We start from the raw sequence: 57,671 nt of genomic DNA, 5'->3' as shown, positions 1-57,671 counted from the left end.
TCCGGGGTCCAGGCGTACGGCACGGTGGGCGTCCTTCCGGGGCGGGTCCGACGGCCGCGGGCGGCGTGCGGGTCCACGCCCATGCCGGAGCGTGGACCCGCGCGCCGCACTCGCCGCACCGTCAACAGACCCGGCGCGCCCGTTCTTCCCGGAGGACCCGGGCACGCGGCCGGGACCTACCACGCGGCGGACCACGGCCCGGGCGCCCGGGGCGCGAACACACCCGTCCGTGACGCGGTCCGGCCGCATCCCGGACCGGGTGAGGGGGCAGGGATGAAGGGCCGCCGCGAGGCCCGGAGGGCGGCGCGACCGGATATCGGGACGGCCGGGCCGCACGGGGAGGCACCGGAGTGGGAACGGACCGGCACGCGCAGGCGATGACGTACACGGACGCCGACGCGGTACGGCATTACGAGACGGCGCTGGACCACCTGCTCTTCTTCCGCGAACAGGTGGGCGACGAGGCCGTGGCGGCCGTCCGCGCCTCCCCGCGCTCGGTCATGGCCCACGTCCTCACCGCCTACCTCGGCCTGCTCGGGACGGAGGAGAGCGACGCGGCCGGGGCCCGCCGGTCCTTCGACGGGTTCCTCCGCGAGACCGACCTCGCCGCCGTGACGCCCCGCGAGCGCATGCACGTCGCGGCCGTGTCCTCCTGGCTGGCCGGTGACCTCCACCGGGCCGGCCGCGTCCTCGGCGAGATCGGCGTGGCGCACCCGCACGACGCGCTGGCCCTGGCCGTCGGCCACCAGATCGACTTCTTCACCGGCAACGCCGAACTGCTGCGCGACCGCGTCGGCGGGGCGCTGTCCGCCTGGGGCGAGGACGACCCGCACTACGGGCACCTCCTCGGCATGTACGCCTTCGGCCTGGAGGAGGCCGGCCACTACGGGCGGTCCGAGCAGGTGGGCCTGGAGGCCGTCGAGCGCAACCCGCGCGACGTGTGGGGCATCCACGCGGTGGTGCACGCGTACGAGATGCAGGGCCGGTTCGCGGACGGCATCCGCTATCTCGACGACCGCACCGGCGACTGGTCCGAGGGCAACTACCTGCGCGTGCACAACTGGTGGCACTACGCCCTCTACCAGCTGGAGACGGGCCGCACGGACCGGGCGCTGGAGATCTACGACGCGGCCCTGCACCACGAGGGCTCCGCCGGCCTGGCGATGGAGCTGCTGGACGCGGCCGCCCTGCTGTGGCGGCTCCACCTGGCCGGGACCGACGCCGGAACCGACTCCAGGGCCGGCACCGGGACCGACACCGACATCGGCGGCCGCTGGGCGGCGCTCGCCGACGCCTGGGCCGGACGGCGGGACGGCGCCTACTACGCCTTCAACGACGTCCACGCCGTCATGGCCTACGTCGGCGCCGGCCGGATCCCCGAGGCCGAGCGCCTCGTCCGCGACCGGGAGGACTGGCTCCGGGCCGGCACGGGCCCCGGGGTCTCCAACGCGGCGATGACCGCCGACGTCGGACTGCCGGTGATCCGCGCGCTCCTCGCGTACGGCCGCGGCCGGTACGGCGAGGCGGTGGACCTCCTGCTCCCGCTCCGGTACCGCCTGCACACCTTCGGCGGCAGCCACGCCCAGCGGGACGCGGTGCAGCGGACCCTGCTGGAGGCGGCCCTGCGCGCCGGGCGGGCCGACGTGGCCCGCACCCTGCTGAGCGAACGCACCGGTCTGCGCCCGGTGAGCCCGTACAACTGGCGGGCCCGCGCCCGGCTCGCCGACCACCTGGGCGACCCGGAACGGGCGGCCTCGGACCGGCGCCGGGCGGACGCCCAGGCGTCGGCGGCCCCGGGGACGGTCCGGACCTGAGATCATCGGTGCATGTCTGATCGCATCATCGCCGCCTGTGACGGGGCTTCCAAGGGCAACCCGGGGCCCGCCGCCTGGGCCTGGGTCATAGCCGACCCGCACGGAACCCCCGAGCGCTGGGAGGCGGGCCCGCTGGGCCGCGCCACGAACAACGTCGCGGAGCTCACGGCACTGGAGCGGCTGCTCGAGACCACCGACCCGGCCGTGCCCCTGGAGGTGCGGATGGACTCGCAGTACGCCATGAACGCCGTGACCAAGTGGCTGCCGGGCTGGAAGCGCAACGGCTGGAAGACGGCGGCCGGCAAGCCCGTCGCCAACCAGGAGCTCGTCGTCCGCATCGACACCCTGCTCGCCGGCCGCGTGGTGGAGTTCCGCTACGTACCGGCGCACCAGGTGGACGGCGATCACCTGAACGCCATCGCCGACCAGGCCGCCAGCGACGCCGCCGTGTCCCAGGAGCCCGCGGGCACCTCCCACGGGGCCGGGGCCGTGCCCGTGCCGGCGGCGCGCACCGAGGCCCCGAAGGGCGGCCGGTCCGGCGCGCCGAGGGCGGGGAAGCCCGCGGCGGCCAGGGGTTCGCGCACGTCCAAGACCTTGAGCGCGAAGTTCGCGGGCCGGTGCGTCTGCGGTCGCTCGTACGCGGCCGGCGAGTCCATCAGCAAGAACGCGAAGGGCTGGGGCCACCCCGAGTGCCGGGAGTCGGCGCGGTCCTGAGCGGCGGCCGGTACCGGCGGTGAGGCGGGGCCCGGCAGTCCGCCGGGCCCCGCCGCGTACGCTCCGGACCTCCTCCCACCGCTCCGCTCCGGTGGCCGGAACCGTCCGGTCGGCATCCCCGGGCCGGATGTCACGTCGAACGCCCGAGCGATCACCCGCCCGGTGACCCGTGAATGGCCGAACGCCGACTCCCGGCTGGCCGGTAAGCGGCTGTGTTCACACCCCTGCCCGAATATGGTCCGGCCCTGGGATGCCGCACCGGCCGGCACACCGTCCGACGGGGAGGGGAAGCCCATGCACGACGCTATCCATGACTACATCGTGGTGGGAGCGGGCTCGGCGGGCTGCGTCCTGGCGGCCCGGCTGACCGAGGATCCCGGCGTCCGCGTCCTGCTGGTGGAGGCGGGACCGCCCGACGACGCCCAGGAGATCCGTGTCCCGGCGGCGATGGTCAAGCTGTTCCGGACCAAGTACGACTGGGACTACGTGACGGAGCCCGAGCCGGGCCTGGACGGCCGCCGCGCCTACCTCCCGCGCGGCCGGACGCTCGGCGGCTCGTCCTCCATGAACGCGATGATCTACATCCGGGGCAACCGCCGCGACTACGACGGCTGGTCCGACGCCGGCGCCAAGGGCTGGAGCTGGGACGAGGTCCTCCCGTACTTCCTGCGCGCGGAGGACCACCACGCCGGCGTCTCCGCCCTGCACGCGGCCGGCGGCCCGCTGACCGTCAGCGAAGGGCGCTCCCGCAGCCCGCTCATGACGGCCTACGTGGAGGCCGCCCGCGAGGCGGGCCACCCGTTCAACCCGGACTTCAACGGCCCCGAGCAGGACGGCGTCGGCTACTACGACGTCACCCAGCGCGACGGCCTGCGGTGCAGCACCGCCGACGCCTACCTGCGCCCCGCCCTGGACCGGCCCAACCTGACGGTGCTCTCCGAGGCCCGGTGCACCCGGCTGCTCTTCTCCGGCGAACGGGCCGTCGGCGTCGAGGTCGAGCGCCACGGCGCCACGGCCGAACTGCGCGCCGAGCGGGAAGTCGTCCTCGCGGCGGGCGCCTACAACTCCCCGCAGCTGCTGATGCTCTCCGGCATCGGCGTCGCCGCCGAGCTCGAAGCCCTCGGCATCACACCCCGCGTGGACCTCCCCGTCGGTGAGAACCTCCAGGACCACGGCAACGTGCTCCTCATCCACCTCACCGACACCGAGTCGCTGATGACCGCGGAGACCCCGGAGAACTTCGCGCTGCTGGAGTCCGAGGGCCGCGGACCGCTCACCTCCAACGCGGGGGAGGCGGGCGGCTTCCTCCGCTCGCGCGAGGGGCTGGACGCCCCGGACATCCAGCTCCACGCGATGCCGGCGATGTTCGGCGAGGAGGGCCTCGGCGTCCCCGTCGCCCACGCCTTCAGCCACGGCGCCGTCCTGCTCGACGCCACCAGCCGGGGCAAGGTCACCCTCCGGTCCACCATGCCCAGCGCCAAGCCGCGCATCACGCACAACTACCTCACCACGGAGGAGGACCGCGCCACGGCCGTACGCGCCCTGCGGATACTGCTCGACATCGCGGGCCGGCCCGCCCTGAGCGCCCACCGGCGCGCCGACCACCTCGTGCCTCGCTCGGACTCCGACCACGACCTCCTCGACCACGCCCGCCGCTCCCTGCACACCCTCTACCACCCGGCGGGCACCTGCGCGATGGGCACCGTCGTCGACTACGAACTGCGGGTGCACGGGGTGAGCGGGCTGCGGGTCGTCGACGCCTCGGTCATGCCGACGCTCGTACGGGGCAACACCAACGCGCCCACGATCATGATCGCGGAGAAGGCGGCGGACCTGATCCGCGGCACGGCGGGCGTCGCGGCCGGGCCCTGACGGCGGGCCAGGGCGCCGGACGGGCCGGGATTCCCCCGGACCGCCCGCACCCGGCCGCACCCACCCGTGCCCGAGCCGTCACCCACCCGTCACCCCTCGGCCATCGAACGCGCAGGGGAATGCCACGTCCCTGTTCCGGCCGGCCCCTAGCGTCCCCGTATGACGACGTCTCAGGCGTCACCGGCCCCCGCCCCCGCACCGCCGTCGCCGGGGCTCCGGACCGAGGTGACGCCGGCCGCCCCGGGAGCGCCCCCGGCGCGCCGCCGGCCGGGCCCGCGCACGCCGCTGGTACGGCTGCGGACCCTGTCCGCGCCGGGCAGGCTGCGCGCGCAGGCTCTCGCCATGCTCGTCGTGCTCGCCGCGCTCTGCGCGGTCGTCGTGACGGGCACCGTCTCCGTACGTGACGACGCCGCCGCGCTGCACCAGGTCGTCGCCGGCCGGGCCACGGCAGCCGCCGATCTCCGGTTCGCCCTGGCCGACCTCGACGCCCAGCGGGCCAACTCCCTGGTGCCGGGCCATTCCGCGGACCGTCCGGCCGTCCTCCCGCCCGGCCGCTCCGCGGAGGAGTACGAGGCCGGCAACCGCGTCCTCGCCCTGCTCACCGCGCAGCAGCGCCGCACGGAAGCGAGCGACCTGTTACGACGCCTGGCCGCCGACCCCGCCGAAGGCCCGCGCGTACGCACCCTGCTGGACGGACTGGGCCGTTACGACGACCTCAGCGGCCGCTCGGCCCACGTCGACGAGCAGACCGCCGACCGCCTCGCCGGGCGCCCGCCCGCCACCGCCGTCACGCTCTCCGTGGAGGCTGGGCAGGTCATGCACACCGAGCTGCTCCCCGGCGCCGTCGCGCTCGCCGCGGACTACCAGCGGCGGGCGGCGGAACTCGAAGGCCGCGCGGCCGGCGCCGCCACGCGGGCCGCGGCCGTGGTCGGCGCGGTGGGCGCGGCGGCGACCGGTGTCCTGGTGCTCTGCCAGTACCGGCTCGCCCGCCGCTACGGCCGGGTGTTCAACCCGCCCCTCCTCGCGGCCACCCTCGCGGTCGTCGCGATCACCGCCACCGGCCCCTGGGCCCTCCTTTCGACCGCCGACGCGCTCCGGGCCGCCGGGCGGGACGGGCTGCGGCCGTGGTCCCGCCTCGCCGAGGCCCGCGCGGTCGCCGCGGAGGCCGCCGCCACCGAGAGCCGCTGGTTCGTCCGCGACACGGCCGTCGGCTCACTGGAGAGCGCGAGGTTCCACGCCCTGACCGGCCGCCTCGACACCCTGCTCGCCCCCACCGGCTCCACCGCCCGCGCCGCGCACCGGGAACTGCTCACACGCTACGGCCACTTCCGCGAGGACGACCGGAAGCTGCGGCGACTGCGGGCGGCCGGTCGGCTGGAGGAGGCCACGGTCGTCCTCACCGAGGTCGGCCGCGGCCGCGTCGCCTTCGACTTCTGGGACTTCGCCACGAGGCTGGACACCGAGGCGGGCGGGCACATGGCGACCTTCACCACGGAGGCGGGACGGGCGCGCGGCGAGCTCTCGGGGTGGCCGGCGATTCCGGCGACGGGGGTGGGGGTGGCCGGGGTTCTGGTGGTGGTGGGGGTGCGGGCTCGGTTGGCGGAGTACGGGTGAGTGGGGCGGGGGCGTGGGCGTGGGTGCGGGGTGGGGTGCGGGCGCCTGCGGCGGGCTCTTTCCCCGGCCCCGCCCCTTCCCGCTGCATCCGATGTGCGGCTCCGCCGCGTGAGGGGCTCCGCCCCGGACCCCGGTCCTCAATCTCCCCCAGCTACCGCTGGGAGGTGCCCCCGGACGGGCTGACTGGTTGCCCGGAACCGGGCGAAATCCAGCCCGGCCGGCGTTTGAGGCCACCGCGCGGCAGCGCGGAACGGGAGCCCGGGGATCTCCCCGGTTTCGGGAAGGGGCGGGGCTGGGGAAAAGGCCCCGCGCAGCGGTACCCCGACCCGCCGCCCGACACCCGCACCCACCGCCCGTGCCCCACAATCACCTCATGGACGTCCTCGCACTACTGGAAGCCGCCTCCCTCCTGCCACCCCACGGCACCCCCACAGACAACACCCTCACCGCGGACGACCTCTGGGACTACCTCGCCCACGACCAGTGGGAGATCGCCCTCACCCTGCTGGAAGAACTCCGCGGCACCGATCCGCTTCCCACGGGCTTCTGGAAGTCGATGGCAGAGGCCGCCGAGGAGCTGCGGCTGGAGCGGAGCCGCGCCTGGTGCTGGTGGCGATGGGGCGAGACCCGTAGCGGCGTCCTCCGGGCGGAGCTCACGCTCCGGCCGGCCGCCGAGACAGGGCGGCTTCTCCCCGTATTGGGCGCCGGCGTCCTGAGGCCGTTGTGGAACGTGGGCAATCGCGCGCCCGACGGCGGGATCTCCCTGAATATCGCCTCCCTCTGGGTGGAGAACGCCCTGGAACTGCCACCCGGGGGAACGGCCCTCGTACGGCTCCTGCCGCTGACCCCCTCGCAGTGGCGGCACGTCGCCCCGGGCGACGTCCTCACCATGCACGAGTCCGCTCCGGTCGCCGGCACCGCGACCGTCCTGGAGGTCGGACCGCCTGTGGAGCCGCCCCTTCCGGCAGCTGGCGAGGGCCCTCGGTAGGCGCCGTCACCCCGGCCCCGGGTTCCGCTGACCACCTCGTCCCAGGGGTGCCAGGTCCACCCAGGAGCGGTACCTGGCCCCATTCTCCGGCCCGCCGCGGGCCGGAAAGGTGGGGGGTGCCGCCGCAGCCGGGCGGCGTGAACCTCAGCCACGGAGTCCGAGATGACCACGCAGCGCGCCCTTTCCCCCTTCGAGACCGGCTACTTCAGCGCCTCGGCGCGCTTCGGGAGCGTCCCGGTCGCCGGCATGCCCCTGTTCGTGGGGTCGGTGGTGCACGGCACCGTGGACGCGGACCTGCTGCGGCGGACCCTGGCCGAACTCGCGGACGTACATCCGCTGCTGCGCTGCCGGGTGGTCACGGAGGGACGGGACGGCGGGAAGACCGGGAGCGAAGGTGCCCTGGAGTTCCGGCTCCAGGACGACTTCCGCCCGGAGCTCGACGTCACCGATGTCACCGACGGCGGCGACGCGGCGTACCTCCGGCTGATCAACACCCGGCAGGACTGGACGGAGGGCCTGTTCCGGGGACGCCTGCTGCGGGACGGCTCGTCGAGCCGGGTGGTGCTGGTCGTCCACCACGGGATCGCCGACGGCCGGTCCGCGTTCGCGCTGCTCGACGAGATGTGGCGGCGCTACACCGCCCTGGCCTCCGGCACCGGCCTGTCCGTGCCGGTCGGGCGACGGCTGCCGGACGCCGTGGACACCCGGCTCGCCTCGGTCGTGTCCGACGCCGAGGCCGACGAGTTCCTCGACCTGGTGGCCCGGGGCACCGCCGAGGGCGGCCCGGTACCCGCGACGCTGCCGCCGGACGGCGACGGGGCGACCGACGCCCCACGTGACCGCTTCGCCCTGGACCGCGTCGAGCTCGACACCGCGACCACCGAGGCGCTCGTCGCCACCGCCCGCGCGCACGACCTGACCGTCAACGCCTTGCTGTGCGGGGCCGTGCTCGCCACGGTCCGGGCGCATCTGGAACCGGCGGCGGGTGCGCTGCCGATGCTCTGCGGCCACGCCGCCGACCTGCGTTCCTCGCTCCGGCCCGAGCTGTCCGCGAGCACCGTGCTCAACTGCGCCTCCGGACTCGGCACGATGCTGGCGGTGGACGCCGGCGCGGACCCGGTCGCGCTCGCCCGGGAGGTCTCCGCCGACGTCCGCGCCGCCCTGGCCCGCCGCGATCCCGGGCGGTTCATGCTCGCCTCGCAGCGGGTCCGCGGCGAGGCGGAGGCGGCCGCGCTCGGCGTCCGGCCGACGATCGCCGTCTCCAACGTCGGCCGGATACCCCGCCACCCGGTGCCCGAGGGCCTGACCGTCGTCCGCGACGAGGGGTACGCGATGGCGGTCGGGATGCCGCCGAAGCTGACCGTGTTCACCTACGACGGGAAGCTGACCGCGCAGGTCGAGTACGACACCGCCGTGCACGGCCGGGAGCGGATGGGACGGTTGGGCCGCGACCTGGAGACGACACTGCGGAAGGTCGCGCTCACCCCGGCCGGTCCCGGCGTCACCACCGTCTGAGGAACGGCGGAGGATCCTTCCGCGATCGTCCTGTCGCGGCACCGGGCCGGCTCTTCGCTCTCGGCGCGTCGTCGGGGGGTGCCGCGCCGGGGGTCTCCGCCGCGGCGGCGTTCGACTCCAGGAGTGCTAGTCCACGTCGCCGTCCGGCTCGGCCCGCTGCGCCGGGGCGCTCGCGGCCGCGACGATCCGGCCCAGCGCCGCCGCGTGCCGCCGGAACGCGTCGCGGCCGTGGGGGGTGAGCCGGACGTGCGTGCGCCGCACCCCCTGGTCCCGGCCCTTGCGGACCGTGACGTACCCGGCGTTCGCCAAGGCGGAGATCTGCTTGGACAGGGCCGAGTCGCTGGTGTCGACGGAGTCCCTGAGGAAGGCGAACTCCACCCAGCCGGCCGGCGCGAGCAGCGCCACGACCGACAGTCGTGCCGGGACGTGCAGGAAGTCGTCGAAGTCGGGATCCATCAGACGTTCCGGCTGTCCCGGCGCACGATCGCGGTGAGGAGCGGGCGCGTCCAGCGGGCGCCCGCCAGGCTCGTCAGGGCCACGGCGGTGGCGGCGATCGTGTGCGGCGCCGGCAGGTCGGCCGCGTGCGCGATGGCGAGGGCGGCCAGGTAGAGCACGACGAAGACGGCCGACACACCCGCGTAGAGCAGCAGTTCACGGCCGCTGTGCCGCCGCCGGACGGGCGCCCGGAGCTCCTGCGCGATCAGGGTGCCGGCCAGGAGGACGACCCCGAGGGCCAGGGTGGCGCTGCTCCAGGGGTGCGGAAGGTCGAACGAGGAGAACTCGACGAAGAGCGTCACCGCCGTCATCAGCACATAGGAGCGCGAGAAGCCGTGGTGGATGTACGCGTCACCGGTGTGTTCCTGGAACCGGCGGATGTCGTCGAGCGCGGCCTGGGCTTCGTACGAGGTCATGAGAGGTCCCCTGATCTTCCGGCTGGCTACTTTCCTGAGAGGAAAGTAGCACTTACTTTCCTGTGGGGAAAGTAAGGTCGAGGCGGTGGCGGACGGCCCGGACGAGCTCGTCGATGCCGGGGTTCTTGAGCAGGCCGTAGTGGTCCGCCCGGAGGTTGACGACCGTGGGGGTGCGGGCCGCGTATCCGGTGGTGTTCTCGATGAACGAGTAGTCGTCGCGGTCCGCCTTGAAGATGGTGACGGGCGCCGAAATGCGACGTCGTGTCAGTTCGTCGAAGGTGTAGCGGAACGAATGGGTCTGGCGGGCGATGCTGGTCACTCTTCTCACCGTTTCCGTGTCGAGGTCGGTGAACCGTTGGCTGATGAACGCGGTGAAGGTCTCCTCGTCCCGGGTGGCCCTGAGGCACTCCGCCAGGGCGGGACCGGTGGTGCGGCCGGCGAAGACGGAGTAGAGGACCGTCACGAACGCCGGGTCCTCCCACGGGGTGCCGGTCCGCCGCTCCCCGGCCCGGTGCGAGGCGCGGACGCGGGGTGAGCCGGGAGCGATGAGGAACAGGTGGTCCACCCGCTGACCGGCCCCTTCGAGGAGATGGGCCGTCTCGAACGCGACCCGGGCACCGAAGGAGTAACCCCACAGGGTGTACGGGCCCTCGGGCTGGAGCCCGGTGATCTCCTCGACGTCCGCCGCGGCCATCTCGCCGACGGTGCCGTACGGGACCTCACCCTCGTTGATGCCATGTGCCTGGACGCCGTAGACGGGCCGGCCGAGAGCGGTACGGGTGGCCAGCAGCCGCAGGTTCATGGTGTAGCCGCCCAGACCCGGCCAGCAGAAGACGGGCCTTCCCGCGCCCCCGGCCCGCAGCCGCACCAGGCGCGTGACGCCCCCGGTGTCCCCTCCTGCGCTCCCGCCACGGCCCATGGCGCCCGGCACGTCCTCCCGGCCGGCCCGGCCGGCGGCGTCGACGTGCCGGGCGAGCTCCTCGACGGTGGGCGCGCCGAACAGGATCTGGAGGGGCAGGCGGGCCCCGCCGAACTCCTGGTTGAGCCTGCGGACCAGGCCCACCGCGATCAGGGAGTTTCCCCCGACGGCGAAGAAGTCGTCGTGGACGGAGACCTCACGCAGCTTCAGCGCCTTCCGCCACAGCTCCGCGATCCGCCGCTCCGTGCCCGTACGCGGAGCGGTGAACGGCCGCCCTGCCTCCTGTGCCGGTTCCTCGGCCAGCGCCCGGACGTCGATCTTGCCGTTGGGGGTCTGCGGCAGCCGGTCCAGGACGGTGACGCTGTCCGGCACCATGTGGCGCGGCAGCGCGTTCCCCAGGTCCTCCTTGATCATCTCGGCGGGGCCCTGCATATGGACGACGTCCTCGCGCATCCCCTCGCCGCGCCGCTGGTCCTCGCTGACCCGGCCCCCGACGAAGAAGTAGCTGGGTCCCGTGGGCCGTCCGGCGGCGGTGAGGAGGTCCGCCATGCGCAGCGCGGCGGGCAGGTCGTGGCCGGTGGCCGAGCTGTAGCCGCTGGACATGAACCCCAGGCCCACGTCGTTCATCTGGAGGTGCTGGAGCGCCCGGCCCAGGTCGACGTACGCCAGCCAGCCGCGCCCGGGGCCGGCCACGACCGTGACGCCCATGCTCGCCCGCCGGTGCACCTGCTGGTTGATGGCGATGACGTGCCTGCCCTCGACGAGACCGTCGGAGATCCTCTCCAGCTCGCCGTCGTGGTAGCGGTACTGCCCGCCGGGCAGGTCCGCCATCTTCCCCGGGTGGGCCTGCACATAGATCTCGATGCCGTCCGGCAGTCCTCCGGCCCTCGCTCCGGCGGGGACGATCGCGAAGCCGCCCAGGTAGTGGTCCTCCTCGGCGGCCCCCACGGCCCCCTTGACCTCCGGGGCCTCACCGGCGGGCCGCAGGGCCAGGCCGAAGCGGGGGAGCACCGCGTCGAACAGGCCCACCATGTGGCCCGTCTCGATCTCCAGGACCTCCCGGATGTTGTCCCGGTAGACCGGCTCGATCGCCCGCCGCTTCCCGATGAAGTGCACCCGGAGGCCGCTCGCCGGGCCGGTCGTACGGTCCGGGCCGCTCATGAGGACCAGCCGGTGGTGGACCGGGTGGTAGTAGTAGCGGCCCGGTGCGAGACCCGCGACGGCGGCCCCGTCCGTCTCGACGTACAGCTGCGTGGCGTACAGCGACCCCGGGGAGGCGTAACCGTACTTCGGCAGCAGCCGGTCGGAGCTGTGGAACTGCCCGAAGTAGCGGAGGATCTCCCCGAGTTCGCCGAGCGGCAGCGACAGCGGCCCCGGGCCGCGGCGGGGAGCGGGCACGGGACGCCCCGCGGTCGCCGCGTCAAGCAGGCGCAGGACGTCGGCCTTGCCCACCGGGCCGCCCTCGAAGAACCGGTAGGTCTTACGGGCGAAGACCAGACGCCGCTGCCGCTCCGTCGGCTCCCGGCCGGGCAGCTCGGTCACCGGACGGCCCCGGAGCTCCTCCTCGCCCCGGCACCCGGGGTTCGACAGCTGCGCCCTGACCTGGAGCCTGCTCCGCTTCGACCGGTGATGGGCGCCGCGGTTCCCCTGGTCCATCAAGGCCGCCTCCTTCGGATTGAGCTCCACGAAGGAGACCAGCCGCTGGAACCCGGTGCGCGGGTCGTCCTTGACGAGCACGGCCGCGCTCTTCACCCAGGTGTGGCCCTCGACGGCCAGGCGTATCTCGTCCAGTTCGACGCGGAACCCGCGCAGCTTCACCTGCCCGTCGGTCCTGCCGGCGAACTGCACCGTCCCGTCCGGGTTCCGGAACGCCAGATCACCGGTCCTGTACAGCCTGTCGCCCTGAGGCGTGGTGAGGAACTTCCGCGCGGTGAGGTCGGGGCGGTGGAGGTAGCCGCGCGCGAGCTGCACGCCCCGGATGTACAGCTCTCCCTTCTCGCCCACGGCCGCCGGTGAGCCCCCGGGAGTGAGGATGTGGAAGCGGGTGCCGTCCACCGGTGTCCCGATCGGGACGGTCCGGGAGCCCCCGCCGTGCGCGGGGTCCCCGTATCCCGCGCGGGGCACGGTGAACGAGGAGGCGTTGATGGTGCATTCGGTCGGCCCGTACAGGTTGACCAGCTCGCAGCCGGGCAGCTCGGCCAGAAAAGCGCGGGCCAGATCCGCCGAGAGGGCCTCGCCGCCGCTGAAGACCTGCTCCAGGGAGGCGCAGTAGCGCAGCTCCCCGGTGTCCAGCAGCGCCTGGAGCAGGGTCGGTACGCACTGGAGGGTGCTCACCCGGTGCCGGGCGACCGCCTCGACGAGGGCCTGCGGATCTCGGTGGCTCCCGGGGCGGGCCAGGACGACCGTACCGCCGACGGCGGGCGCGAGGACCTCCCACTGCGCGGCGTCGAAGCCGAGCGGGGTCTTGTGCAGCACCCGGCGGGTCCCGTCCAGCCCATGGGCGGAACGCAGCCAGCGCATCTGGTGCGCGATGCTCCGGTGTTCGATCATCACCCCCTTCGGCTTCCCGGTGCTGCCGGAGGTGTAGATGACGTACGCCAGGTGGCGCGGGCTCCCGGCCTCACCACCGGAGGAGCGGGGCACGCCGCCGTCGTCCGCGCCGGAGCCGGCACGGGCCGCGGCGTCCCGGAGGGTGACGACGCGGGTGCCGGGCGGGGCGAGGCCGGACAGCTGACGGCGCAGGGACTCGGTGGTGAGGACGACCTTCACCCGGGCGTCGTCGATCATGTAGCGCAGCCGCTGCGCGGGGTACTCGGGGGGGAGCGGCAGATACGCGCCACCGGCGAACAGGATCCCCCACAGCCCGGTCACCGCCTCCAGGGACGCCTCGGCGAACAGGCCCACGCACCCGTCCGGCTTTACGCCCAGGTGGCGCAGGTATCCGGCCAGCCGGGTACCGGCCTCCGCGAGCTCGCGGTAGGTGAGTACGTCCCGGCCGTCGCCTCCCTCGGCGCTCCCGTACCCGGGACCCCTGTCGAGGATCACCGCGGTGGCGTCGGGGCGGATGCGGGCCTGCTCCAGGAGCATGCGGGGGAGGTACGCGCTGTCGCCGTCCTCGGCGCCGTCACGGCCGGGAGATCCGGGGCTCGCGGTGGCGCTGTTCGTGTTCGTGTTCGTGTTCGTGGAGGTGGACGTGGTGGCGGGGTTCGTCATGACTCGGTTCCGTTTCGGTTCACGTAGCTGTATTCCGGGCTGCGCCCCGGGCTGTACTCCGGCCGGTGCCGGGGGAGCACGGGGGTGTCCGGGTCCGGCGCCGGAGGTTCGCCGGACGACCCGGCTCCGCCGCGCCGACGGGCGTAGGGGCAGGCCGCCCGGCGGAAGTACGCCGACCGCCAGCGGCGCCGTGCCGCGCACCCGGGTGGCAGGACCACGAAGGGGCACGACGTTCGGGTGAGCGGGACACGGGTGTCCGGTGCGGACATGGTGAGCTCCTGATGTACGGGGCCCCGGCTCCGAAGGGCGGGGCGTACGGGTCGGGTGGTGCCTGTTCCTCCACGGTGGGCGTCCCGGGGCCCCGGCCGCATGAGAGGAGGACTCCGTCCGTGTCCCGGTCCGTGTCCCGGTCGTCGTCCCGGTCGCCGTCACGGACGGCCGGGACCGGAGGCCCGGGCCGGGTGTCGCATCACCGTCGGCGGCACGCCCACGGGGACCGCCGGCGCACGGACCCCGCTCAACCGGGCCGCCTCGGCGTGGCCGGCGGACGGGACGGCGGCCGCCACGGCGGCCAGGCCCGCCCGCAGCAGCGGACGGCCGGTGGCGGTGAGCATGCCGTCCCGGCCCATGTGGGGCCGGCCCAGGTCGTCGAGCAGGACCATCGCGCCGCCGCCCGGACCCGCGATCACCCTCTCCACCACGCGTTCCGCGGACAAGGGAACGGGGAGCCGCAGCGGGGCTCCCCAGCGGGCGATCAGATCCCGGTGGGCCCGCTCGGCGGCCGGGTCCAGCAGGCCGGCTTCCACCGCGACGCGCGCGGCGACCAGCATGCCGAGCGCCGCCGCGGCCCCGGCCGGCAACGTCCCGCCGGCCTCCGCGCGCAGCGCGTCGGCCACCGTACGCCCGTAGGACAACGCCCTGGCCGGGCCCTGTTCGAACGGGTCGTAACACACGGCGGTGGCCCGGCACTCGGCGCACAGGACGAGGAACGAGGCCAGGACCCCGGGGTCGTGGTCGCCGCCCGGCCGGAGCCGGGCGGCCACGGAGTCGTAGGAACCGGGCCTGACCGCCAGGACGTTCCGGACCAGCGGAGCGAGGCCGTCGCGCACCTTCGTGGACGGAAGCGTCCGGAGGAACTCCAGCTGCGCCCGTACCAGGACCGGGGCGGTACGGGGCCGGCCGTCGGCGTCCACGAGGGAGAGCGCGGTGTCGGCCATGGCCCGTGGCGTGGTCGGCATCAGGACCAGCCGTGGCCGGCCGCCTCGCCCGCGGTGACCGTTCTCGCCGTGTCCGCTGTCGCCGTGACCACGCCCGGCGAGGTCCGCGGCCGCTTCGATCACGCGGGTGCCGCCCAGGGCCACGACCACCGAACCGGGTGCGACCCGCACACCCTCGGGAACGCCGCCGCCGGCCGACCACGACAGGCGGGTCGGCGCGTGGGCGCCCAGGTGACGCAGGACGCGGGCGATGTGAGCGCGCGGCACGCCGCGTTCGGAGACCAGCAGGAACTCCTCGGCGCCCAGGGCGTCCGCGACCCGTGGGAGTTCGGCCCACGAACCGTCCCCGTGCCGTATCCGTACGGGGAAGTGCGCGCATCCGGCGAGAACCGCCCGGTCCAGCGCGATCTCCGGTGAGGTCGCGGAAGGCGAAGGTGCGGACGGGGAGGGCGCGGACGTGGAGGGCGTGAACGGAGAGGGCGCGGGGGAGGCGAACCGGGCGGGAGAAGCGGAGAACGGCGGGGGAGCTGGGATGACGTTCATGTCGGTGCTCGCTGGTGAGCTCGTAACGGTGGGCTTGCCCGTCCACCGTCGGCCGCCCGGCATCCCGAGGTCATGAGCCGAGGGCCCCCACCGCGCCCCACGTCCGTCCCGCCCCATCGGGCGACGGCGGGGCGCGGAGAGGCAGCATCTTCCCGGCCGTCCGGTCGTTGTCCATGTCCATCCGGCTCCGGCTCCGGCTCCGCCTCGAACCGATGGCACCGCACCGCACCGCATCACACCGCACCGAACCGATCCGCCCCGCACGTCACCGCATCGCCCCGCTCGCGCGCGGAAGGAACCCCGCCATGACCCCCGACAGGCCCGCTCCTCCAGCGCCGACCCGGCGCCGCCTGCTCATCGCCGCCGCGGCGGCCACGACCGGCACGTCCGCCCTCCTCCTGGCCGCCCGCGCGGCCCGGGCCGCCTCCGGCTCCCTTCCCGGCCCCGCCACGCCGGTGGACACCCCGCTCGCGCGACCGTACGGCTTCCCACCGGGGATCCGGCTGGTCCGGCGGACGTTCCGCAACTGGTCGGGCGAGATCGTCCTGGACGCGGTGCGGACCGCCCTGCCCACCGGCCCCGACGACCTGCCGGTCCTGGCCGACTGGGCCGCGGCGACAGGCAGGCGACTCCGGGCGAAGGGGACGGGCCACAACTGGTCACCGCTGCTGGCCTCCCCCGACCGGCCGTCGGACCGCCTCGTCCTGGTCGACACCACCCGGGCACTGAACGGCATCACCGTCCACCCCGGTGACGGCGACGGCCCGGCCCGGCTCACCGTCGGTGCCGGTGCGACCCTGGACGCGGTGCACACCGCCCTGGAGCGGGCCGGACTCGGCCTGGTCGGCGCGCCCTCCATCGGCGGCCTCACGATGGGCGGCGCCCTCGCCGTCGGCGCCCACGGCACGGGCGTTCCCCTCGCGGGCCGTCCCACCCCCGCCCACAGCGGCTTCGGCACCCTCAGCGACCTCGTCGAATCCCTGACGGCCGTCATCCGGGACCCGGCCACGGGCCGCTACGTCCTACGGACCTTCCACCGCCGTGAGGACGACACCGCGGCCTTCCTCGTCCACCTCGGGCGGGCCTTCGTCACCGAGGCCACCCTGCGCGTACCGGCCGGCATCCGTCTGCGCTGCCGCAGCAGCGTGGACATCCCCGTGACCGAACTCCTGGGCCCGCCCGGCGGCGAGGGGCGCACGGTGGCCGGCCACCTGGCGGACACCGGCCGTGTCGAGGTCTTCTGGTTCCCCTACACCGACCGCGCCTGGCTGAAGGTGTGGAGCGTCGAATCCCACCGGCCCCCGCTCGCCCGCCGCGTCGACCACCCGTACCCGTACGCCTTCACCGATCGCGTCCCCCGGCCCGTCTCCGACCTGGTCCGCGACGTCCAGCACGGCGTCCCCGGAGCCACCCCCCTGCTCCTGGCCGGGCTGGCGGCCCTGATCCCCGCCGGGCTCACCGCGACCGGCACCTGGGACCTGTGGGGCCCGTCGAAGAACACGGTGCTGTACGTGCGCCCCACCACCCTGCGCTACGCCTTCGCCGGCTGGGCCGTGCTGTGCGCCCGCGCCGACGTCCAGCGCGTCCTGCACGACTTCCGGATCCGCTACGAGGAACTGCTCACCACCTACCGCGCGCGGGGACTGTATCCCGTCAACGGGCCCGTGGAGATCCGGGTCACCGCGGCCGACGGAAGCCCTTCGTCGCTTGCCGGTCCTTCCGGTCCTTCCGGTCCTTCCGGTCCTTCCCGTCCTTCCGGTTCCGCCGCGCCGGAACCCGCCTGGGCGCCACCGGCGCTCTCCCCGGCCCGTCACTGCCCCGACCGCCCCGAGTGGGACACCGTCGTCTGGCTCAACTCCCTGCATTTCCCCGGCACACCGGGTGCCCCCGCCTTCCACCGGGACCTGGAGCGGTGGGCCGTGTCCCACTACGGCGACTGGTCCCTGCTCCGCCCGGAGTGGTCCAAGGGCTGGGCGTACGGCACCGAGGGCGCCTGGAGCGACCGCTCGCTGATCGCGCGGGGCTGGCCGGACGCCTTCCGCACGGGGCAGAGCCGGGGAACGCGCTGGGACGAGGCCCTCGCCGTACTCGACCGCCACGACCCGGCGCGGGTGTTCAGCAGCCCGCTGCTGGACGAACTGCTCCCGGCGGTCCGAGGAGCGCCTAGCGGGGAACTCCGGTAGCGCCCTGCCCGCCGCTCGACGACCCGCCGCCCGACGACGCCCGCTTCCCCTCCGGCTCAGGCCCCTCCCCGCCCGCCGGGGCACCCGTCTCGCGGGCGAGCCTCTCGCGGCGCTTCTCCGCGAGCTCCGCCGCCATGCGGTCCGAATGCAGCCGCATATCCGCCTCCGCCTTGAGGTCGAACAGCACGATCCCTCCCCGACAACCTCAACAGTCCGACACCCGGGCCGGAGTAAGTCGTATCAGCTTCAAGTGTCCCCGTGCCGCCCGCGTTTGACCCGGTCGGCGGCCCTCGGCCGGGTGTCCGTGTACGCGCCCGTCCTCGCACGCGCGGTGTCGCGCACCACCCGGCGCGCTTCCCGTCGCGTGCGCCGGGAGCGGACGCCCCGGCCGAAGCCGAAGACCCGCTCGGGGCCGATTTCGCGACGGCCGGAAAACCCTCCCGGATCCCACCCCCCCCGCACGGGGATCGGAATTCAAATTTCCGCATTCGTTGATCGCTTATCGCGAAGTGGATCTAGCGCTCCAACTGATCTTCTCGGTAAGCGACTTGAGGAATACATCGACCTTTCCAGGATCTTGACGCGGCGTTCGTATCCGGCTCATGATGGGCGCGCGCAAAGGCGCCAGGAGTCACAAGCGGGTGCTTGAGTCCCTCGTGACATGGAGTCGCGAGGTTTATGACGGGGAACGTCCCATTTCGCATTCGCGTGCGCATTCGCGTATGTCGCGACGAGGCATTGTGAAGATCGGCTCCCCTTCATATCTCTTGACGTCTGGAGGAAATGGAGGGTCAATGCCGGTGCAACCGACCTATCCCGGCGTCTACATCGAAGAACTTCCCAGCAGCGTCCGTACCATCACGGCGGTCACCACGTCCGTGGCCGCCTTCCTCGGGCACACCCGCCGGGGTCCGGTCAACCGGCCGGTCACCATCACCAGCTTCGCGGACTACGAGCGCCGCTTCGGCGGCCTGGCCTCGGACAGCGCGGTCAGCTACGCCGTCCAGCAGTTCTTCCTCAACGGAGGATCGGTCGCGGTCGTGGTGCGGGTGGGCGCCGCGGGAACGGGCAAGTCCGCCTCCGTGAAGCTGGCGTCGAGCCAGACCGAGGCGGCCGCCTCGGCGCTGGATCTGGTCGCGAAGGAGCCCGGGGGCTGGGGCGACCAGCTGCGCGTCGCCGTCGATTACGACACGCAGAAGCCCAAGGAGACGTTCAACCTGCACGTCTTCGACGGTTCCGGCGGAGCGCGGGAATCCTTCACCGGGGTCTCCATGGAGCCGGGACACGCCCGCTACGTCAAGGCCCTGGTGGATTCCGCCTCGTCCCTGGTCCAGGTGGCCTCGGTGACCGGCAGTGGCCGGCCCGATCCCGTCGGCACGCTCTCCAAGCCGTTCGGGGCGCAGCTTCCCGACCTGGCCGTGTCGATCGACGTCAGGATCGGCGCCGTCAAGCACACCTTCAAGATCTACGCGGGGGAGGCGGACGGCAAGGAACAGCCGAAGAACGTGGCCCAGCTCGCCCTCCTGCTGGAGCGGAAACTGCGGGCCCTGCCCGACGCCCCGGGCAAGCGCGCGTTCGCGGGCACCCGGGTCACCGCCTTCGGACAGCGGCTCCAGGTCGTCGCGGGCTCTACCGACAAGGACGACGTGGTCCGCTTCAGCGGCGACGCCGCGGGCCCGCTCGGCCTGGAGGACTTCGCCCGGCCGCCGGTCTTCGAGCTCAAGGGCGGTGAGGACGCGGGCCCGCCGGGAATGGCCGACCTGATCGGCAGCGAGGCCGCGAAGACCGGCATCAACGCCCTGCGCGACGTCCAGGACGTCAACCTCCTCCTCCTGCCCGAGGTCGCCGCCTACCCCAGCCCGGACGACGCCGCCACCGTCCTGTCCGCCGCCGCGGCCCTGTGCCAGGAGAAGCGGATGTTCCTGGTCGCCGACGCGCCCGCCGCGTGGCGGAGCCTCGACGCCGCGCGGGCCGGCCTCGCCACCTTCGAGTCCGTCCCGGGCACCCACGCCGCCCTGTACTTCCCGCACCTGGAGATGGTCGACCTGGTCACCGGTCGGCTGCGGGCCTTCCCGCCCTCGGGCGCCGTCGCCGGGATCATGGCCCGCACGGACAGCGAGCGCGGGGTGTGGAAGGCACCCGCCGGCACCGAGTCCCGGCTCTACGGGGTGCGGGCGCTCACCGTCCCGATGACCGACCGGGAGAACGGTCTGCTCAACCCCGTGGGGCTCAACTGCCTCCGGTCGTTCCCCGTCGTCGGCCCCGTCGTCTGGGGCGCGCGGACGCTGGCCGGGGCCGACGTCCTCGCCTCCCAGTGGAAGTACGTGCCGGTCAGGCGCCTGGCGCTGATGCTCGAGGAGAGCCTCTACCGCGGCACCAAATGGGTCGTCTTCGAACCCAACGACGAGCGTCTGTGGGCGCAGATCCGGCTCAACATCGGCGCGTTCATGCACACGCTCTTCCAACAGGGCGCGTTCCAGGGCACGGCCGCGCGCGAGGCGTACTTCGTCAAATGCGACAAGGACACCACCACGCAGGACGACATCAACCGCGGCGTGGTGAACGTCGTGGTCGGATTCGCGCCGCTCAAACCCGCGGAGTTCGTGATCGTAAAGATCGAGCAGATGGCCGGACAGATCGAGGTATAGGAGCTCCATGGCCGAGTTCACGGTCAACGCGCAGCGGTTCGACCCGTACAAGAACTTCAAGTTCCTGGTCGTCTGGGACGGGCGCGTCGTCGCAGGCGTCAGCAAGATCAGTCCACTCAAGCGCACCACCGAGGTGGTCAAGCACCGCAACGGCGGTGACGCCAGCTCCCCGCGCAAATCGCCGGGGCGCACCGAGTTCGAGGCCGTCACGCTGGAGCGCGGCGTCACCCACGACACCGAGTTCGACCGCTGGGCGAACAAGGTGTGGATGGTCGGCGCGGGCCGCGGCTCCGAGGTCTCGCTGGCCGACTTCCGCAAGGACATCGTCATCCAGGTGCTCAACGAGGCGGGCCAGGTCGCGGTCTCCCACAAGCTCTACCGCGCCTGGATCAGCGAGTACCAGATCGTCGGGGAGCTGGACGCCAACGCCAACGCGGTGGCTATCCAGAGCCTCAAGCTCGAATGCGAGGGCTGGGAGCGGGACTACGAGGTCCCGGAGCCCGAGGAGCCCTCGTACCAGCAGCCGGCCTAGGCCGGTCGCGGATGGAACACCTGGAGGCCGGGGCGCTGCTCGCCGCGTGGGAGGCGGGCCTCGCGTCCGACGACCGCGGGCGCGCCCTCCTCCTGCACGGCCTCGCCCGCCCCGGGACCGGAGCCGGGGAGCTGCTCTCGGTCCCGGTGGGGCGGCGCGACGCCGAGCTGTTCGCCGTCCGGCGGGCGCTGTTCGGCACGGAGCTGGAGGTGCGCGCGGACTGCGCCGAGTGCGGGGAGGAGATGGAGTTCTCGTTCGACGCGGCGGGGCTTGGCACGGACGGGCCCGGCACGCCCCCCGGGGCGCCGGACGGCCCGATCCGCGTCGAAGAGGGCGAGTGGACCGTCGAGTTCAGGCTGCCCACCCCCGCCGACCTCGCCGCCGTCGGGACCGTACCGGGCGACCGGGCCAGGACCGCGCTGCTGACCCGCTGCGTCGTCCGGGCCGAGCACGGCGGCCGGCCCGTGACGGACCCCGACCTGCCCGACCGGGTGCAGCGAAGGATGGCCGCGGCCTCGGAGGCGTCCGACCCACTGGCCGACGTGACGCTCAACGTCACCTGCCCGGACTGCGGCAAGGCCACCCGGGCCGAACTGGACATCGCCTCCTACCTGTGGGCCGAGCTCGACGCCTGGGCCCGCGACACCCTCCTGGACGTCCATCTGCTCGCCACCGCGTACGGCTGGAGCGAACCGGAGATCCTGGCGCTCAGCCCGCTGCGGCGCCGCTACTACCTGGAGCTGTGTGCGGATGCCTGACTTCTTCGACCGCCTCCTGGCGCGCCACGCACCGGCCCGCCGGGACGCGCCCACCGGCACGACCCGGCTGCGGCCCCGCCTGCCGGAACCGTTCGAACGGACCGGGACGACGGGAGCCGACGGACCGGAGCCCTCCGATACCTGGGACGTCCCGGCCGCGGGCCCCGCCCGTACGGCCGGGACCGGCCGGCGGCCCGCCGCGACGCTCCCCGTGCCACCACCGGCCCCCACCGCCCCCCGTCCCGCCACGGCCCGGACACGGGACCACGCGGCGGCCGTGGCGCGGCCGCTGCCCGCGCGGCCCTTACTCGCGGCCCCGGCCGTACCGCCGCCGCTCGCGCCCGTCCCCGGGCGCGATGCCGGGCGGGAACGTCGCCGGGACGCCGGCCCCGCCGAGCCGTCCGGGCGGCCGTCCGCCCGCCGGACGGCGCGTCCCGCCGAACCACCGGCCCGTACCGCCGGCAAGCCCCCCGCCGCGGCCGTGCCCCAGGCCCGTCCACGGCAGTCCGAACGGGCCGCCCCGGCCGTACCGGCCGCCGAGAGACGCCGTCGGCACCAGCCGCCCGAGCGGGTGATACGCGTCAGCATCGGCCGCCTGGAGGTCAACGGCGAGCGCCGGCCCGTGCCCACGAAGCCGACCGTACGGGGCGGGCCCGACGGCGGCGGCCGGCCCCGGCCGTCCCTGACCCTCGACCAGTACCTGACCCGGGGCGACGGCGGTGGCGCATGAGCAACTCACTCGCCGTCGCCACCGTCACCGAGGCCCTGCGGCTGCTGATCGCGCACTCGGTCGCCCCCGACGTCCCGTTCGCCGTCGACGTCACGGCCCGCAAACCGCCCGCCGACCCGCCCGCCCAGCCCACCATCACCGTCTTCCTCCACCAGGTCACCCCCAACGGCTCGCTGCGCGGCCACGACCTGCCCACCCGGAGCGGCGACGGCACCCTGCTCAAGAAGCCGATCGCCCCCCTGGACCTGCACTACCTGATCAGCTTCTACGGCGACGAACGCGAGCTCGTCGCCCAGCGGATGCTCGGCTCGGTGGTCCGTACCCTGCACGAGGTCCCCTCGCTGCCGAAGGAGCTGATCGAGGAGGCGGCGCGGGCCCCCTTCCTGGCCGGCACCGACCTGGCGTCCGCACCGCTGCGGGTGCGGTTCACCCCTACCAAGACGGACGTCGACGAGATGTCCAAACTCTGGTCCACGATGATCCAGACCCCCTTCGCGACGTCCCTCACGTACCAGGGCACCGCCGTGTTCATCGAGGGCAAGGAGGACCCGGTGGCGGGCAAGCCGGTGCTCAAACGCACGGTACGGGCGATCCCCACCAGGCAGCCGCTCGTCGACCGCGTCCTCTCCCGCCCCGCCGGGTCACCGCCCGGCGCCGACCCGGTGGAAGGCCCGGTCCCGGCCGGTCACGAGCTCGTCCTCCTCGGCGCCGGGTTGCGCGCCGACCGGGTGACGGCCCGGGTGGGCGGGCTGGACGTGCCCTTGGCGGCCGGCCGGGTGCGCGACGACCGGGCGGTCGTCGACGTACCACCGGCCCTGCCGCCCGGGGTCCACACGGTGCAGCTGCTGCACGGTCTGGAGCTCGGGATACCCCCGAAGCCGCACTGGGCGCTGGAGTCCAACGCCGCAGTCTTCGCACGCCGTCCCGGGATCACCGGAACCGTCCGGGTGGAGGACGCCACCGGAACCGGCGCCGTCGACGCGGTCCTCGTACTCGACCTGGACATGCCCGTCCGCACGGACCAGCGCGTATTGCTGCTGCTCGACGAGAAGCGGCCCCCGTCGGACCGCCCGGCCGCCGGATACCAGTTCCGGGCCCCCTTCCCACCGGGCGAGCGGCCCGACCCGAGCGTCGTCCGGATCCGGATCCGGGGCGTACGGCCCGCCGTCTACCTGGTCCGGGTCCAGGTGGACGGGGTGCAGAGCGCGCTGACGCTGTCCACCGAGGGGACGTACGACGCCCCCGCGGTCGACCTGACCGGCACGAACTGACGAGCGCGGGAGCCAGGGCCCGATGGCGGGAGGAGAGGAGGTGAGGCCGATGGGCCGGTACGAGGACGCGCACCAGCGGGCGCTGGCCGCGGCCGTCCGGCAGGTGCTGGACCGCCTGGACGCGCACGCCACCGGAGCGGCCGGGCCCGCCCCGGCGGAAGCCGGTGGTGAGGCGGCGCGCCCGGCCGCCCCGGCGGACCGGCCGGGGAGCGCCCTGGAGACCGTGGTGTCCTGCTTCTGCCTCAGCCCCTTCGAACGCGATGTGCTGGTCCTCGCCGCCGCCGCCGAGACCGACCCCACCACCGGGCCCCGCTGCGCCGCCGCCTGCGGTGACCCGGCCCGGGCCCACCCCACGTTCGCCCTGGCGCTCGCGGCCCTGGACGGCCCCCACTGGAGCGCCCTCACCCCGGTCGGCCCGCTGCGCCGCTGGCGGCTGGTCGAGCTCGCGGACGAGACCGCGCCGACCACGTCCCGGTTGCGCGTGGACGAGCGCATCCTGCACTTCCTGGCCGGAGTGCCCTACCTGGACGCCCGGCTGCACGGCCTGGTCCGGCGCAGGGCCGAAGGGGAGGGCGAGCTGCCGCCCGGCCACCGGACGGCCGCCGACCGAGTCACCGGATCCTGGGGCGCCGCCGACCTCGAAGGACCTCCCCAGGTCGAACTCGTCGGCGCCGACCGGGAGACCCGGTGGGACGTCGCCGCGGCGGCCGCCGGACAGGCGGGCCTCGCCCTGTACACCACCTCGGCCGACGACCTGCCCGCCGAGCCCGCCGAGCGGGACGCCCTCGCCCGGCTCTGGCAGCGCGAGGCCATCCTCCTCCCGGCCGCCCTGCTGGTGGAGACGGGCGACCGGCCGACCGCCGAGCGGCAGGGCGAACGGCGGGCCGCGCTGGAGGCGTTCCTCGCGGAACTGGCCGTGCCACTGATCCTTTCCAGCGACGATCCCCGGCCCGGCGGAGGGGCCGTCCGCGACCGCGTCACCGTCGGACCGCTCACCCCACAGGAACAACTACGGCTGTGGACCCGCGCCCTGGACGGGGTCGAAGGAGTGGGGGAGCGGGACATGCGCGACCTGGTCGCCCAGTTCTCGCTGCCCGCCCATGTCATCCGCGCCGCGGGCGCGGCCGTACGCCGCGCCCCCGGCGGCGACGCCGGGCGGCTGGCCTGGACGGCGGGCCTCGCCGAGGCGCGGATGTCCCTGGACGAGCTCGGCCGCCGGATCGAGCCCCGGGCGAGCTGGAACGACCTGGTGCTCGGGGAACGGCAACGCGACGTGCTCCAGGAAGCGGTCGCCCATGTCCGGCAGCGGGCCACCGTCTACCAGGAGTGGGGCTTCGAGGCGGTGCTGCGTCGCGGACTCGGGGTGACCGCGCTGTTCGCCGGGGGCTCCGGAACGGGGAAGACCCTCGCCGCCGAGGTGATCGCCGGCGAACTGGGCGTCGACCTCTTCGTCATCGACCTGTCCCAAGTGGTCAGCAAGTACATCGGCGAGACCGAGAAGAACCTGCGGCGCGTCTTCGACGCCGCCGAACGGGGCGGCGCGCTGCTGCTGTTCGACGAGGCCGACGCCCTGTTCGGCAAGCGCAGCGACGTCAAGGACAGCCACGACCGCTACGCCAACCTCGAGGTCAGCTACCTGCTGATGAGGATGGAGGCGTACCGGGGCCTGGCCGTGCTCACCACCAACATGAAACAGGCGCTCGACCCGGCCTTCATGCGCCGCATCCGCTTCGTCGTGGACTTCCCCTTCCCCGGGGTCCCCGAACGTGCCGAGATCTGGCGGCGGGTCGTCCCCGAGCAGACGCCCAGCGAGGGCCTGGACGCCGACCGCCTCGCCCAGCTCACCGTGGCGGGCGGCTCGATCAGGAACATCGCGCTGGCCGCGGCGTTCCTGGCCGCGGAGGAGGGCACCCCGCTGCGCATGCGGCACATGCTGGCGGCGGCCCGCACCGAGTACCTCAAGCTGGAGCGCTCGCTGACCCCCTCGGAGGTGCGCGGATGGGTGTGACGGACGCCGGGCGCGTCGACATCGAGATCGGCGAGCTGGTGCTGACCGGCTTCGACCATCTCGACCACACCGTGGTCGCCGAGGTCTTCCGGCGCGAACTCCACCGGCTGGTCCGGGAACACGGCGTCCCGGTCGCCGGGGACACCGGCCTCGCGGTGGACCTCGTCCACGGCCTGCCACCGCTGCCCGCCACGGCGTCCCCGCACCGCCTGGGCACGGCGCTGGCCCGGGCGGTGCACACCGGTCTGACACGCGGCGGCGCGGGACCGGACCGAGCCACGGACCGGGGGAGGCGCACATGAGCGGGGCACGGACGTACCACCAGGGGACCGGGCCGGACACGAAGGACGCCACCGGCCGGCAGCGCGGTCGTAAGGCCCGCGTGCCCAAGGCCCGTCCGCCCGAGCCCAAGGAGATCATCACCGCCGCCGGGCAGCCCCTCGACCTCGGCCTGCGCCGGGAGATGGAGGAGCGCCTGGGCCATGACTTCGAGAAGGTGCGGATCCACACCGACCGGGACGCGGCGGCCCTCACCGACCTGCTCGGCGCCGACGCGGTGACGGTGGGCGAGGACATCTTCTTCGCCGAAGGCCGGTTCCGGCCGGGCACGGAGGACGGGCGGCGCCTGGTCGCGCACGAGCTGCTGCACACCGTCCAGGCGCCCCACGCGCTGGGCGCCCTGCGGGCGGGCCGCGACCTCGGGGCCGTCAGCCTGCCCCGGGACCCGGTGGAGATCCAGGCGGAGGACGGCGCCCGGTCGGAGCGACGGCCCGAGGTGAGCCGGAGCGCCACCCCCGGCTGGCTGCGGTACGCCCGGGTCGGGGCCGACCGGTTCCGTACCGAACAGCTCGATCCGGCGACCCTGGTGGACCGGCTGGCGGCGGGCATCCTGCGCTCGCTGCGCGGCGACCCCACCGACTCCTCGGGGCGGGTGCGGCTGCAACTGGCCGGTTTCGCTCCCGGACTCCAGGACGCCGTGCTGGACCGGCTCGCCCGTCGGCTGCCCTCCTCCGACCACCAGCGGGTGCTCGAGCTGGTCCACGAGGCCGAGACCTCCCCGGAGGGCAAGGCCTCGGGCGGCGCCCCGGAAGGGCTGGGCTCCGCCGACGAGGCCCTGTCGGACGAGCGGCGGAGCGAGCGGGACGACCGCCGGGCCGAGAACGAACGGCGGGAACGGGAGCGGGACGAAGAGCGCGGGGCCGGGCAGCGGGAGCGGCGGGACCCGGAGGAGTCGCGGGACGCCGGGGACGAGCGGGAGCGCCGCGACGGCGAAGGACGGAGCGAGGAACGGGCCGAGCGGGAGCGGGACCGGGACCGGCAGCGCGAGGCGGAAGAGGCGGAAGGGGCGGAGCGGGCCCGGGACCGGGAGACGTCGGACCGGGGCCCGCGGGAGGAGCCCGAGCCGCGGCGGCCCCGCCCGGCGGAGGACCAGGAAGACCGTGCCGCGGAAGGGGAACGGACGCGGCAGGGCGAAGAGGCACGGGCCGGGCAGGCGGCGCCGCCCGCCATGGCCGCGGCGGGCGTCCGACGGCCTCCCGGTGAACCCGGGGCCGTGGCACCGGTGTCCCGCTTCGCCGTCGTCGGGGCCGTCCGTACCGCCCCGGCGGCCGGGGCGAAGGCGGGGCACGAGAAGGTCGACGAGAACACCGTCGAGGCCGTCGCCCTGGACCCCGCCGGACCGCTCGCCAAGCACGGACTCGCCGAGCGGGACGACTGCTCCGAGGAGCCGTCCCGCGAGGAGGAGCCGCTGGGCATGGAACCCGGTGCCCGGGACGAGGTGCCGCTCCCGCCGGTCGGGACCGGCACGGAGGAGGACACCGAGGAGCCGGCGCGGCAGGAGCGGGAGCCCGAGCGGGCCCCCGCCGAGGAGACCCTGCCCGACGACACGCGGCAGGCCGGGGCGGACCCCGACCAGGCGGACCGGGGCGGTCCCGGCCGAGCCCCCTCCGTGCCCGAGCCGGAGCCCGACGAGGCATCGCCCGGCGACGCGGACGCGGACGCGGAGGCCGAAGCCGACGCGAGCCCGGACGCCGGTGAGCGCGGCACCACCGAAGCACCGGCGCGGCAGCGCCCCGAACCCGAACCCGAGCCCCGGCAGGTCGACGAAGAACTGTCCGACCGAGGACTGGAGGACACCGTTCCGCCGGCCGGGAGCACCTGCGCCGACCCGGCGGCCCGCTCCGCGCTCGCCGCCCCCGAACCGGCGCCGGAACCCTCGGCCGCCCGGCCTCCCGAGCCCGAGGAGACCGGGGACGAAGGGGAAGCGCCGGAGGCCGGAGAACCCTCGGCCGCCTCGGGGGCACCGGCCGGCGCGGCCTCCCTGGACACGGGGCCGGGAGCACCGGCCGGAGGGGCCCCCGGCGGTGACGGTCCGGAACAGGCCGGCGCCGACCCGGCCGACGCGCCCGGCGGACTGGAGTCCGAGGCGGACGCCGACGGCACCGCCACGGAACCCGTGCCCGCCGACGCCTCCCTGGAGGACGGGGGCGGCGGCTGCGAGGGAACCCCGGACGCCGCCCCCGGCGCCGCGACGGGCGGCGCCGCGCCCCGCGTCGGCGGGGGCGGCGGGGGCGGTGGGGCACCCGCGGCACCGGCCAAGCGGGAACCGCCCGCTCCCGACGTGTCGGGAGCGGCGCCCGAGGCCGGGCTGACCACGCTGGCCAAGCTCAAACCGCACCAGGCACGGTCGGCCCTGGGCGGGGTCAACCGGTCGGTGGGCCGTACGGTCGGCCGGGAGCGCACCGCGGTCAAGGACAATCCGCCCACGATGCGGCGGCCCTCCGGCGCTCCGGGAACCCTGCACGGCCCCGCGCGGACCGCGGCCCCCGGCGAGTACTCCAAGGACGCGGTGGGCAGGGTCGACGCCCCGCAAGGCCGTACCCCCGACGTCGAGGGCGGCACGGTCCCGAGCGGCGAGAACCCCGCCGAGAAGGTGGAGGAGCCGGGCTGGTTCGACGTCGCCCTGGGCATCCTGGGCAAGATCGCCAGCGCGTTCGTCTCGATGGACGACCTGTCCGAGTCGCTGAGCGGGATGCCCACCCGGGACAAGTCGCTGAACACCACCGTGGGCAAGGCGTCCAAGGTGCCGGTCACGGAGGACGCCGACCCGGGGCGCACGGACCGGCAGCGCACCAATCTGACCGACAAGGGCCGGGAGCTGAGGACGGCGGGCCGGGAGGACGCCGCCCGGCCCATGGGCGAGGACCGGATCTTCCCCGACGTGCCCGGCGAGACGCTCACCGCCGAGGTCCCGGAGGGACACGGACAGGAGCGCGGCGGAACGGGCGCCGGGGGCGCCCCGGCCGGCCAGGTTCCGGTCGAGGCCGTGTCGGCGGTGGCGGAGCAGGAGAAGGGGCCCGAGATCCAGGCCGGGTTCGGCCGGGGCACGGAGGCGATGGGCACCGAGCGCCGCACCAAGGACTCCGGATTCGAGGAGTCGCGGGCCCGGCACCGCAAGGACGTCGACGCCGAGATCGCCGCCAACACCGAGGCCCAGGCGGGAGAACGCGGGCAGGCGGTGTCCGCGGTCTCGGAAGCCCGCGAGCAGTGGCGGCGGGAGCAGGACGACAAGCTCGCCGAGATCGACGGCAAGACCGGCACGGAGCACGAGAAGGCCCGTAAGGACATCGAGGACAAGCGGACCAAGACCGACGCCGACGTCGAGAAGCGCACCAAGGACGACAACGACAGGATCGGGACCGAGCGGGACAAGGCCGAGAAGGGCGCCGAGGCCAAGCGCGACGAGGGCAAGAAGGAATCGGGGAACTGGCTGAGCCGGGCGATCGACTGGGTCAAGGACCAGTTCACCAAGCTCAAGAACGCCATCGTCGACCTGTTCAACGCCGCCCGGCGCGCGGTCACCGGAATCATCAACGAATTCAAGAAGGCCGCTTTCGACCTCATCGACGGCGCCCGGAAGTTCATCGTCGGGGCGATCAACGTCTTCGCGGACGTCCTGATCGGCTTCGGGAACGTCCTCCTGGCCGCGTTCCCCGAGGCCAGGGACAAGTGGCGGAACTTCATCGACAACAAGCGCGACGCCGCCGTCAACAAGGTCAACGAGTACGCCGACCGGCTGAAGAAGCGTGTCGGGGAACTGCTCGACAAGCTCGGCAAGGCACTGACCGCACTGCTCGACGTGCTGGAATCCGGCCTGCTGGCAGCCGTGAGCATCGTCGAGAACGCCGTCGTCGACGCGCTGAAGTTCGCCGAGTTCGCGCTGAACACCCTCGGGGAGTTCGCGGCCATCGCGATGGACATCGTCGGTGACCCGGGCGGCTGGATCGGCAAGCTCAAGGAATCCGCCGTCGACGGTGCGAAGAACCACCTCTTCAACGAGGTCCAGCGTGCGGTGAAGGCATGGTTCGACGAGAAGGTCCAGGAGATCGTCGGCGTCCCCAAGCACATGTTCGACGTCCTGCTGAAGGGCTGTCTGACCGTCGCCAAGATCGGCCGGATGGCCTGGGAAGCGGTGGTGGCCAACCTGCCGCTGATCATCGGCGAGCTGGTCATCGAGAAGGTGGTCGCGAAGCTCATCCCCGGCGCCGGCTGGGTCCTGGCCATCATCGACGCCATCAAGACCGCCTGGGGCGCCCTCCAGGCGATCTTCTCCGCGATGAACCTCGTGCTGGGCTATCTGAAGGCCGTCAAGGCGGGCAAAGCGGGCCCGCTGTTCGCGAAGGCGGCCGCCGCCGGTGTCGTGGCCCTGCTCGAACTGCTCTACCAGTGGCTGCTCAGCGGCATAGGCAAGTACATGAAGAAGGTGACCTCCAAGCTGAAGGGCCTGGCGGGCCGGCTCCTCAAGGGCTTCAAGGGCGGCCGCCCGGCCGCGCGCAAGGGGCAGGGCATCCGGGTCAACCAGGTCCGCAGGGACCTCCGGGGGGCCGGCGAGGCCATCCGCAACCCCCGGTCCACCGTCCCCGGGGCCAAGCCCCGGCCGGGCCGCCCGAAGCCACCGCGCTTGCGGCCGCCGCGCCCGAGGCCCGCGCGTCCGGCGGCCCAGCGCCCCACGAGGCCGGCCAGGCCGAAGGCGCCGCCTCGTCCGAGGCCGCGCCCGAGGCCGAAGCAGAAGCCGAGGCGTTCGGGACTGCCGTCGAAGTACACCCTCCAGCGGGTCAAGCAGCGCGCGAAGAGAGCTCTCGGCACGGTGAAGGCCGGACTGCGGTCGCTGGGCGGGAAGCTGCGCAACAGCAGGATCGGCCGCGCCTTCCGGGACAACGCGGCCCGGTTGAGGGACATGTTGAAGCGGCAGCGGGAGGCGTTGCGGCGGCGCTGGGAGAAGCTGACGGGGAAGGGAAAGGACAAGGGAAAGCCGAAGCCGAAGCCGGCCGGCGAAGCCATGACGGACCTCGACCTGCCGAAGGCGAAGTTCCGCGGCGACGACCAGGTGGCGCACACGCTGCTCTTTGATTCCCGGGGGCGTGGCGCGCATCTGGTCGTTCACAGCAGTCCGACGGGGGTGGCGCGGTTCCTCCGGGAGTGGAAGCAGGACATCCATGCCATGGAATCCGGCCCGAAGGCGTCGGAGCAGATGACCGGCTGGCGGGCGGCCTATGCCGCCTTCCGTAACGCGAAGGTCATTCAGTCGCGGCTGCCGCGCAAGGTTCCCAAGGGAGGCGGCGGAGCGAAGTGGGCGGACGACGTCGTCGCGCTCCGCTCGCAGTTGAACACTCTGGCCCACTCGATGGCTCTTCGGGAGCACGGCGCGGAGAAGCCACCGCTGCCTCCGACGATCCTGCCCGCCTTCGCGGACAATGTCCGGGCCCCGCGCTACACCAAGGCGTCGTACATCCAGCCGAAGACGCCCGCGGGGGAGACGTCCGACAAAGCGACGAACGGCAACCCGCTGGGCTGGAGGGCGATCCAGGCCGCATCGCTTTCCGGCCCTCCTGAGCGCTGGTTGCGCATGCACCTCCTCCCGGAAAGGATCGGTGGCAAGGCGACAGGATCCAACCTGGTACCGGCTCCCCTCGCGGTCAACAACCACTTCAAGGACAACGTGGAACTGGCCGCCGACGAGGCGAGGTCGAAGCCGAGCATCGAGGACATGGTCTGGTACCGCGTCGTCGTCAGCTTCTGGCCGACTCCCGGGCACTATCCCCAATCCATCCTGGCCATGTGGGGCGGCTACCGGGTGAACAAGGGCAAGTGGGAGGAGAAGAAGCCCTCCAAGGCGCGGACCTATGGTGAAGCCATCCATCAGCCGGGCGCCGGGGACCCGAGGCTCAACGTGAGCAAAGCCGCCGACTCCGAGATCGCGGCCAAGTTGATGACCACGCTCGGATTCGCACGGCGGATCATCCAGCTCCGGCCGTTCCTCAACGTCGGCCAGGTCGTCACCAAGCTCCGGGCCTACGAGGCGTCGAAGCCCTCCGGGGTTCAGCCCTTGCCGGATTTCCAGACGGTCATCGACCGCATCAACGACCTGATCACGAAAAAGGACCTCATCGTCTAGCGGGAAAACGCCCCCTTAGGGAGAAGGGTTGATGTGGAAGATCTCACGCAGTGTGAAAGGGGGCTGGTGGCCATGCTCGACGAACTCAGAGCCTGCCCACAGGTCGCCCTCCACCGGGACGACCTGTGGCCCGCCGACGAGAGCTTCGGCGACGCCGACACCGTGTTCGCCAGGATCGCGGAGTGGTACGGCGTGGCTCTGGATCCCGCGCTCAAGCGGTGCTTCTTCCGGTTCGCAGGCATCATGGCCCACTGGTCCGCGGACGCGGGCGGTCGGGAATTGTCCGGCGAGTTCACTCTCTGTGATCTCCTCTCCCTGGTGGCCGACCAGCCACCCGATCTCGGTGTCGAATTCGGCTCGGAGTTCGAGCGTGAGCTGGAGCCCCGGCTCCGGGTCCTGGACGACACACGGTTCGCCGGCGCCGGAAAGCTCACCGCGTTGCGGATCGAGCCCGACACCCCCGATCCCGAACTGTGGTTCTTCGACGTCTCGCGGGGCTTCTTCAAGCTGGACATCGACTACTGCGGATACCTGGAGGCACTACCCCTCACCAAGGGCGTCCACGGCTGGCAGTACCTGTTCACCGACGTCCGCCTCGCCGACGAGGCGTTCCGCGGTGTGCTCGCCGACATGAGGAACATGCTCGACGTCCTCCCCGGACTCTTCCCCGACCACGACTACACAGCCCTCACCGACCGATTGGCCCAGCGCCTATGACCCGCTACGCGGATCTCGCCAAACCCATCCGCTCCGGAATCGTCGTCATCGACCCGCGGCGCGGCACCCCGCGCGGCATCATCGTGCTGCAGTTCAACCCGGACACCCTGGAGCGCTCGCTGGCGCCCGACGCGGCCGGTGCCGACGGTGCCGGGGACCGGACCGAGGCGTTGCGGCTGAAGGGGCCCGCCACGGAGACCTGGAAGTTCACGGCCGAGATCGATGCCACGGATCAGCTGGAGGTGCCCTGGTCCGACGGGATCGCCCCGCAGCTGGCCGCCCTGGAGACGCTGCTGCACCCGCCGAGCGCGGTGCTGCGGGACAAGGAACTGCTGGCTTCCTTCGGGACCTTGGAGATCTCCCCGGTCGAGGCGCCGTTGACCCTCTTCACCTGGGGGACCAAGCGGGTCATGCCCGTACGCCTGACCGAGCTGAGCATCACCGAGCAGGCGTTCGACGTCGAGCTCAATCCGATACGTGCCTCGGTGGGCATCGGGCTGCGGGTGCTGACCGTGAACGATCTGCCGACCGGGCACCGGGGCGCGGAGCTGTACCTGGCGCACCTGGCGAACAAGGAGCAGCTGACCGGGTCGGCGACGTCCGGCCGGCGTGGGGCCCTCGGCCTCGGGAACGCGGGGGGATTCTGATGACGACGAACGGCAGCGACGCTCCCCTCGGCACGGCTCCCGCCCCTTCCCCCTATCCCCGCTCCAGCCGCTACCACGACACCCCCGTCGCCGTGCACGTGGAGCCCGACGGCCGGCAGACCCCGTACCTCAGGCGGCGTCTGCTGCCCGATCCCGCGCGGCTGGGCACCCTCGCCGAGCACACCGTCAGCGCCGGCGACCGTGCGGACCTGCTCGCGCACCACTACCTCGGCAGTGCCGAGCAGTGGTGGCAGATCGCCGACGCCAACCCCGTCGTCGACCCCCGGGAGCTGACCGCGACACCGGGCCGCAGGCTGCGGATCGCGCTGCCGGCGGGCGTGCCCGGAGCCGCGAATGGCTGACGCCCCGGTCACCACGGGACCGATCCGGCTGACCCTGATGATGGGGCGCCGGATCCCCGTGCCCGTGCCCCAACCCGTCACCGACGCCCTGCTGTCCGCGCAGGTCACCGTGGCCAGCGGGCAGCGCAGCGGGTTCCAGCTGGCGTTCGACCTGTCGAAGAACGGGCTGATCAACACCGCCCTGCTGCCCGGCGGGTTCTTCGACCCCGAGACCAGGGTCGTGCTCGTCGTCACCGTCCAGGGCACCCCCACCGTCCTCATGGACGGCGTCCTCATCCGTCAGGAGGTCGGCATCAGCAACCAGCCCGGCCAGTCCACCCTCACCGTCACCGGCGAGGACCTGACGGTGCTGATGGACCTGGAGGACCGGACAGGTACGTCCTTCCCGGCGCTGTCGCCCGCCGGCCAGGTCGCCGTGATCCTCACCCGCTACGCCGCCTACGGCGTCACACCCCTGGTCGTCCCCGAACTGATCCCGCAGATGTCGCTGCCGACCCACCGCGTGGAGACGCAGAAGGGCACCGACCTCGGCCACATCAGCGAGCTGGCGAAGGCCAACGGCTATGTGTTCTACCTCGACCCCGGTCCCGTGCCCGGCATGAGCCGGGCCTACTGGGGGCCGGAAGTACGGCTCGGCGTCCCCCAGCACGCGCTCAACGTCAACATGGACGCCCTGTCCAACGTCGACCAGCTCACCTTCGCCTTCGACGGCACCGCGCGCGAGGAACCGAGCGCCCGGGTGCAGATACCCACCACCAAGATCTCGACCCTGCTGCCCCTCCCCGAGCTGAGCATCCTGCGGCCCCCGCTGGCCCTCAAGCCCGCTCCCGCGCTGAAGAAGACGAAGGTCAAGGACGCCGCCAAGAAGGAGACCGCGCCGGCCCTGGCCGAGACGCTCGCCAAAGCCATGGAGTCCGCCGACGCCGTCTCCGGCTCCGGACAGCTCGACGTCGTCCGGTACGGCCATGTCCTGCGGCCCCGCGAACTCGTGGGCGTACGCGGCGCGGGGATCACCTACGACGGCCTCTACTTCGTCAAGAGCGTCACCCACAACCTCCAACGAGGCACCTACACCCAGAACTTCACCCTCGCCCGCGAGGGGCTGATCTCCCGCACGCCCGTCGTGCGCCCATGAACCCGCAGAACGCAAGCCCGCAGAGCGTAAACCGCAGAGCAGGAGCACAGGAGCAGACGCATGGCCACTGAACCCACCCGCTACCTCGGGAAGTACCGGGGCACCGTGGTGAACAACACCGATCCCGAGCGGAGAGGCCGCATCACGGCGCTGGTGACGGACGTCCTCGGTGACACGCCGTCGAACTGGGCCATGCCCTGCTTCCCGGTGGCCGGCCGGGGGATGGGGCACTACGCGGTGCCGCCCGTCGGGTCCGGGGTGTGGATGGAGTTCGAGCAGGGCAACCCCGGCGACCCCATCTGGTCCGGCTGCTATTACGGGCACGAGAGCGAACTGCCCCCGCAGGCGCTCACCGGCCTTCCCGTCGCCCCCAACCACGTCATGCGGACGACGCTGGGCCGCCGCACGCTGATCCTCTCCGACGACCCGGTCACCGGCATCACCCTGAAGTCCGCGACGGGCGCCTCCATCGTGATCAACGACTCCGGGATCGAGATCGACAACGGCCATGGAGCGAAGATCACGCTCATCGGCCCGACCGTGACCATCAACCAGGACGCCCTGAGCGTGACCTGAGAGGAGGGTTCCCTTTGTCCGGCAATCTCTTGCACGTCAACGCGACGGTCACCTGCCCGCACGGGGCGCGGGCCACGATCCTGCCCGCGCAGACCAGGGTCGTCGTCGCCGGCGACCCCGCCGCCTCCGTGGCCGACCTCGACACGGTCACCGGCTGCCCGTTCCCGCCGTCCGGCCCGCCGCACCCGTGCGTGACGATCCGCTGGGTGGCGCCCTCCACCCGGATCAGGATCAGCGGCTCGCCGGCCGTCCTGCGCTCCTCCACGGGCCTGTGCCTGGCCGCCGACCAGGCGCCCCAGGGCCCGCCCAACGTGTCCGTGGTCCAGCAGCGGGTGGTGGGCCGGTGAACGGGCCGCGCGGGAACCCGGGCCCGCGGGCGGCCGGGACGGGGCCGCGCCGGACCGACATCGCCTTCCCGTTCCGGATCGGCACCCGGGGCCGTACCGCGGACGCCGGCTACGACGACCACGTCCGCGACATGATCGAGCAACTGCTGTTCACCAGCCCCGGCGAGCGCGTGATGCGCCCCGACTTCGGCTGCGGGCTGCTCGACCTGGTCTTCGCCCCGAACAGCCCCGAGCTGGCCTCCGCCCTGCGGCTCACGGTGCAGGCGGCCCTCCAGCGCTGGCTCGGCGACGTGATCGAGGTGGAATCGCTCGACGTGGTGAGCGAGGAGAACGTGGTGCGGGTGCACCTGGTCTACGTGGTGCGCCGGACCGGCTCGCACCGCGTCGAGGAGTTCGAAGGACGGGGAGCGGCGTGACAGGCGGGACAACGGCGCGGAACTGCGCCACGGAACGCAGACGGGACGACGTCCGGGCGGCGGATCTCAATGGGCTCGACGGGATCGAGGTAAGCGACGACGGCCGCACCCTCACCGTCACCTTCCTCGGCAAGGCGCCCTCCCCGTGCCACATAGGCCCGCGGAACATACGCGTCGACGGCGGCCGCCGCGTCACCGGCATCCGCGCCGTCGCGGTCACGGTGGAGGTGGAGGCGGACCCCGAGCTCGACGACCGCATGCTGGTCACCCTCGACAAGCCCGGCGACACCTCCCACTACACCCTCGCGGTCGTCGAGGCCGACGCGTACGGGCGGCCGGGCGACCAGCCGTACCGCGGCTTCGACCCGCGCTACCACCGGGCCGGGTTCGCCTTCGGCCCGTCCTGCCCGACCCCCTTCGACTGCCGCGACCAGGAGTCCTGCCCGCCGGAGCCCGGCCCGCGCCCCGTCATCGACTACACCGCGCGCGACTACGACAGCCTGCGGCGCCTCGCCCTGGACCGGATGACCCTGACCACCCCCGACTGGGCCGAGCGGCACGTCCCGGACCTCGGCGTGACGCTCGTCGAGCTCCTCGCCCACACCGCCGACCAGATCAGTTACCAGCAGGACGCGGTGGCCACCGAGGCGTACCTCGACACCGCGCGCCGCCGGGTCTCCGTACGCCGCCACGTCCGGCTCGTCGACTACCCGATGCACGACGGCTGCAACGCCCGCGCCTACGTGGCCCTGGAGACCGGCACCGCCCTGACGCTGGAGGCCGGCACCTTCCGGTTCGCCGCCGTGGACGTCAGCGCCCTCGAACCGCAGGAACGCCCCGGCCTCGGCACCGTGATCCCCGACGAGGAACTGGACGCGATCGCCGAGACCGCCCTCGTGGAGGTCTTCGAACCGCTCGACCGGTGCGACCTCGACCTGCGCCCCGCGCACAACGCCGTCCGCCTGTGGACCTGGGGAGACGAGGACTGCTACCTGCCGAAGGGGGCGACCGGCGCCACCCTGCGTGACGCATGGGCGTGCGAGGACGGGACGACGGACGGCACGGAGGGCGGCGGCGAAGGGGAAGGGGGAGGGGAAGAGGAAAGGGAGCGCGTCCTCGCCCTGTGCCCCGGCGACATCCTCCTGATCGAAGAGGTCCTCGGCCCGCGCACCGGCGCCCCCGCCGACGCCGACCCCGCCCACCGCCAGGCCGTCCGGCTCACCTCCGTCACGCCCCTCGTGGACGAGCTGTACGACCAGCCCGTCGTCGAGGTGACCTGGGCCGCGGCCGACGCCCTCACCTTCCCCGTGTGCCTGTCCAGCCGCGCCGGCACCGACTGCGCGCCGCTCACCGACGTCAGCCTCGCCCGGGCGAACGTCGTCCTCGTCGACCACGGCCGCTCGCTCACCCACTGCTGCGGTGAACCGGAGTACGTCACGGTGCCGCCCGCCCCCGTCACCGTCCCCGGGTGCGAACCGCCGGGGTTCGGCTGCGGCGACCGGGCGGAGACCACCGGGTCCGCCGCCGCCGTCCACGATCTGCTCGACCGGGCCCGGGAGGGGTACCAGCTGGAACCCGGTCAGGTACGCGAGCTCCACCGCCTGGTGGGCGAGCCCGCCGTGGCCCGCGCCGGGCTCGACGTCCACCTGGTGCCCGGCACCGACGGCGAGGAGCGGGTGGTGCCGCCCGGGGCCGACGCGCAGGCCGCCGCCCTGGAGACCCTGCTCGCCCAGACCTCCTACCCGGGGCTCCCGGCGCGCTTCCGGCCCGTACTGTCGTACGCGCCCGTCACCCAGGCCGCCCCCTACCCCGCGCCCGCGCGGGTCGCCGCGAGCCAGGCCGGCCTCCTCGCCACCGTTCCCGAACGGCTGCGCGTCCGCCTGGAGGAGCTGTGGGCACAGGCGCACGACGGCGAGGACCTGACACCGGACCAGGTGGCCGAACTGACCGTCGTCTTCGGCGCCCGTACCCTGGAGCGGTTCCACCTGACCGAGCGGCCCGCCGAGGCCCTGCGCGAGCTCATCGCCCGCCGCCACCGGCTGCTCGCGGGCAAACTGCGCCGCCTCTCCGTCCTCGTGGCCCGCGCCCGCGCCGGCGGCGTCCTCGACGCGCGCGTCACCTGGGAGCTCCTGCACAGCTGGGGCGAGGAGTACGCCGACGGCCTCGACCCGGCCGACCCCCGGCTCGCGGGCCCCGCCGCCGAGACCGGCCAGGACCCGCGTACGGCCCTGCCCGCCGTCGTCGTCACCGGTGAACCGGCCGAGACGCCGGAAGGCGAGCCGGGCGACGAACCCGAGGGCGAGGCGCCCACCTGGCTGCCCCGCCGCGACCTCCTCTCCAGCGGCCGCGGGGACCGGCACTTCGTCGGCGAGCCGGAGGACGACGGCAGACTCGCCCTCCGCTTCGGCGACGGCCGCCACGGCGCCGCCCCACCCCCCGGCTCCACCCTGGAGATCTCCTACCGCATCGGCAACGGCCCCACCGGCAACGTCGGCGCCGAGGCCATCAACCACCTTCTCCTGTGCCGCGCCGGTTCCCCCGACGTCACCCGGGTGCGCAACCCGCTCGCCGCCGCCGGAGGCACCGCCCCCGAGTCCCTGGACGAGGTACGCCGGCTCGCGCCCTTGGCCCTGCGGCGGACCCGGCTGCGCGCCGTCACCGCCGGGGACTACGCCGAACTGGCCGCCCGCGTCCCCGGGGTGCAGCGCGCCGCCGCCGACCTCCGCTGGACGGGCACCACCCAGGAGGTCCACGTGGCGGTCGACCCGCTCGGCACCGCCGCGCCCGGCGCCACCCTGCTGGAAGCCGTCGGCCACGCCCTCGACACCTACCGGCGCATCGGCCACGACGTCGTCGTGCACCCCGCCCGCCTGATCCCGCTCGACATCACCCTCACCGTGTGCGCCGCCCCCGGCTTCCAGCGCGGCCACGTCCTCGCCGAGCTGCGCCGGGTCCTGGGCACCGGCACCCTCCCCGACGGGCGGCCCGGCTTCTTCCACCCCGACGCCCTCACCTTCGGCGAACCCGTCCGCGTCAGCCGCCTGGTCGCCGCTGCCGCCGCCGTCCCCGGCGTCGTGAGCGTCCACACGACCCGGCTGCGCCGGCTCCACCACCACGACGACGGCGAACTGGAGGCCGGCCTGCTGCGGCTCGGCCCGCTGGAGATCGCCCAATGCGACAACGACCCCGACTGGCCGGAGAACGGCCGACTCGGCATCGAGATCGGAGGCGGCCGATGAGCGGCCGATGCGACTGCGGCTGCCGGGGCACCGCGACGGCGACACCCACCGAGGTGACCAACCCGCCCGGCCTCACCGCCGTCCGCCACCGGGTGGGCACCTACGGGGAGTTCCTCTCCTCCATGCTCGCCCGGCTGTCCGGACCCGCCTACCCGGCGCTGCGCGACCTGACCGTCCGCACCCCCGACGACCCGGCGATCGCCCTCCTCGACACCTGGGCCGTCCTCGGCGACCTGCTCACCTTCTACACCGAGCGGACCGCCGACGAGGGCTATCTGCGCACCGCCACGGAGGACGGCTCCCTCGCCCTGCTCGGCCGGCTCGTCGGCCACCGGCCGCGCCCCGGCGTGGCCGCCGGCACCGTCCTCGCCTACACCCTCGACCGGGACCCGAACCCCGGCCGGGAGACGCCCGTACTGATCCCGCGCGGGGCCCGCAGCCAGAGCGTGCCCGGGCCGGGGGAGGAGCCGCAGTCCTTCGAGACCGCGGAGGAGCTGACCGCCCGCTGGTCGTGGAACGAACTCCCGGTGCTCCGCCGCCGCCCCTACCAGGTGACGCCCGGCCTGCTGGCCGAGCGCACCGATCTGTTCGTCGCGGGCACGGCCAACAACGTCAAGCCCGGTGACCAGCTGCTGTTCGTCTTCAGCGCCGAGGAGTCCGCCCGGGACAAGCGGTTCCTGCGCACCGTCCCCCACGTCCGCCTCGACCGCGAGAACGACATCACCGAGATCGGCCTCCCCGCCGCCGCCCGGCCCACGCTGAAAGGGCTGCGCGAGGAGCTGGCGAAGTGGCTCCCCCCGCGGGCCAAGGGTCTGCCCACCACCCGGCCCCAGGGCAGCCGCCTCGTCGACCGGTTCGACGAGGACGTCCTCAAGCCCCTGGGCAAGGACCTGGCGAACCTGAAGACCGCGTCCGCGTTCGCCGACCGGCTCACCACCGACAGGCAGCGCGTCGGCGAGGCCGCCGAGCTCGCCCGCCCGTACCCGCGGATCTCCGCCTGGTTCGAGGCCCTGGCCGAGGAGTTCACCGAACTGATCGCACAGGCCCGCTCCCTGGAACCGCGCCGGCCCGCCGGGGACGGGCCGAAACCGGCGTCACCCGACGACGCCCACGAGCCGCTGTTCGACGGACTCCGCCTCGGGGACGACCCCGCGCGGGAGCGCGGCGGACAGGACGACGCGTCGGCCTTCCGCGGCCTGGGCGCCCTGCTCCCCGCCCTGCGCACCGCGCCCGCGCGGCCCCCGGTCAACGCCCGCCACCTCGCCCGGGACCCCGAGCGCGTCTACGCCCCCGGCTCCGACATCGGCGCCCAGCTGCTGGCCGCGCTCGACGCCAGGATCAGCGACGGCCTGCACGACGCCTGGCGGAAGGCGGACCTGACGGCGCCGCTCGCGCTCGGCGCGCTCCAGGTCATGAGGGTCACCGCGACGCCGTTCGGCGCGACCGCGCCCATGCCCGTCAAGAAGAGCGGCGAGGTCGACTACAAGGACTGGCCGCTCTCGGGCCTCGTCTCGCTCCTCACCACGGTGACCTACGACAAGGACGTCCCCGTCCCCTCGAAGATCGAGTTCGCGTACTCGGTGTCCAACACCACGCAGTCGACCAAGGAGCTCACACTCTCCACCACCCGGCCGCTTCCTCCCAAAGACGTCGAGGGCCTCGGGCCGGGCAAGGCCCGGGTGCACACCACCTTCCCGCCCCCCGAACCGGACCCCGGCTCCGGCGGGATCGGCGACACCGGCGCGACCGCCCCGGCGGATCCCCCGGACCCCCACAAGCTCGGCGTCACCGCCGAGATGCTGCCCGAACTCCCCAAGGCCACCGTGTTCGTCTCCCGGCCCGGCACGGACAAGAAGGTGCGGGTGACCGTCACCAACGGCACGGACCCCGACGTCTCCTTCCTCCTGGCTCCCGACGACGCCCCGCCGCAGCAGAAGCTCGGCACGCTCCTCGTCGTCAGCGCCAATCGCAGCACCCCGGCCGACGCGCCCGCCACCGTCAAGGTCGTCATCGACACCCAGCTGGAGGTCACCGACCGGAACAGACTGGCCCTCGACGCCGTCTACGACGGCATCGCCCCGGGCAGCTGGGTCGCCGTCGAGCGACCCCGCAAGGGCAGTCCCGGACCGATCCCGGGCGGCAAGGAGTTCGCCCACGTCGTCACCCGGGTCACCGACGCCCGCGTCATCTCCCGCGCCGCCTTCGGCATCACCGGGAAGGTCACCGAACTCACGCTCCAGGACGACTGGCTCGACGAGTTCGACACCAGCCTCGCCCACATCAGGGACACCACCGTCCTCGCCCGGGGCGACACCCTCCGCCTCGCCGAGGAGACCGTCACCGAGGACGTCCACGGTGGCAGGATCGAGCTGGCCGGGCTCCACGACGGGCTGGCACCCGGACGCCGGCTGGTGTTCAGCGGCGAGCGCACCGACATCCCCGGCACCGCCGGGGTCATCGGCACCGAGCTCGCCATGGTCGCCGAGGTCCGGCAGGGCGTCGACCCCACCCGGCCCGGCGACACCGTGCACACCACCCTCGTCCTCACCGCGGACCTCGCCTTCCGCTACCGCCGGGACACCCTGCGCATCCTCGGCAACGTCGCCCCGGCCACCCACGGCGCCACCCGCGACGAACCCGTCGGCAGCGGCGACGCGAGCAAGGCCAACCAGACGTTCACCCTCTGGCAGTCCCCGCTGACCTGGCTCGCCGCGGACAACGCGCCGGGCGCCGAGAGCACCCTGGAGGTCCGGGTGGACGGGGTGCGCTGGCGGGAGGTCGACAGCCTCGCCGGACGCGGTCCCAGGGAGCGGGTGTTCGTCACGCACACCACCGACGGCCCCGGCGGCCGGACCACGCTCACCTTCGGCGACGGCGTGCACGGCGCGCGCCTGCCCACCGGACAGGAGAACGTCCGCGCCCGTTACCGCATCGGCGTCGGCAGGGCGGCCAACGTCAAGGCCGGCCGCGTCACCCAGCCGACCACCCGGCCCCTCGGCGTCACCGGCGTCGTCAACCCGCTGCCCGCCACCGGTGGCGCCGACCCCGACGGTCCCCGCCTCGCCCGCCGCAACATCCCCCTCGCCGTCACCGCCCTCGACCGGCTCGTCTCCGTACCCGACTACGAGGACTTCGCCCGCTCCCGGGCCGGCATCGGCAGGGCCCGCGCCCGGGAGATCTTCGACGGCACCCGGCGCGTCGTCCACCTCACCGTCGCGGGCGTCGACGACATCGCGCTCACCGACGACTCCGACATCGTGCGCACCCTGCGCACCGCCCTCGCCGCCCACGGCGACCCCCGGATACCCGTCACCGTGGCCGTGCGCGAACTCGTCCTGCTCATCGTCGTGGCCGGCGTCAAGGTGCACCCCGACCACTCGTGGGACGTCGTCGAACCGGCCCTGCGCCGGGCATTGCAGGCCCGGCTCGGCTACGCCGCGCGCGAGCTCGGCACCCCCGCGTACCTCTCGGAGGTGCTCGCCACCGCCCAGTCCGTACCGGGCGTGGAGCACGTGGACGTCGACGTGTTCACCGGTGTCCCCGGCAGCCTCACCCCCCAGGGCCTGGAGCGGCTCCCCGAGCGGTTGAAACACCCGCAGCCGGTGGTCGGCGCCCGGCTCGCCGCGTACGAGGAGGACCGCTACACCGTCTCCCCGCCGGGCCAGGAGACCTCCGAGACCCTCACCGAGGTGGCCGCGAAGAACGGCATCACCGTCGCCGGACTGCTGCGCCTCAACCCCGACATCACCGACACCCGGCCGCTGCGGAAAGGGCGCGTGGTCCTCGTCTTCCGCGGCATCCGCCCGGCGCAGTTCGCGCTGCTCTCCCCGGACGTGCCGGACACACTGATCCTTAAGGAGGCACGGGCGTGAACCGTGACCCCGACGGCCTGCTGGCACTGCTCCCGCAGTGGCACCAGCTACGAGACGCCGAGGCCGGGGAGCCGCTGCGGGCCCTGCTCGCCGTGATCGCCGAACAGGTCGACCTGGTGCGCTCGGGAGTGGAACAGGGCTACGAGGACTGGTTCGTCGAGACCTGCGCCGACTGGGCCGTGCCCTACCTCGGCGACCTCGTCGGCTACCGCGTCCTGCCCGGCTACGAGGAGGTGCTCACCACCGGACTGTCCGCGGGCGGCCCCGGCGGCGGCACCGCCGAGTCGCGGCGGCGCCTCGCCGCCCGGCTCGCCCCCCGCCGCGACGTCGCGGACACCGTCGCCAACCGGCGGCGCAAGGGCACCCTGGCACTGCTGGAGGAGCTCTCGGTGTCGGTCGCCGAATGGCCCGCCAGGGCCGTGGAGTTCTCCCGGCTGCTAGGCGCCCACCAGCCGGTGCGCCTGTTCGGGGCGGGCGAGGAGGCGGCCGCCGCGACCCGGCTGACCCGGGGCCGGCTGCTCGACGTCCGCGACGGCGCCGCCCTGGACCTGCTCGGCGGCGCCTTCGACCCGGCCGCGCACAGCGTCGACGTACGGCGGGCCGGCTCGGCGCGCCGGCAGGGCGGCTACACCCCGGCGGGCGTCGGCCTGTTCGTCTGGCGGCTCAAGCCCTACCCGGTGACGCGCGCGCCCGCCTACTGCATCGACCGGGCCCGCAACCTCTACACCTTCTCCATCCTCGGCAACGACAGCCCGCTGGTGGCCCGGCCGGAGCCGGAGCCCTCGGCCTCCCACCTGGCCACCATGGACAACGTCCCCGCCTTCATCCGCCGCCGGCGGCTCGCCGACGGACTCACCGACCACTACGGCCCCGGCCGCTCCTTCACCGTCTGGCGGGACGACGACGAGGAACCCGTACCGCCCGCCGAGATCGTCGTCGCCGACCTCTCCGACTGGACCTACCGGGCCCGGCGCGGCCAGGTCGTCGTCGACCCCGAGCTCGGCCGCATCGCCTTCGGCACCCGCTGCGCGCCCCGGCACGGGGCGTGGGTCAGCTACCACTACGCGTTCGGCGACGACACCGGCGGCGGGGAGTACCCGAGGGAACGCGACACCCCGCCCCGGGCGACCGTCTACCAGGTCGGGCCGGACCGGCCGTACGAGCGCATCATGGACGCCTACGAGCAGTGGCGCTCCGACGGCGGCGCCGAGGCCGTCATCGAGCTCACCCACAGCGGCGCCCACCAGGAACAGCTGGACTTCGACCTGTCACCCGGGGAGCGGCTGGAGGTGCGGGCCGCCGAGGGCGCCCGCCCGGTCATCCGCCTCCTCGACTGGTACAGCAACCGGCCCGACGCCCTCAACATCCACGGCAACCCCGGCGACGGGCCGGGACCGCGCGTCGTCCTGGACGGGCTGCTCGTCACCGGCCGCGGCATCAGCGTGACCGGCCCCGTCGGCTCCGTCGTCCTCCGGCACTGCACCCTGGTGCCCGGCTGGTCGCTGGAGCCGCGCTGCGAGCCGCACTCGCCGCAGGAGCCCAGCCTGGTCCTGGAGTGCACCACCGTGTGCGTGCAGATCGAGCGCAGCGTCCTCGGCACCGTCGAGGTCGTCGGCGACGAGGCCGGCACCGACCCGCTGGAGATCCACATCGCCGACAGCGTCCTGGACGCCACCGGCTTCGGCCGTGCGGCACTGTCCGGGCCCGAGTGCCGGCACGCCCACGCCGTGCTGCGCGCCCACCGCACCACGGTGATCGGCGAGGTGCACGCGCACGCCGTCGACCTGGCCGAGGACAGCCTCTTCACCGGGCGCGTCCACACGGCGCGGCGCGGTATCGGCTGTGTGCGGTTCTGCTACGTGCCGCCGGGCTCGCGCACCCCGCGCCGCTACCACTGCCAGCCGGACGAGGTGCGCGCCGCCGTACGGGAACGGGCGGCGAAGGGCGAGATCCCCTGGGACGACGTCCCCGGGCTCCAGGACGCCGAGGCGGCCCGCGTACGGCCCGTGTTCACCAGCGTCCGCTACGGCACCCCGGCCTATGCCCGGCCGGCCGACGGCTGTGCGCCGGAGATCACCCGGGGTGCCGAGGACGGCTCCGAACTCGGCGCGTTCCACGAGCTCTTCCAGCCCCAGCGCGAGGACAGCCTGCGCGCCCGTCTGGAGGAGTTCTCACCCGCCGGCACCGACGCCGGGATCATCCACGCCACCTGACCCCGCGTCACCCGCCGCCCGTCACCGTGCGCTCCGGCCCGGCGAAGGCCCCTCGCCCGACGGCCTTCCACGCCTTTCACGCTTCCCGTGCTTTCCGTGCTTTCCGTGCTTTTCGAGGGGAACGAACCCATGCACGCAGACCTCTCCCGCCTCACCTTCCGGCCCGCCAAGCACTACTCGGGCGTGCTTGCCCAGCAGGGCCGCGTCCAGCTCGACGCCGACGCCAACGAGCAGTCGGCGATCACCCGGCACCAGGCCCGCACCCTGGCCGCCGACCTGATAGGGCAGCACGGCGGCCCGTACGGCGCCACCGGCTTCCGCGTCGAGTTCCGGAAGGGCGGGAACAAGCTCGACGACCTGGTCATCCACGGCGGGCGGTACTACGTGGACGGCATCGTGTGCGACGCCGACCGCCCGCCCGCCGGGATCCCGGCCGAACACGAGCCCACCGGATCCGCGGACACCCCCGCCGGCGCCGAGGCGCCGGAGGGCGGCGCCGACGGCTCGCAGGGCGCGCCCGCCGAGGGCGCCTGGACGTACTGGGACCAGCCCGACGCCTACCGCGACCCGGAGAAGCCCGCCGACCGACTGCCGGCCCAGCTGCCCTATCTCGTCTACCTCAAGGTGTGGGAGCGGACGGTCACCGCCGCCGAGGACCCCGAGATCCGCGAGGTCGCCCTCGGCGCCGCCCTGCCGGACACGGCGGCCAGGATCAAGACCGTCTGGCAGGTCCTGCCCCTGACCGGCACCGACCTGGGCGCCCCGGAGAACCCGACGTCCGACCAGCTGCGCACGGCGTTCCGCGCCTGGGCGGACAAGCGGCGGGCCCCGGCCGCCGCGGCCGCGTTCCGCACCGAGCGCCCGGAGCGCACCGACGAGGACCCCTGCGTGATCCCGCCGGACTCCCGTTACCGGGGCCCGGAGAACCAGCTCTACCGTGTGGAGATCCACACCGGCGGGGCCGCCGGGACCGCCACCTTCAAGTGGTCGCGGGAGAACGGCTCCGTCGTCTTCCCGGTGGCCGCGCTCGACGGCACCTGGGTGGAACTCGCCACGCTCGGCCAGGACGACAAGCTCGACCTGAACGCGGGTGACCGGGTGGAGCTCGCCGACTCCGCCTACACCAGCCGCGGCGAACCCGCCGACCTGCTGCGGGTGGAGGAGGTCGACCTGCCCGGCCGCCGGGTCCGGCTGAACACCGCGCCGGGTCCGGGCACCGGCGGCCTGCCCGGCCTCCACCCCTTCCTGCGCCGCTGGGACCACCGGGCCCCCGGCGGCCGCGGCACGGCCGAGCCCGACCGCGACGGCGGCCTGAAGCTGGTGGAAGGCGCGTGGACCGGACTGGAGGACGGCGTCCAGGTCTGGTTCGCACCCGGTGGCCGCTACCGGCCGGGCGACTACTGGACCGTACCCGCGCGCACCGCCACCGGCACGGTGGAATGGCCGGCCACGGCGGACGCCCGGCCGCTGCTCCGGCCCCCGGCGGGCATCGAGACGCACTACGCGCCGCTGGCCTGGGTAGTGGGCGGCGAGGCGTCGCAGACCGACCTGCGGTACACGTTCCGGCCGCTGGCCGCGCCGGTCGAGGCCGTCTCGGAGCAGTGACCGGGGGACGGTCCGCCCGCCCACGGGCGGACCGATCTCTCGACGGCCTTACGCCGAGGGGCCGGTCCCAAAGCCCCTGAAGACTTTCGGACCGGCCCCTCGGCGGTGATCCGCAGGCTTACAGCCGGACGGGATCGGCCGTCTCCGCGCGGGCCGGCGCCGGCCGCTCCGGCCGCCGCGCGGCGGGTGCCGGGGGACGGCGTACGAGCGCCAGCGCGACGAGGCCGCCGAGCACCCCGAGCGCGCCCGAGACCAGGAAGGTGTGCTGGAGCCCGGTCGCGAAGGCCTCGTGCACCAGCCGCCCGGCCGCGTCCCGCCCCGCGGGACCGGCGTGGGCGATGACGGCGCCCGCCTGACCGCCCGCCAGGGCGTCGGCCGTCGCGGCGGGATCGGCCACCGAACCGTGGTCCCGGAGCGCGCCGGTCATCCCGGCGTGGAAGACGACCCCCAGGACGGCGATGCCCAGGGCGTTGCCCAGCTGGCGCGCGGTGTTGACGGCACCACTGGCCATCCCGCCGCGCTCGGGCGCGACCGAGGCCAGCGCCGCGGACGCCAGCATGGGGGTCGCGATGCCGACGCCGACGCCGGTCACGGCGAGGCCCGGCACCAGGACGGTCCAGCTCGAGTCCGCGTCGATCGCGGCCTGGAGGAACGCGCCCGCGCCGATCAGCAGCAGGCCCGGGCCGACCGTCCAGCGCGGCGAGGCGCCGTGCAGGAAGCGCCCCGACAGCGACGCCACGAGGAAGGCGGCCAGGCTCATGGGCAGGCACGTCAGCCCGGCCGTGACCGGCCCCATGCCGCGTACGGACTGGAGCCACAGCGAGGTGTAGGCCAGGTAGGAGAACGCGGCGACGGACAGCAGCACCGCGGCGACCATGAGACCGGAGAACGACCCCTGGCGGAAGAGCGAGAGGTCCAGCAGCGGCTCCCGCCGGCGCTTCTCGATCACGAGGAACGCGAGCAGCGCCACGGCGGCGAGCCCGAAGAGGCCCAGCGTGGTGGCCGAGGTCCAGCCGTTATCACCGCCCTTGATCAGGGCGTAGGTCGCGGCACCGGCCGCGACGGTGAAGGCCGCCATGCCGGGCAGGTCGACGCTCCGGGACCGCCGCGCGGGCGTCACCGCGACGAACCGCAGGGTCATCGCGATGGCGAGCACGCTGATCGGCAGGTTCACATAGAAGATCCAGCGCCAGTCCAGGTGCTCGGTCAGCAGGCCGCCCAGGACCGGACCGGCCGCCGACGCGGCGCCGCTGACGGCCCCCCAGGCGCCGAACGCCACCCCGCGGTCCCTGCCCTGGTAGATGCTGCTGATCAAGGCTGTCGTCGTGGCCAGCATCGCGGCCCCGCCCACGCCCTGCACCCCGCGGAAGGCGATCAGGACACCCGGGCCCGTCGCCAGCCCGCAGGCCAGCGAGGCGAGCGCGAACAGCACCAGGCCCACGACGTACACCTGGCGGTGGCCGATCCGGTCGGCCAGCGAACCGACGCCCAGCAGCAGCGCGGCCAGCGCCAGCGCGTAGACGTCCATCACCCACTGGAGGTCCGCGAAGGAGGTGCGCAGACTCCCGGCCATGTCGGGCAGCGCCACCACCACGATGGTGACGTCCACCAGCAGCATGAACGTTCCCAGGCACACCGCTACGAGCGGCAGCCACTTACGCATCCGAACCTCCAGAGCTCTGTCACGAACGAGGCCGGGAGCACGGCATCCGACCCGGGCGGCGCCCGGGGAGCCGTGCTCCCGACCGGATCGAAGCTCGCACTGCCGGGCGTTTTCCGGAAACCGGAGCCGCCCCACTGACGGAATCCGACGCACATTCGGTATGGGATGCTCGAAAACATGACCGACCATGGATTCGATCTCCTCGACCGGCAGCTCGTCCAGGCCCTGATGATCGACGGCCGGGCCGCCTTCAGCCGCCTCGCCGCCGCCCTGGAGACCACGGACCAGACCGTGATCCGCCGCTACCGCCGGCTCCGCGGGGCGGGGCTGCTGCGGGTGCTCGGCCTCCCGGTGGGCGACCGCGTCGGCATGCACGAGTCCAGGCTGCGCATCCAGTGCGTCCCGGGCTCGGCCGTGGCCATCGCCGAGGCGCTCTCCCGCCGCCCTGACACCGGCTGGGTGAAGATCCTCGCCGGTGGCGCCGAGGTCGGGTGCATGGTGAGCTCCCGCAGCTCGGAGGAGCACGAGGCCCTCCTGCTCCAGAAGCTGCCCGGCACCCGCCAGGTCACGGGCGTCTCGGCGCAGAGCCTCCTCCACCGGTACACCGCCGGCCCCGGCCACTGGCTGGGCCCGGCCGAGCTCGGCGAGGAGCAGATCCAGGCCCTGGTGCCACCGGAGGCGAACCGCGGGGACACCGTCCGGCTCGACGACTTCGACGACGCGATGCTGGCCGTACTCGCCCGGGACGGCAGGGCGGGCTACCCCGAACTCGCGAAGGCGACCGGCCGTTCGGAGTCCACGGTGCGCCGCCGCCTGGAGTATCTGCGGGGGGCCGGAGCGCTCACCTTCGAGGTCGAGATCCTCCCCGTCCACCTGGGCTATCTGACGGAGGCCGCGCTCGCCCTGACCGTGGCACCGGGCGCCCTGGCCGAGGTCGGCCGGGCGCTCGCCGAGCATCCCCAGGTCCCCTTCGTCGCGGCCGTGACCGGGGCCACCAACCTCGCCGCGACGGTGCTCTGCACGGACCGGCACGCCCTGTACACCTATATGACGGAAGGGATCGGGGCACTCCCGGCCGTGCACCAGCTGGAGGTCGTGCCCGTGCTCCGCCACGTCAAACGGGCGGGTCTGCTCAGCGACGGCAGCCGGCTCTTCGACCCGCCGCGCTGAGCCGCGGGGCCGGTGCCCGCGCTCACTTCACGGAGGCGCTCTCCAGCACGGCGTCGACCTGGCGCCGCTCCTCCGGCCCGGCCGGCCGGGCGATGCCCAAGAGGAAGGCGGATCGGCCGCCGTCCACCCGGACGAGGGTCATCCGCAGATGGCCGGCGCCGCCCTCGCCGCCGTCCAGCCTCAGCACCACCGTGTGCGCCGGACGGCCGCTCACCTCCGTCGCCCGGGACTCCTCGAGCGTCGACCGCCCGTCCGGCGCGAAGAACACCGCGTTCGACCGGGCCGCCCGCTCCGCCCGCGGCTTCAGCGCCTCCTCCGGCACGGCCCCGGACCGTCCGGCGAGCACGGTGCTCCCTCCCTCGCGGTCGGCGCTGTCCGTGCCGACCGACGAGGTGAACGCGCCGATCAGCTTGTCCTGACCGCTGTGCTTCCACCCCTCGGGGATCGCGTACGACAGTCCGGCCGCTCCGTCCGTCACCCGTGGCCGGCCGGCCAGCGGGTCCCCGTCACCACGCGTCTGCCACCACACGGCGCCCCCGCCGCACACGGCCAGCACCAGCGACGCGACGGCACCGATGACCATCGCCGGCCGTCCGCGAGGCGCCCGGCCCGGGGGCGGGGGAGGGGAAGAGGGGAGGGGCGGGTACGGAGGCGGGTCGGCGAGGGAGGGGGAGGGCGTCGTCATGGCCCCAGCATCGCCGCCGCGCCGGGCGGGGCCCTGAGCGCTCGTACTCAGCCGGGTACTCAGATGTACGCCCCCGCACGCGCGGGCCGGCCCGCAGGGCCGCGGGCGATGCCGAAGTCCATGACCTGTACGCCGCCGCACGCGCGGGCCGGCCGTCCTGACGGGTCATGCGGTCGTTCCGCCGGGCCGGTCCGGTCGTTCCGATCCGCCCTCCCCGGGGCCGTCGCCCCGGGTCACCGCGAGCAGCGCCATGTCGTCGGTGATGCAGCCACCGGTGTGGCGGCCGACATCCGTGAGGAGCGCGTCGAGCAGCGCGTCCGGCCCCGGGAACTCACGCCCGGTCAGCCCGGCCACGGGGTCGTAGAAGACCCCGGCGCGGTCGCGCGCCTCAGTGAGGCCGTCGGTGTACAGCAGGAGGGTCGATCCCGGGGGGAACGGCACCGTGTCGATCCGGTCCTCGCCGGAGCCCAGCCCCGCGAGCCCCAGCGGAAGAGCGGGCTCCGACGGCTCCGCCCGACGCACCCGGCCGCCGTGCAGCAGGAGCGGCGCCGGATGGCCGCGGTTGACGAGCCGCAGCTCGTCGCCGGAGTGCGGGATCTCCGCCAGCGCGCCGGTGACGAACCCCTCGATCCGCTCCAGCCCCGCCCTTCGGTCCGCCTCGCGCCGCAGCGCCCGCTCCAGCCTGGCCGCGACCCCCACGAGCGCGGGCTCGTCGTCGGCGGCCTCCCGGAACACCCCCAGCGCCACGTCCACCGCCTTGACCGCGTCCATGCCCTTGCCCCGTACGTCGCCCACCAGGCAGCGCACCCCGTGCGGGGTGTCCTGCACGCCGTAGAGGTCGCCGCCGATCTGCGCGTCCTTCACCGCCGCCTGGTACCGCACCGCGATCCGGAAGGGCCCGATCGAGGCCGGTGGCTCCGGCAGCACGGCGCTCTGCACCGCGAGTGCGACCTTGCGCGCGGACTGAAGCCGCACATCGCTGTAGTACATGAGGCGGTTGACCAGGATGGCGAAGACCGAGACGGTCATGACCGCCGCCAACTCGCTCCGCCCGCCCGAATCGTCCATGAAACCGAAGTGGGTGAGCAGCGCGAAGTCGGTGACGCAGGCGCCGATGCCCGCCAGGATCGTCGCCCGCAGCGACAGCAGGGCGGCGGCCGTCATCGGCGCGGCCGTGTACAGCGCCTCCGCGCTGAAGTGCGGAGCGGTGTGGTAGTCGAGGAAGGCGCCCCCGGCGAGCAGGAGGACGGGCAGCCACCGCAGATGACGCAGGCACCAGCTCCACACGGCGCCATGCCCCGCAATCGGTGCCCTCACGCGCCAGCTCCCGCTCTCCCGTGCCGTACAAGCCGGACAACACGCTCAAGCATCCCCGGGCCGGATGGCGGCTGCCAGTCATGGGGCGGCCGTAGGGGGTACGCGCCCAACGGCCCCGCGCCCGGACCGGGGCGGTACGGGGCGGCCCGGCGGACGGGGCACGCGCGGACGGGCCCGGCCCCGGCACCTGCCCCGCGTATCGGAGCCCGTTCCGGGGGTAGGCGCAGGGAGCACGTCCCGACGCGCCGGTGAAGGGGAAGCATCATGACCGACCACAAGACAGCGCTCGCGTCCGACGGCCTCGCCGATGCCATGGCCAATCCCGAGGTCAAGATCGCCGCGCTCACGCTGAGGCAGGCGGAGGACGGCACGCCGACGCTGACGGTGAGCGGCGGGAACGCCATCGCCAAGGGGATCCGCGTGGAGGACGAGGCGGGCAAACTGCTCGCGGCCTACGTGGCCCTGTCCGTCGACGACCTCAGCGTGGCCAAGTCGATGCAGACCGCGGTGGCCGGGGCCGTCGCGCACACCGTCGACGGCATATCCGAGAAGCGGGCCGCGAAGGTCGAGGCGCCGTCCGGCGTCATCGTCGGCCAGGCGGGCCCCGACACGCCCGTGAAGCTGAGCCCGGACGAGTTCCGGGAACAGGTCGTGGCCACCCTGGCGAACGACCTCGTCGACCTGTCACGCGACCTCCGCCGCTGACCGCGGCCATGGGGCACCATCGCCACGAGACCCGTCCCGCGCGCCGAGCCGCGCCCGGCCGTGCGCGCACCCGCCACCGGGCGCGCGCACGGCCGAGGGCTACGGGCGGTTCCTGCCGCGCATGGACTTGTGGATGATCTTCCATTCGCGGGTCTTCTCCGCCCTCAGCCGGGCGTCGGTGCGGGAGGCCGTCCAGGCCGCCTCCCGCTGGAGCTTGCGCCAGGAGGCCAGCCGCCGTCCGGGCAGCTCACCCTCCTCGACCGCCGCCAGTACCGCGCAGCCCGGCTCCGCCTCGTGGGCGCAGTCGTGGAAGCGGCACCGCACGGCGAGTTCCTCGATCTCCGCGAAGACCTGGGTCAGGCCTTCCTCGGCGTCGTAGAGGCCGACGCTGCGCAGCCCCGGGGTGTCGATGATCAGACCGCCGTCCGGCAGGACCAGCAACTGGCGGTGGACCGTCGTGTGCCGGCCGCGCCCGTCGGCCGCCCGGATCTCCCCGGTGGCCATGCGGCCGGCCCCGGCCAGGGCGTTGACCAGCGTCGACTTGCCCGCGCCGGACCTGCCGAGCAGGACGGCCGTCCGGCCGGGCGGCAGCCGTACTTCCTCCAGGCCCTCGCCGGTCGCGGACGAGACGGCCCGGACGGTCGCCCCGGGCGCGGCGGCCTCGACCTCGGAGAGGTCCACCGAGGCGAGGTCGGCCTTGGTGACCAGCACCACCGGCTGGGCGCCGCTCTCCCAGGCCAGGGCCAGGAACCGCTCGATCCGGCCCAGGTCGACCCCGGGCACGGCGGGCTCCGCGATGTAGACGACGTCCACGTTGGCGGCCAGCACCTGGCCGTGCGAGACGCCGGGTGTGACACCGGCCCGTACGATCGCGGACCTGCGTGGCAGGACCTCCTGGATCTCGCCCTGGAGGCCCACCCAGTCGCCCACGCAGGGGAGCGCGACGGGGTCGGCGGCAGCGGCCCGCTTGAGCGCGCCGCTGTGGGCCGCGCGTGCCTCGCCGTCGGCGGTGAGCACGTCACACGTGCCACGGTCGACGCGGGTGACCCGCGCGGGAAGGTGATCCGGCTTCAGGGACGCGGCGAAGCCGTCGTCCCAGCCGAGAACGGAAAGGTCGTAAGAGACAGAAGCCAACGGAGTGGCGCCCTTCGGGAAGACGGGCAGCCCCCGAGCGACGGCTCAGGCGGGTGCCCGGGGAGACAGGACTCGGGACAGGCCTGCCACAGCGACCGTCTTCATCGGGCCCTCCAAGGTCTCGTCCCGCGCTTCCCGCGGCTCTCGTCCCACGCTATCCGGGCGGCCCCGGAACGGGCGAACGATTTTCCGGCGGGCGCCCTCCGGCCTCAGGGGCGGAGCGCGAGGTGGTATTCGGCGGCCCGCCGGTCGGTGGGGGTGAAGCCCAGGGCGCGCAGCGCCTCGACGAGCACGTCGTCACGGGAGTCCGCGTACGCCTCGGCCTCGCCGACCCCGGGGTGTTCGGCGCCCACCTTCCCCAGCACCGCCGCGAGGAGCTCCGTGAGCCCGGCGGCCGTCCCTTCCTCCTCGCGGTCGTGCGCCAGGACTGCCGTACCGTCCTCGATCCCGACATCGAACAGGGCGTCCTCGAGCCCGAGCCGGAAGTCGGCGCCGTCCGGGGCGGGCAGGGTCCGTACCGCGGCTCCGGCGGTGGCCCGCCGCGCGGACGGCAGGGTGAGCCGCCACCAGCGGTAGATCTCCTCGCCCTCGGTCGCACCCAGTTCCGCCACGGCCGGCTCGGCGGTCCCGTCGGTCTCCGCGACCCACCGCAGCACCGTGCCGCCGGCCTCCCGCGCGACCCGCGCCGCCTCCCGCATCAGCGGTACCCATGTCTCGTCGGTGGCGTCCGGCAGCGCGACGATCCTGAGCGCGCTGTCCTCGGCGCCCAGGTCGAGCAGCGCGACCGAGCCGACGACCGCGTCCTCGTCGCGGGCCACGGCGACCGCCAGCGTGCGGTCGTCGTCGGGCCAGTGGTCGCCGGGGGCCGCGGCGCGGTCATAAAAAGTCTCGATAGCGGAATTCATGCTCCAATCTCTCATACAGCTCGAACAGATGTTCAGGGCGACACTCCAAGTCCACCGACCGGCGCGCAGCCCGGTCCGCCGGAACCCACGGCTCCGGGGGGCGCCGGGCGTGCCGGGAAGCCGAACCTCTACCGGTTAGTAGCCGGATGTGTTCCCCTGTTGCCTGCCCGTCACCCCGACGGGTGGCCGGAGTTGGGCATTCCGCTCCGGTCGCCGGCCCAGCCCACATGGGAAGTGATCGCATGTTGCGCGCGTTGCGTGCCCTCGGCCTCGCCGCTCTCCTGGCAGTCGTGCCTCTCGCCGCCGCCACCCCGTCCGCGAGCGCGGACGACCGCACGGCCGTCGGAGGCGGCACCGGGCTCATCTTCCGGATCTCGCCGACCCCGGAGGCGCCCACGAGCTACCAGATATGCACCCTCACCGCGGTCGGGCGGGACGCGGCCGGCAACCTGGTGGGCCTGACCAACGCCCACTGCTTCATCGACGACAAGGGCAACAAACTGGTCGGCGAGAAGGTCTACCGCGACTCCTCTCCCGCGGGAACGGCCGCGGCCCCGGCGCCGCTCACCGACAGCCGCCCCGACCTGGCGGCGGGCGTCATCGGCACGGTGACGTACGTCAGCACGCCCAACAACCTGCTCAACACCGGGCCCAAGGGCCTGGACTACGCGGTGATCAAGCTGGACGAGAGCAGAGTCGCGCCCACCGCCACCGTCGGCGGGGTGACCATCAGCTCGATCGGAGCACCGCCCGCCAACGGCGTCCGCATGTGCAAGGAGGGCCACCGGACCGGCCTCACCTGCGGCATGAAGCTGGGCACCAACGGCATCTGGTTCACCCACCTCATCTGGACCAACGGCGGTGACTCCGGTTCCCCCGTCGTGGTCGGCCAGACGCTCGTCGGCAACGCCTGGGGCGTCCAGCACAGCTCGCCGATCCTGAGCATCATCGCCGAGATGAACGCGAACGGCGGCGTCGGCGCGGGCTTCCACCTCGCCACCTGAGCGGCCCCCGCACCCCGCGGGCCCGTCCCGGCACCCCCGCCGGGACGGGCCCGCGGCCGTTCCCCCGCCCGGGCCCGGGCGGGGGAACGGCCGCGAGCACGGACGCGGAACGGTCTCAGACCGCGCTCAGCACTTGGAGGCCCAGGTGTGGGAGCCGCCCTTGTCGTTGGCGTCCCCCTTGTAGCCGACCTCCTGGCCCGGCGCCAGACAGAGGTTGACATGCCCCAGCAGCTTGCGGCCCTCGTAGACCTTCACATGGTCCTTGACGCCCGGCCCGGACACACCGTGGTTCGCCCAGGAGGAGTCGTGCTTGAACATGTCGCCCTCCCACCAGTGGTCGTCGCCGCTGTGCTCGATCTTCATGCCGTCGAAATTCGCGTTCGTCCAGACGCAGAAGTAGCCGCTGCGGCAGTCCGCCGCCTCGACGGTGGCCGAAGTCGCCAGGAGGGCGCCGGTGGAGATCAGGGTGGCCGCGAGGGCGGCGGTGAAGCGCTTCATGAGCGTGGTTCTCCCGTGGGTAGTGGTTCTTCGAGAAGGGCGGTGGCTTCGGAGAGGGCGTGCGCGCGCAGCCGCCGCCATTCGGCGATCTCGGCGCCGCGCAGGGCACGGACCTCGGTGAGGCTGCGGTGGGTGTGCTCGGCCTCGGGCCGGAGGTTGTTGACGATCGTCGAGGTGCGGAACCAGCGGCGCTGGTCGCCGTAGAGCCGTCGCTGGGCCGCGGCCAGGCAGCCGTCGGTGTGGGCGCGCACGACGTAACCGGTGGGCAGGGCGACGGAGAGCTCCGGCCGGCCCGTTCCGAACAGCGCGGCGTTCACCCGCCGCTGCCCGGCCGCCGGCGGCGGGCTCTGTCCCGGACGCGGCGGTGCGAGGCCCTGGCGTGTGAGGCAGGCGTCGGTCAGGCGTTGCGTGGCGGCCTTGACCACCTCGTCCGGAGCGGGCCGCGGGGTCGGCCCCGCGCAACCGGTCAGCAGGAACCCGGTCAGGAGGAAGCCGGCCAGGACGAGGCCGGTCAGGTGCGGGACGGCGGCCGGCGGCACGGCCGGCCGGGTGCGAGGACGCATGTGCGGATCAGCCCCGCTCGCGCCCCCGGACGTCTCCCGGAGCCGGCCGGCGGAGCCCGGGCCGACGACGCCCCCGCCCCGGTGGTACGGCCTCGCCCCCGGGCGTACCCCGGGCGGCCGACGGGATCAGGGCGGTGGTGAGAACCGCGGTGAACGTGGCGGAGACGGTGGCGGGTTGGCGCATGTGCGGAGGGTCCCCCGGGAGGCGGTGATCGACCTGTGCACGGCCACTCTCCCCACCCGGGACGGAGCCATGCGCCCTATCACCCGCAAAGGTGACTATAGAGTCAGGATGTGCGATAGCGCCTTTTCGTGCTCCTCGGGCACTCCGGGCCCTTCCGTGCCGTCCGGGACAGGACGTGTCGGCACGGCCGGCCCCCGAGGCCGGTCCGATACCTCCGGACGCCTGCCGGGCCGGCCGTCCCCGGTCTAGCCTGGCGGCCATGAACGTACCGGGGGACATGGTCGACGGCCGGTTCGAGCTGATCGCGCGGCTCGGCGCCGGGGGCATGGGCACGGTGTGGCGGGCCCGGGACACGATGCTGGACCGCGAAGTCGCCCTCAAGGCCGTCCGGTCCGACACCGAGCCCTCCCGTGACACACGCGCACGCGTACTGCGGGAAGCCCGGGCCCTCGCCCGCCTCAGCCACCCCCATGTCGTGACGATCCATCACATCGTGGACGCGGAACCCCATCCGTGGATCGTGATGGAACTCGTCGGCGGCACCTCCCTCCAGGAGCGGCTCGGCACCGGCCCCCTGCCCCCGGCGGAAACCGCGCGCATCGGCCGCCAGGTGCTCTCCGCCCTGCGGGCGGCGCACACCGCGGGCATCCGGCACCGGGACGTCAAACCCGCCAACATCCTGCTGCGCGCCGACGGCACCGCCGTCCTCACCGACTTCGGCATCGCGGCGCTGAGCGGCGCCACCTCCCTCACCGCCACCGGCGAACTCATCGGCTCACCCGAGTACATCGCCCCCGAGCGCGTCCGCGG

43 protein-coding genes (2 of these 43 running past the window's edge) are annotated in these 57,671 nt (G+C 73.9%); 30 read left to right on the top strand and 13 right to left on the bottom strand.

The window, feature by feature from the left end:
* Positions 1 to 23: the start of an alpha/beta fold hydrolase gene (locus tag LUZ64_RS23730; protein ID WP_095580704.1), read on the bottom strand. It extends 742 nt beyond the left edge of the window; only the first 23 of its 765 coding nucleotides appear in the window; its start codon is at positions 21 to 23; the stop codon falls past the left edge of the window.
* A 327-nt stretch (positions 24 to 350) separates the two neighbouring features.
* Between LUZ64_RS23730 and LUZ64_RS23725 the strand changes: the two genes are divergently transcribed.
* The 6 genes from LUZ64_RS23725 (at position 351) to LUZ64_RS23700 (ending at position 8,517) form a co-directional block, all read left to right on the top strand.
* Positions 351 to 1,814, top strand: a complete 1,464-nt coding sequence (locus tag LUZ64_RS23725; RefSeq protein WP_095580702.1) for a tetratricopeptide repeat protein — start codon at positions 351 to 353, stop codon at positions 1,812 to 1,814.
* A 12-nt stretch (positions 1,815 to 1,826) separates the two neighbouring features.
* Positions 1,827 to 2,528, top strand: a complete 702-nt coding sequence (locus tag LUZ64_RS23720) for a ribonuclease H family protein (RefSeq protein ID WP_095580700.1) — start codon at positions 1,827 to 1,829, stop codon at positions 2,526 to 2,528.
* Positions 2,529 to 2,822: 294 nt separating this feature from the next.
* Positions 2,823 to 4,400, top strand: a complete 1,578-nt coding sequence (locus LUZ64_RS23715; protein WP_095580698.1) for a GMC family oxidoreductase — start codon at positions 2,823 to 2,825, stop codon at positions 4,398 to 4,400.
* Positions 4,401 to 4,559: 159 nt separating this feature from the next.
* Positions 4,560 to 6,014 (top strand): hypothetical protein, encoded by a 1,455-nt coding sequence (locus LUZ64_RS23710; protein WP_232390351.1) that lies wholly within the window; start codon positions 4,560 to 4,562, stop codon positions 6,012 to 6,014.
* 373 nt (positions 6,015 to 6,387) lie between these two features.
* Positions 6,388 to 7,002, top strand: coding sequence for a hypothetical protein (locus tag LUZ64_RS23705; protein WP_095585234.1), 615 nt, complete (start codon positions 6,388 to 6,390; stop codon positions 7,000 to 7,002).
* A 162-nt stretch (positions 7,003 to 7,164) separates the two neighbouring features.
* Positions 7,165 to 8,517: a phthiocerol/phthiodiolone dimycocerosyl transferase family protein gene (locus LUZ64_RS23700; protein ID WP_095585235.1), complete on the top strand. Its 1,353-nt coding sequence runs from the start codon at positions 7,165 to 7,167 to the stop codon at positions 8,515 to 8,517.
* Positions 8,518 to 8,643: 126 nt separating this feature from the next.
* On the opposite strand, the gene LUZ64_RS23695 is transcribed toward LUZ64_RS23700, so the two are convergent.
* The 4 genes from LUZ64_RS23695 to LUZ64_RS23680 form a co-directional block, all read right to left on the bottom strand.
* Complete coding sequence (locus LUZ64_RS23695) at positions 8,644 to 8,973, bottom strand: winged helix-turn-helix domain-containing protein (protein ID WP_095585236.1); 330 nt, start codon at positions 8,971 to 8,973, stop codon at positions 8,644 to 8,646.
* Positions 8,973 to 9,428 (bottom strand): hypothetical protein, encoded by a 456-nt coding sequence (locus LUZ64_RS23690; RefSeq protein ID WP_095585237.1) that lies wholly within the window; start codon positions 9,426 to 9,428, stop codon positions 8,973 to 8,975. Before LUZ64_RS23690 ends, LUZ64_RS23695 begins: the two co-directional genes overlap by 1 nt.
* A 52-nt stretch (positions 9,429 to 9,480) precedes the next feature.
* A complete protein-coding gene (locus tag LUZ64_RS23685) occupies positions 9,481 to 13,560 on the bottom strand; it encodes an amino acid adenylation domain-containing protein (protein WP_308251439.1) in 4,080 nt (1,359 codons plus the stop codon).
* 428 nt (positions 13,561 to 13,988) lie between these two features.
* Positions 13,989 to 15,320 (bottom strand): 3-dehydroquinate synthase family protein, encoded by a 1,332-nt coding sequence (locus tag LUZ64_RS23680; RefSeq protein ID WP_107426724.1) that lies wholly within the window; start codon positions 15,318 to 15,320, stop codon positions 13,989 to 13,991.
* Positions 15,321 to 15,625: 305 nt separating this feature from the next.
* On the opposite strand from LUZ64_RS23680, the gene LUZ64_RS23675 reads away from it, so the two are divergent.
* Entirely contained in the window at positions 15,626 to 17,503 is a 1,878-nt protein-coding gene (locus tag LUZ64_RS23675; RefSeq protein ID WP_095585239.1) for a cholesterol oxidase substrate-binding domain-containing protein, read from the top strand.
* On the opposite strand, the gene LUZ64_RS23670 is transcribed toward LUZ64_RS23675, so the two are convergent.
* Positions 17,484 to 17,690: a hypothetical protein gene (locus LUZ64_RS23670; protein WP_095585240.1), complete on the bottom strand. Its 207-nt coding sequence runs from the start codon at positions 17,688 to 17,690 to the stop codon at positions 17,484 to 17,486. The genes LUZ64_RS23675 and LUZ64_RS23670 overlap by 20 nt on opposite strands.
* A 607-nt stretch (positions 17,691 to 18,297) precedes the next feature.
* Between LUZ64_RS23670 and LUZ64_RS23665 the strand changes: the two genes are divergently transcribed.
* From LUZ64_RS23665 to LUZ64_RS23575, 19 genes are all read left to right on the top strand, one after another.
* Positions 18,298 to 20,151 (top strand): phage tail sheath C-terminal domain-containing protein, encoded by a 1,854-nt coding sequence (locus tag LUZ64_RS23665; protein ID WP_095585241.1) that lies wholly within the window; start codon positions 18,298 to 18,300, stop codon positions 20,149 to 20,151.
* A gap of 7 nt (positions 20,152 to 20,158) precedes the next feature.
* A complete protein-coding gene (locus LUZ64_RS23660; RefSeq protein WP_087924793.1) occupies positions 20,159 to 20,683 on the top strand; it encodes a phage tail protein in 525 nt (174 codons plus the stop codon).
* An 11-nt stretch (positions 20,684 to 20,694) separates the two neighbouring features.
* On the top strand, positions 20,695 to 21,441 hold the full coding sequence (locus tag LUZ64_RS23655; protein ID WP_095585242.1) for a T4 family baseplate hub assembly chaperone: 747 nt from the start codon (positions 20,695 to 20,697) through the stop codon (positions 21,439 to 21,441).
* Positions 21,434 to 22,171, top strand: a complete 738-nt coding sequence (locus LUZ64_RS23650; protein ID WP_232390350.1) for a prolipoprotein diacylglyceryl transferase — start codon at positions 21,434 to 21,436, stop codon at positions 22,169 to 22,171. Before LUZ64_RS23655 ends, LUZ64_RS23650 begins: the two co-directional genes overlap by 8 nt.
* On the top strand, positions 22,168 to 23,442 hold the full coding sequence (locus LUZ64_RS23645) for a Pvc16 family protein (protein ID WP_232390349.1): 1,275 nt from the start codon (positions 22,168 to 22,170) through the stop codon (positions 23,440 to 23,442). The genes LUZ64_RS23650 and LUZ64_RS23645 overlap by 4 nt, the downstream gene beginning before the upstream one ends.
* A gap of 49 nt (positions 23,443 to 23,491) precedes the next feature.
* On the top strand, positions 23,492 to 25,450 hold the full coding sequence (locus tag LUZ64_RS23640) for an ATP-binding protein (protein WP_211305030.1): 1,959 nt from the start codon (positions 23,492 to 23,494) through the stop codon (positions 25,448 to 25,450).
* Positions 25,441 to 25,752 (top strand): hypothetical protein, encoded by a 312-nt coding sequence (locus LUZ64_RS23635; RefSeq protein WP_095581554.1) that lies wholly within the window; start codon positions 25,441 to 25,443, stop codon positions 25,750 to 25,752. Before LUZ64_RS23640 ends, LUZ64_RS23635 begins: the two co-directional genes overlap by 10 nt.
* Positions 25,749 to 31,904: an eCIS core domain-containing protein gene (locus LUZ64_RS23630; protein WP_232390348.1), complete on the top strand. Its 6,156-nt coding sequence runs from the start codon at positions 25,749 to 25,751 to the stop codon at positions 31,902 to 31,904. Before LUZ64_RS23635 ends, LUZ64_RS23630 begins: the two co-directional genes overlap by 4 nt.
* Positions 31,905 to 31,937: 33 nt before the next feature.
* Complete coding sequence (locus tag LUZ64_RS23625; protein WP_143593198.1) at positions 31,938 to 32,621, top strand: hypothetical protein; 684 nt, start codon at positions 31,938 to 31,940, stop codon at positions 32,619 to 32,621.
* Positions 32,618 to 33,268, top strand: a complete 651-nt coding sequence (locus tag LUZ64_RS23620; protein ID WP_095581889.1) for a CIS tube protein — start codon at positions 32,618 to 32,620, stop codon at positions 33,266 to 33,268. Before LUZ64_RS23625 ends, LUZ64_RS23620 begins: the two co-directional genes overlap by 4 nt.
* Positions 33,268 to 33,630 carry a LysM peptidoglycan-binding domain-containing protein gene (locus LUZ64_RS23615; RefSeq protein ID WP_095581890.1) on the top strand — a complete coding sequence of 121 codons (363 nt, stop codon included), beginning with the start codon at positions 33,268 to 33,270 and terminating at the stop codon, positions 33,628 to 33,630. The genes LUZ64_RS23620 and LUZ64_RS23615 overlap by 1 nt, the downstream gene beginning before the upstream one ends.
* A complete protein-coding gene (locus LUZ64_RS23610) occupies positions 33,623 to 34,765 on the top strand; it encodes a hypothetical protein (protein ID WP_095581891.1) in 1,143 nt (380 codons plus the stop codon). Before LUZ64_RS23615 ends, LUZ64_RS23610 begins: the two co-directional genes overlap by 8 nt.
* Positions 34,766 to 34,825: 60 nt before the next feature.
* Positions 34,826 to 35,341, top strand: a complete 516-nt coding sequence (locus tag LUZ64_RS23605) for a phage baseplate assembly protein V (RefSeq protein ID WP_095581892.1) — start codon at positions 34,826 to 34,828, stop codon at positions 35,339 to 35,341.
* Between the two features lie 14 nt (positions 35,342 to 35,355).
* A complete protein-coding gene (locus LUZ64_RS23600; protein WP_095581893.1) occupies positions 35,356 to 35,688 on the top strand; it encodes a hypothetical protein in 333 nt (110 codons plus the stop codon).
* Positions 35,685 to 36,104 carry a GPW/gp25 family protein gene (locus LUZ64_RS23595; protein WP_095581894.1) on the top strand — a complete coding sequence of 140 codons (420 nt, stop codon included), beginning with the start codon at positions 35,685 to 35,687 and terminating at the stop codon, positions 36,102 to 36,104. The genes LUZ64_RS23600 and LUZ64_RS23595 overlap by 4 nt, the downstream gene beginning before the upstream one ends.
* Positions 36,101 to 39,343: a putative baseplate assembly protein gene (locus LUZ64_RS23590; protein WP_232390346.1), complete on the top strand. Its 3,243-nt coding sequence runs from the start codon at positions 36,101 to 36,103 to the stop codon at positions 39,341 to 39,343. The genes LUZ64_RS23595 and LUZ64_RS23590 overlap by 4 nt, the downstream gene beginning before the upstream one ends.
* Positions 39,340 to 43,215 carry a putative baseplate assembly protein gene (locus LUZ64_RS37225; RefSeq protein WP_107426631.1) on the top strand — a complete coding sequence of 1,292 codons (3,876 nt, stop codon included), beginning with the start codon at positions 39,340 to 39,342 and terminating at the stop codon, positions 43,213 to 43,215. Before LUZ64_RS23590 ends, LUZ64_RS37225 begins: the two co-directional genes overlap by 4 nt.
* Positions 43,212 to 45,428 (top strand): hypothetical protein, encoded by a 2,217-nt coding sequence (locus tag LUZ64_RS23580; protein ID WP_095581896.1) that lies wholly within the window; start codon positions 43,212 to 43,214, stop codon positions 45,426 to 45,428. Before LUZ64_RS37225 ends, LUZ64_RS23580 begins: the two co-directional genes overlap by 4 nt.
* A gap of 129 nt (positions 45,429 to 45,557) precedes the next feature.
* Entirely contained in the window at positions 45,558 to 47,033 is a 1,476-nt protein-coding gene (locus LUZ64_RS23575; protein ID WP_095581897.1) for a DUF6519 domain-containing protein, read from the top strand.
* 118 nt (positions 47,034 to 47,151) lie between these two features.
* Here the strand turns inward: LUZ64_RS23575 and LUZ64_RS23570 are convergent, their stop codons facing one another.
* Positions 47,152 to 48,696, bottom strand: a complete 1,545-nt coding sequence (locus tag LUZ64_RS23570) for an MFS transporter (protein ID WP_095581898.1) — start codon at positions 48,694 to 48,696, stop codon at positions 47,152 to 47,154.
* A gap of 177 nt (positions 48,697 to 48,873) precedes the next feature.
* Between LUZ64_RS23570 and LUZ64_RS23560 the strand changes: the two genes are divergently transcribed.
* Positions 48,874 to 49,866, top strand: a complete 993-nt coding sequence (locus tag LUZ64_RS23560) for an Lrp/AsnC family transcriptional regulator (protein WP_095581901.1) — start codon at positions 48,874 to 48,876, stop codon at positions 49,864 to 49,866.
* A gap of 22 nt (positions 49,867 to 49,888) precedes the next feature.
* Here LUZ64_RS23560 and LUZ64_RS23555 read toward each other — a convergent pair whose 3' ends face one another.
* Complete coding sequence (locus tag LUZ64_RS23555; protein WP_095581899.1) at positions 49,889 to 50,449, bottom strand: hypothetical protein; 561 nt, start codon at positions 50,447 to 50,449, stop codon at positions 49,889 to 49,891.
* Between the two features lie 267 nt (positions 50,450 to 50,716).
* Complete coding sequence (locus LUZ64_RS23550; RefSeq protein ID WP_095584602.1) at positions 50,717 to 51,868, bottom strand: PP2C family protein-serine/threonine phosphatase; 1,152 nt, start codon at positions 51,866 to 51,868, stop codon at positions 50,717 to 50,719.
* A gap of 264 nt (positions 51,869 to 52,132) precedes the next feature.
* Here LUZ64_RS23550 and LUZ64_RS23545 point away from each other — a divergent pair, with 264 nt between their 5' ends.
* On the top strand, positions 52,133 to 52,573 hold the full coding sequence (locus tag LUZ64_RS23545) for a hypothetical protein (protein ID WP_095584603.1): 441 nt from the start codon (positions 52,133 to 52,135) through the stop codon (positions 52,571 to 52,573).
* A gap of 99 nt (positions 52,574 to 52,672) precedes the next feature.
* Here LUZ64_RS23545 and rsgA read toward each other — a convergent pair whose 3' ends face one another.
* Positions 52,673 to 53,707, bottom strand: a complete 1,035-nt coding sequence (gene rsgA, locus LUZ64_RS23540) for a ribosome small subunit-dependent GTPase A (RefSeq protein WP_095584604.1) — start codon at positions 53,705 to 53,707, stop codon at positions 52,673 to 52,675.
* Positions 53,708 to 53,916: 209 nt separating this feature from the next.
* Positions 53,917 to 54,612, bottom strand: coding sequence for a hypothetical protein (locus tag LUZ64_RS23535; protein WP_095584605.1), 696 nt, complete (start codon positions 54,610 to 54,612; stop codon positions 53,917 to 53,919).
* 242 nt (positions 54,613 to 54,854) lie between these two features.
* Here LUZ64_RS23535 and LUZ64_RS23530 point away from each other — a divergent pair, with 242 nt between their 5' ends.
* Positions 54,855 to 55,616, top strand: a complete 762-nt coding sequence (locus tag LUZ64_RS23530; RefSeq protein WP_095584606.1) for a trypsin-like peptidase domain-containing protein — start codon at positions 54,855 to 54,857, stop codon at positions 55,614 to 55,616.
* Positions 55,617 to 55,742: 126 nt separating this feature from the next.
* Here the strand turns inward: LUZ64_RS23530 and LUZ64_RS23525 are convergent, their stop codons facing one another.
* Both LUZ64_RS23525 and LUZ64_RS23520 read right to left on the bottom strand, forming a co-directional pair.
* The gene (locus LUZ64_RS23525) at positions 55,743 to 56,114 is read right to left on the bottom strand and encodes a peptidase inhibitor family I36 protein (protein WP_095584607.1); all 372 of its coding nucleotides are present in this window, start codon (positions 56,112 to 56,114) and stop codon (positions 55,743 to 55,745) included.
* Positions 56,111 to 56,677, bottom strand: a complete 567-nt coding sequence (locus tag LUZ64_RS23520; RefSeq protein WP_095584608.1) for a hypothetical protein — start codon at positions 56,675 to 56,677, stop codon at positions 56,111 to 56,113. Before LUZ64_RS23520 ends, LUZ64_RS23525 begins: the two co-directional genes overlap by 4 nt.
* A 443-nt stretch (positions 56,678 to 57,120) precedes the next feature.
* Here LUZ64_RS23520 and LUZ64_RS23515 point away from each other — a divergent pair, with 443 nt between their 5' ends.
* On the top strand, positions 57,121 to 57,671 hold the 5' portion of the coding sequence (locus LUZ64_RS23515) for a serine/threonine-protein kinase (RefSeq protein ID WP_095584609.1). 982 nt of this gene lie beyond the right edge of the window; the window shows 551 of its 1,533 coding nt (coding positions 1-551); the start codon lies at positions 57,121 to 57,123; the stop codon falls past the right edge of the window.

The organism is Streptomyces albireticuli (assembly GCF_021228125.1).
Classification (GTDB): domain Bacteria; phylum Actinomycetota; class Actinomycetes; order Streptomycetales; family Streptomycetaceae; genus Streptomyces; species Streptomyces albireticuli.
This window is presented reverse-complemented; position numbering and strand designations above follow the sequence as displayed.

Excerpts from the sequence above, each read along its gene's own strand:
- LUZ64_RS23555 (WP_095581899.1), bottom strand. The coding sequence starts at position 50,449 with ATGGTCATCGGTGCCGTCGCGTCGCTGGTGCTGGCCGTGTGCGGCGGG.
- LUZ64_RS23665 (WP_095585241.1), top strand. The coding sequence starts at position 18,298 with ATGCCGGTGCAACCGACCTATCCCGGCGTCTACATCGAAGAACTTCCC.
- LUZ64_RS23690 (WP_095585237.1), bottom strand. The coding sequence starts at position 9,428 with ATGACCTCGTACGAAGCCCAGGCCGCGCTCGACGACATCCGCCGGTTC.
- LUZ64_RS23630 (WP_232390348.1), top strand. The coding sequence starts at position 25,749 with ATGAGCGGGGCACGGACGTACCACCAGGGGACCGGGCCGGACACGAAG.
- LUZ64_RS23520 (WP_095584608.1), bottom strand. The coding sequence starts at position 56,677 with ATGCGTCCTCGCACCCGGCCGGCCGTGCCGCCGGCCGCCGTCCCGCAC.
- LUZ64_RS23605 (WP_095581892.1), top strand. The coding sequence starts at position 34,826 with ATGGCCACTGAACCCACCCGCTACCTCGGGAAGTACCGGGGCACCGTG.
- LUZ64_RS23705 (WP_095585234.1), top strand. The coding sequence starts at position 6,388 with ATGGACGTCCTCGCACTACTGGAAGCCGCCTCCCTCCTGCCACCCCAC.
- LUZ64_RS23530 (WP_095584606.1), top strand. The coding sequence starts at position 54,855 with ATGTTGCGCGCGTTGCGTGCCCTCGGCCTCGCCGCTCTCCTGGCAGTC.
- LUZ64_RS23560 (WP_095581901.1), top strand. The coding sequence starts at position 48,874 with ATGACCGACCATGGATTCGATCTCCTCGACCGGCAGCTCGTCCAGGCC.
- LUZ64_RS23675 (WP_095585239.1), top strand. The coding sequence starts at position 15,626 with ATGACCCCCGACAGGCCCGCTCCTCCAGCGCCGACCCGGCGCCGCCTG.
- LUZ64_RS23700 (WP_095585235.1), top strand. The coding sequence starts at position 7,165 with ATGACCACGCAGCGCGCCCTTTCCCCCTTCGAGACCGGCTACTTCAGC.
- LUZ64_RS23655 (WP_095585242.1), top strand. The coding sequence starts at position 20,695 with ATGGAACACCTGGAGGCCGGGGCGCTGCTCGCCGCGTGGGAGGCGGGC.
- LUZ64_RS23640 (WP_211305030.1), top strand. The coding sequence starts at position 23,492 with ATGGGCCGGTACGAGGACGCGCACCAGCGGGCGCTGGCCGCGGCCGTC.
- LUZ64_RS23610 (WP_095581891.1), top strand. The coding sequence starts at position 33,623 with ATGGCTGACGCCCCGGTCACCACGGGACCGATCCGGCTGACCCTGATG.
- LUZ64_RS23575 (WP_095581897.1), top strand. The coding sequence starts at position 45,558 with ATGCACGCAGACCTCTCCCGCCTCACCTTCCGGCCCGCCAAGCACTAC.
- LUZ64_RS23620 (WP_095581889.1), top strand. The coding sequence starts at position 32,618 with ATGACCCGCTACGCGGATCTCGCCAAACCCATCCGCTCCGGAATCGTC.
- LUZ64_RS23710 (WP_232390351.1), top strand. The coding sequence starts at position 4,560 with ATGACGACGTCTCAGGCGTCACCGGCCCCCGCCCCCGCACCGCCGTCG.
- LUZ64_RS23570 (WP_095581898.1), bottom strand. The coding sequence starts at position 48,696 with ATGCGTAAGTGGCTGCCGCTCGTAGCGGTGTGCCTGGGAACGTTCATG.
- LUZ64_RS23535 (WP_095584605.1), bottom strand. The coding sequence starts at position 54,612 with ATGAATTCCGCTATCGAGACTTTTTATGACCGCGCCGCGGCCCCCGGC.
- LUZ64_RS23615 (WP_095581890.1), top strand. The coding sequence starts at position 33,268 with ATGACGACGAACGGCAGCGACGCTCCCCTCGGCACGGCTCCCGCCCCT.
- LUZ64_RS23525 (WP_095584607.1), bottom strand. The coding sequence starts at position 56,114 with ATGAAGCGCTTCACCGCCGCCCTCGCGGCCACCCTGATCTCCACCGGC.
- LUZ64_RS23715 (WP_095580698.1), top strand. The coding sequence starts at position 2,823 with ATGCACGACGCTATCCATGACTACATCGTGGTGGGAGCGGGCTCGGCG.
- LUZ64_RS23660 (WP_087924793.1), top strand. The coding sequence starts at position 20,159 with ATGGCCGAGTTCACGGTCAACGCGCAGCGGTTCGACCCGTACAAGAAC.
- LUZ64_RS23650 (WP_232390350.1), top strand. The coding sequence starts at position 21,434 with ATGCCTGACTTCTTCGACCGCCTCCTGGCGCGCCACGCACCGGCCCGC.
- LUZ64_RS37225 (WP_107426631.1), top strand. The coding sequence starts at position 39,340 with ATGAGCGGCCGATGCGACTGCGGCTGCCGGGGCACCGCGACGGCGACA.
- LUZ64_RS23685 (WP_308251439.1), bottom strand. The coding sequence starts at position 13,560 with ATGACGAACCCCGCCACCACGTCCACCTCCACGAACACGAACACGAAC.
- LUZ64_RS23635 (WP_095581554.1), top strand. The coding sequence starts at position 25,441 with ATGGGTGTGACGGACGCCGGGCGCGTCGACATCGAGATCGGCGAGCTG.
- LUZ64_RS23680 (WP_107426724.1), bottom strand. The coding sequence starts at position 15,320 with ATGAACGTCATCCCAGCTCCCCCGCCGTTCTCCGCTTCTCCCGCCCGG.
- LUZ64_RS23695 (WP_095585236.1), bottom strand. The coding sequence starts at position 8,973 with ATGGATCCCGACTTCGACGACTTCCTGCACGTCCCGGCACGACTGTCG.
- LUZ64_RS23645 (WP_232390349.1), top strand. The coding sequence starts at position 22,168 with ATGAGCAACTCACTCGCCGTCGCCACCGTCACCGAGGCCCTGCGGCTG.
- LUZ64_RS23720 (WP_095580700.1), top strand. The coding sequence starts at position 1,827 with ATGTCTGATCGCATCATCGCCGCCTGTGACGGGGCTTCCAAGGGCAAC.
- LUZ64_RS23545 (WP_095584603.1), top strand. The coding sequence starts at position 52,133 with ATGACCGACCACAAGACAGCGCTCGCGTCCGACGGCCTCGCCGATGCC.